This window comes from Enterococcus sp. 125944, assembly GCF_051909435.1.
GTDB classification, from domain to species: domain Bacteria; phylum Bacillota; class Bacilli; order Lactobacillales; family Enterococcaceae; genus Enterococcus_D; species Enterococcus_D gallinarum.
Map to the genome: position 1 here is coordinate 173,015 of NZ_JBQASY010000003.1, position 57,671 is coordinate 230,685.

A 57,671-nucleotide genomic window follows, 5' to 3' on the forward strand; every position below is an offset into this window, starting at 1 on the left:
CTAATGTGATCGTGACTTGAACATCCTTAGGGGTCACTTCAGCGCCTTTGACAGCACCTTGTAGAACTGTACCGCCAGCTAGCTCCGCAATCATAGCAGCGGCTGCATCACAAGCCTCCGCGATCGCAGCCTGATTGATGCCTTTTTCGAAACGGGAAGATGACTCACTGCGCAAATTGAATTTTTTAGACGTCAAACGAATCGCTAGTGGGTCAAACAAGGCGGCTTCTAAAGCAACAGTTGTGGTATCTTGTGTGATTTCTGAATCTAACCCACCCATGACACCAGCTAAAGCGACTGGTTCTTTTCCATTAGTGATCACAATGTTCTTATCATCTAGCGTTCGTGTCTCTCCGTCCAAAGTGACCAACGTTTCTTGCGGTTTGCCACGGCGAACGACGATTTCTTGGCTGCCCAATTTTTGATAATCGAATGCATGAAGGGGTTGTCCAAACAGCAGCAAAATATAGTTGGTAATATCAACGACATTGTTGATTGGTCGAATGCCTTCATTCATCAAACGGTTTTGCAACCATTGCGGACTTGGTGCAATCGTTACGTTTTCAATGATCCGAATTTGATAGGCTGGCGCATCCTTTTGATTTTCTACGCTGACTTTGATCTTGTCTGCGGCTTTCACAGCACTTTCATTCAGTTGAATGGTCTCAAATTTTGGTGTTTGTCGATAAATAGCTCCTACCTCGTAAGCGACCCCCCGCATACTTAAGGCATCGGCCCGGTTTGGAGTGATCGACAACTCGATGATGGCATCATCCATATCGAGATAGAGAAAGACTTCCTTCCCCACTTCGGCATCGGTAGGCAAGTAATAAATACCCTCCGCATATTCTTTAGGGATCACACTATCAGAATAGCCTAATTCCTGCAGCGAACAGATCATCCCATTGGATTGTTGTCCGCGCATCTTGCCTTTCTTGATTTTGACATTGCCCGCGATCCGTGAACCTGGGAGTGCCACAATCACTTTGATGCCGCTTTTGATATTCGGCGCACCGCAAACGATTTGTGATAATTCAGATTCACCGATATCTACTTGGCAGATCGATAAGTGATCTGAATCTGGATGTGGCACACATTCTTTGACTTCCCCAACAACGATTTTCTTCAATCCCGCTGCTGGCACTTCGATTCCTTCGACTTCGATCCCTGTGACTGACATTTTATCTGCCAGCTCGTTTGGTGAGATCTCAGAAAGGTCAAGATAGTCATTTAACCATTTGTAAGATACTAACATATTTATTCCCCCTTGAACTGACTGATGAAACGTACATCATTTTGATAGAAATTCCGAATGTCGTTGACGCCATAGCGCAACATCGCAACCCGGTCAGGTCCTAAACCAAATGCAAAACCTGAGTATTCTTTGGGATCGATCCCGGACATTTCCAATACATTCGGATGTACCATTCCAGCGCCTAAAATCTCGATCCAACCGGTGTGTTTGCAGACATTACAGCCGGCTCCCCCACATTTGAAACAGCTGACATCTACTTCTACTGAAGGCTCTGTAAATGGGAAGTAGCTTGGACGCAAACGAATGCTGCGATCAGCCCCGAACATTTTTTGCATCATGACTTCTAGTGTCCCTTTAAGATCACCCATCGTCACATTCTTATCGATTACCAGTCCTTCGATCTGATGGAACTGGTGACTGTGAGTCGCGTCGTCGGTGTCTCTCCGGAATACTTTTCCTGGTGAAATCATTCGCAATGGCCCTTTGCTGAAATCATGTTTTTCCATGGTACGAGCTTGCACCGGTGAGGTGTGTGTCCGAATCAAGACTTCATCTGAAATATAAAAAGTATCTTGCATGTCTCTTGCTGGATGGTCTTTTGGCAAGTTCATTCGTTCAAAATTGTAGTGATCTTTTTCGACTTCGAATCCTTCAACCACTTGATAGCCCATCCCCACAAAAATATCTTCGATTTCTTCCATGATTTGCGTCAAGACATGACGGGTTCCTTGTGGCATCTGCTTGCCAGGCAACGTCACATCAATCGATTCTTCAGCCAATGCCTTTTCTAGTGCGGCTGCTTCTAATGAAGTTTTTGCTTCCTCAATCGCTTGTGTAATCGCATCCCGGATCTCATTGGCATAGCTGCCGACTTTTGGACGCTCTTCTGCTGACAACTCTTTCATTCCCCGCAAAACTTCCGTGATGGGTCCCTTTTTACCAAGGACATCCACACGAATTTGATTCAATTCATTGATTGAACGGCTTTCTTTGATCTTTGAAAGCGTTACTTCTTTCAATGACTCTAGTTTCTCTTGTAAAGACATGTTTTTCCTCCTTATTCTTTGTGAATAGCTGATAAGTCAAGACGAAAAAAAGACCCCGTTCCTAAAAAAGGAACGACGTCTCGTGTTACCATCCTCATTCGTGGACAAAGTCCACGCACTCACTTCTACTAACGACAGTAGGACTGCCGACTGATTCTTGTTCAGTAAGCTCCAGAAATGAAATTCATTTTTCGAATACAGAACTTGCTTTCAGTCTATGACAAGTCTCCCTTTCCTGTTTCAGCCAAACTACTAGTTTCCATCAACGCTTTTTAACTATTCGATTGACCTTAGTGTACCTAATTATTTGCCAGAAATCAACTGCATTCTTCTTCTCTGACCCAAGTTTCTGCCCAGCGCTTCACACTCATCATACTTTTTTCAAGTGCGACCCCTCTTGGTGTTAAACAGTAAAGATTGTCTTCTTTGCAGACGATTTCTTCACGTTCTAATTCTTTCAAGCGCTCCACCAATACCCGATCGCTCACTTGGGGGATTTTTTTGGCAAGATCCACAAACCGTTGTTTGCCATCTTCAAGAAGCACATCAATGATCAAGCCATTCCACTTTTTCCCTAGAATCGAAAAAGCTTTTTCAAATTTAGGACAAAGGGCGTAATCTGTTTCCACTTTTATCATTTTCTATCACCTCTTTGCATCATTATAGCACATCGCTTACGAATTGTAAGGAATCCCGTTCGAGGGCCTACCATTCGATTATTTTCTTAGCGGCTAGTAAAACCAGATATGTCTCAGTCACAGGTTTCTGCAAAGCTTGTTCTAACGCTTGGCAATACAGTTTTAGCTGTCCATAATACCGATCCCGCATGCGCTTTTCAATCTGTGCTTCACTGCCAAATACAGCATCCGTCTTAAAATCATACAAAATGATTCGATCTGGCAACTCCACATAGCCATCAATAATCCCGTGGATCAATAATTCGGCATCTGGTTCATCAAATCCTTCAAAAATAGTGGCAGCTTCTTTTAGCATTGAAAATGGCTGCTCCCGTTTTACCTGTGTTGCATACTTGATCAAAGTTTGCCCCACGGCTGTTTGATAGAACCACACGATGCTCCCTTGATCAATTTTGTCGGCAACATCTTTTGTAAAGAGCTGACGTTCAACCAATTCATCGATAAAAGCTGCTAAGGATGCTTCCGTCGGTACTTCAGTCAGCGGCAGCATTTGCATAACTAGATGCGTAGCACTCCCGATCGAAGCAGCTTGCGGTTTTTGTTCTTGTAAAAAACGCGGTTTAGCTAATTCAGTCTCAACATAACGAAAGCGCTGAGGTGCCAATTTTTGATCCGCGGAATGCCATTCCAGTAAAGTAATATCTTGATCGTCCGGATCATTATATAGACGTTTTAACTCTGAGACCGACTGATAGCTAGTGGTTTGAGTCGCTTTGCTGTAAGGATACTGATAGTCTAAACGGTTCAGCAATCTTTCTGGGGCTGTAGTACTTGGTGTCGGAGCCACAACTGCCTCTGTTGGCGGCTGCACCTGCAATTGCTGATCAATCTGATCCTGATTCCACCAATGGATCTGGAATCTTGCAGGATGATGGATCGTCATTTTTCGTTCACTGGCATCAGTAAAAACCTGCTCCATCTCTGGATGACGAATCAATGTCAAACCGACCCAATCCATTAGACTGCCTCTTGCAACTAAACGTAAAGCCGGGTCAAGGACTGTCTGACTTTGTGTCAACCCCGCTTGCCAAGCTTTAAAGGCTGCCTGCCGATCCTTATAAGAACCAACTAAATACAGTTTCTGCTCGGCCCGTGTCAATGCTACGTATAGTTTACGCATTTCTTCAGAGAGGGCTTTTTTCAAACGAACTTGTTTGATGGCTTGAAAAGGAATCGTTTCATATTTGATATTTTCCGAAGCATCGATATATTGGATACCTGCGCCAAGTTGTTCTTCAAAAATATAACGCTTTTGAAAGTCTTGGTAATTGAAGAATTTCGTTGTATCCAATAAGAAAACAACGGGAAACTCCAATCCTTTACTAGCATGGACAGTCATGACCCGCACAGCATTTTCAGCTGGCGTCGCCAACGGTTCTGCCAAATCTTTATCTTTTTCTTGCATTTTTTCAATAAACCGGATGAATTGATACAATCCTCGGAAACTGCTTTTCTCATATTTCTCTGCTCGGTGGATCAATGCAATCAAATTGGCATAGCGCTGTTGCCCTGCTGGCAAGCCAACCACGTAATCCAAGTAAGCCGTTGTATCATAAATATCCCATAATAAATCTGGGATCGGCAGTCTGCGAGCTGCTTCCCGCCAACGATTCAATTCGCTTAAAAAATCATCCACTCGTTTGCTTAAAGCGGAAACAGTCCCCTTTTGGTTGTCTTGATAAGTCAAGACCGCTTTGTAAAACTCACTGGTACGATCCGCTAGCCGAATCTCTGCTAGTTCGTCTTCCGTTAGCCCTACCATGGGTGAACGGAGAACAGCCACTAATGGAATGTCCTGATAAGGATTATCAATGATTTGCAACAATGCGATCATTGTTTGGATCTCTGTTGCTTGAAAATAGTTCTGTGCATCATTGACTTCCAGAGGAATCCCGAATTTTTTGAAAACATCTAAGATGACCAAATTATTTTTGCGGGTAGGAGTCAGTAAAACGATATCCTGATAAGTGACTGGACGTTCTTCCCGTCTTTTTTTATCATAGATCATAAATTGGGATTGGATCAGTTCTTGAATTTTGATTGCGGTGACGTGAAGTTCTCCTTCCGTTTTGTCTTCAATCAAATTCGTAGTACTTTCAGCTTCTTTTTCATAGAGCAAAAGTTCCGGAATGAATGCGTCGCTTTCAGGAAAACTCGGAAATCCCGGAACTAAAGCCGCTGCGTCATCATAAGGGATCTGTCCAACTTGTTCGTCCATCAATTGTTGAAAAACCAAGTTCGTAAAATCAAGCACTTCGCGGCGCGAACGGAAATTTTCTGCTAAAACGATTCTTCGTCCCCCGTTTTGATGTTCAAATGCCAAATATTTTTCTATAAACAAAGTGGGGTCTGCTAAGCGAAATGAATAGATCGATTGTTTGACATCCCCTACCATGAACATGTTTCCATGGTCTCCTGAAACTTGCCGAACCCAATACAGAATCGCTTCTTGCAGTCGATTGATATCCTGATACTCATCCACGAGCACTTCTTCAAATTTATCGCGGTAATAAACAGAAGCATCGCTGCCTGTGCCATCACCCAATAAGATTTTCAACGTGAAATGTTCTAAATCATTGAAATCCAACAACCCTTTTGCTAGCTTGCGGGCTTGAAAAGCAGTCAAAAACTCTTTGGTCATCTCTGCCATAGTCGCAACGATCGGTTCAGATAGTTGCAGCATTTGCAGCATGTCTGCTGGTGGATAAGGAAAATATCCCTTGAGTTGTTCTAATAGTTTTTTGGCATCATCCCGCAACGGTTTGATTTCCTGTGAAAGTTCTTTTTGTTCTTCTTTCCGATAGCTTGGGTAGCGATCAAAGGTCAAATGAGTCAAGCGATCATATAAGACGGATAGATCGTCTGTTGCCAGAACTCGTTGAATTTCTTGGACTTGAGAAATCTCTGCATGAACGAGTGCTGCTGCTTTTTCCATTAATGGTGACTGATCTGCAAATTGTTTGGCCGCTGCCAGCAAATGCTCTGCCGTTGCGGCAATTTCTACCAACGTCGGTTTGATTTGAGCCTGATAGAGGTGATTCTCCCCTAAATTGTCCGCGGCTTCATAATTTACCGCTAAGCCGTCCAGCCACTTTTCTGGATCAGGGTTGGCGCGGGCAAAATCATAGAGTGACAAAATCAAATCACCAACCGTCTCATCGGAACGATCACTGGCGAAGTTTTCGGTTAATCGAAAGAAGGCTTCATCATTTGCTTCGTAGTGTGCATCTCGTAATTGTGTCCAGATTTCCTCTTTCAGCAGCAAAATCTCCGTTTCATCTGTCAGCATCCGAAATCCAGGATCCAAATCGATCAGATAATAAAAACGCCGAATGACCGTTAAACAAAAGGCATGTAGTGTTGAGATACTTGCGGTAGGTAATAATTGCAACTGCCGAACGAAATGTTGTCTTTTTTGCTCTTGGCTTTCTTGATTAATGGCCGTTTGCAGAGCTACTTGGATCCGTTCTTTCATTTCTCTTGCTGCTGCTTCGGTAAAGGTCACGATCAGCAATTCGTCGATCTGACTTCCTGCTTTTAATTTCTCGATCACACGTCGCACAAGGACGGTGGTCTTTCCTGATCCAGCTGAGGCAGAAACAAGGAGATTGTCTCCTTTATCAAAGATCGCTTGCCACTGAGTATCAGTAAATGTTTCATTTTGTGGTTTTAGAGGGATCTTAGTCATTCTCTTCCTCCTTTAATCGCTGTAAAACCTCTTCTTTCGATAAATTCTCTAGACGATGATAATTATTTTCTTGCAGCATCACATCGAAATCGCAAATACTGCGAAATGGGCAAAACTCACAGGCGCGCTTTTTGTCTTTCAGCTTATAAGACGGATTCAAGGCAATTTCGCCACTGAGAAGTTTCTCCGCACCTTGCTGCATATTTTTGCGGTTGTGCTGCCTCAACAAGCGAATCTCTTCTTCAGTGTAAAACTTGTTTTTGGCTTGTGGTGTCTTTTGGTACGTCCCGCTTTTGTCTTTGCGAATCGGAAAAACTGCCGAATTGCTGCTGTCTGACAATTCATGATCCAAAAGTGGAAACAATGAGGGTTCATCCAGAAACAACCCATCATATTTGAATTGCTTCAACCGTTCCTCTTCAGAGGATTTTTGACCATCTAAGACTGGATCATGGACATGTAAATAATAAGCCCCAGCCGGGCGCACATTTTCTGTACCAACTAGCTGCACAGCATCATTCAGCGCAACGTCTAAATAAGTGATCAACTGCATTGCTAAGCCATAGTAAGCTTCTGTCAAATCAAATTCACGACTGCTTGATTTGTAATCTACGACTGAAAGCCACTGCTCTTCTTCGGTTTTTGCTGCATCTACCCGATCGATTTTTCCTCGCACATGCAGTTTGCCCCCACTGCTTAAAGGCAGCCCGATGCCATTGATCCCTTGAGCGCCAGCGATCTGTCCAAACAGTACTTCGGTTTTTTGAGGTGAGAAGTGCATTTTTTGTCCTTGCTTCGTTAATGCCCAAGCTACTCGCTGAATCGTCTTACCTAGTTGATAACGAATAAAATTCATTCTGGCCGAACTGGACAATAATGTATAGCGGACTTCTCCAAAAATCTCTTGCAACACTTTTTCAACAAATTGGAGCCGTTGATCCATGGTCAGCTGCGTCAATGAGATGTTCTCACTGATCAATACTTTGACAAAGCGATCGAGTGCATCATGGAAAAATTCACCAGTCATCGCTGAGTTAAGTCCATAGATTTCCCGCTCTTTCAAGCGTAGTCCATAACTGACAAAATATTTGTATTCACACTGGTAGAATGTCTCCAGTTGCGAGATCGAACTGTAGATGGATGGCCCATATAAAGCAACGGCTTTATCTTGAGACAACGGGACTGGAATGTTTTGATGGGTCTGGCTTTCAAATACTCTAAGGGCTAATTGCTTTTCAGGCGAATGCAATAAAGCCTGTTTGAACCGTTGCCACTGTGCCGGCAAATTCTGTCGTTCTTTTCTTGCCTGCTGACTTAGATTATTCAACTGATAGATTAATCCCCGATACGTGCCGACGTAGGCTTCTGGATCACTGGTTAAAGATAAGATGCCCCGGTCTTGTAAAGAAACATCTAACCATTCAAGCAGACGAGCCAGATATGGGGACAATTTGATATTTTGCTGGGTATCAAAATTGCATGCATAAGACAAATAGAGTTTATCCGTGGAAGACAATAAGATCGCATAAAAAAGAAACGGCTCTTTGGCGCTACTTTCGATAATCGTATCGCGTAGATATTTTTCTCCCGCAAACAATTGATTGAGATGTTGTCTTTCTTCGTTAGTCAACAATGTTTTATTTTCGATCCTTCTTGGCAACACCGTCTCATTCAATCCTGGTACGAAAGTGATTTTTGCTTGCCGAGGTCGTACTAGATCAAAACGATTAATATTGACTTGATCGATTGCTGTCGGAATTTTCCCGAAAGTCAGATTCTCCAAACCCGTCATCAATACTTCTTCAAAGAGTGACTGTTCGAAAGGATCATCGCCATAAATAGCCACAAATTCATCTAAAAGATCGATCAAAGCTTGCCATGTTTGTTCATGGTTGCGAGCTTGCTCTAGTTTTCCTTGTGAGATTGCTTGATCTCGCCAATGAATCAATTGCTGTTCAACACCTGCTGAAAGTAAAAATTGGTATAAAGCACCTGCAGCTTCCCGGTTTGTCTTTGTCTCTTGAATGTTTTTCAAGGAGCCAAAAATATCTTGACGGAAATAGCGGCGCAATTGATTCGTATAATCTGTCAATTCAGCGATGCCAGATGCGTTTTCTCCTGTCAATGTATAGTCTACTAAGAGCCAGTCTCTCTCACGGGTCCAATCTTTTCCTTGGAAGTTATGAGCCAGTGCTTGGTTTTCTGTAATGTCTACTAATTGTCGAAATGCATCCCGGGCAGCCAGCCAGTCTTCTTGTTGTTGGAATGCTGGTGGCAAATAAAGTTCCGTACGCAACAGTCGAAAAATGTCATTTAAACGAAAGCCATAATCTGCACAAGCAAAGAAGGCATTCAAGAATTCAACGAGCGGATGCTGAGCCATGAGTTGCTCTTCGTCAATATAAAACGGAATCTCATATTCTTTAAAAATCGTTGGAATATATTGATGGTAGATCTCTGGTTGCAGTGTCAAGACTTGAATGTCTCGATAACGCAGTTTTGCTCCTTTTTGCTCGCTGATCAATGCGCGGATTTTCGCAGCCATCTGCCGGACTTCTTCTTCAGGATTGCCAACTTTCCACATTTCTAGATACGGTGAAACTGGTTGCTGCTGCTGATAATGGAGCTGATTCTGGGTTTTACGCCAAAAGGATTCCACTTCATTGTATGCGGCAGCTTTCTCTAGTGTCACTTGCTGTGCTTCAGAAGGTGAAAGCTTTTGATCCAAATAAATGGCGACATTTTCCGTTCTAGCGTCAAGAAATAATTGATGGTAACTGCGGCCCGATTCATAGAACAAATCTAATGGTGAAGGTAATTCTTGGGGATATCCATGATCTAAAAGCAAATCGACAACGACGTGCCCTTGTTTCATCAATTCTTTTAATACACTCTGTTCTTGAGTTGAAAATGCTGAAAAACCACTGATGATAAATAATGATTCCGAAAGATCAGGCCGATCGTTCATTAATTCATTGGGTTTAGACCCTTGCTGCAGATAACGTGTTAGTAGTGCCAGCGGTTGTTCCACTTGCAGTTCCCGGGTCACCATTTCTAATTCGAAACGCTGAAAGATCAATGCGAGTTCGGAAAACTTTAACGCATCCTCTCCGTTGCTCCTATTCATCGTTCCACCGAGATGCAGATCTTCGGTTGCGATATTACTTGTCTGCATTTCTTGATAAAGAGACAACAGTTGTTGAATAAACCCAGGTTTATTGATTTCTCCTCGAAAAAGAATCAACTCCTCTTCCAAATCGAGAAGTATTTTGCGAAGGATCATGGTTGCACCGGTATCTGTAATGGCCGTTTTTGACAACCAGCCAGTTTGTTGAAGATAGAACCAGGCCAGACGGTGAAAACTATAGACTTGAGCTCGAATCGAGGCAAAATCTCCAGTGCCTTGTTTTAGCGCCTGCAGAATCTCTCTTTCTCGTTCAAACTTATTGTAGTTAGGGACAAGAAAAAAGACTTCTGTTTGTGGCTTTTCCAACCAAGCGTTAGCTGCGTCCAAAATCGCTTGTTCGTGATCGCAGCGTCCATCGCCTAGTATAAATCGTAAACTCATACGAAGACTCCTTTACTTTTATCGTCGCTTCTATCGTAAGTAAAGATCAACTCCTGCATCTACCAAACCTGCGCATGAAAAATAACAGTTTTGATGCTCTCTATTGATCCGTTGACAATTTTTCTTTCATTGTCTTCATAACAAATAGTATAACAAATTTTCTTTTAAAAAAAAGCTCTGAGCGAGTCGGACTTCCGCTTACTCAGAGTGTTGATTCGGAATGCTTCCGAAATCTTTAAGGGGCCAAAAAATAAATTTGACATCTCCTAATACGGCTGACTGATCAATCAAACCAATGGTCCGGCTGTCTTTAGAGATTCGGCGATTGTCCCCTAACACCAACAATTTTCCTTCTGGAATTTGTTCAACACCGAAATCAGCCATCGTAAAGTCAGAAGTCAGTGGATAACCATCGGTTAATTTTGAACGAAAAGCAGAAAGATAAGGCTCTTCATATGCTGCCCCATTGATGAATAAAGTGTCTTCACGGTATTCCACCACATCACCAGGTAATCCGATCACACGCTTAATGTAGTTTTTTCCCACCTCATCAGGGGCTTCAAATGTGATGATATCAAACCGGCTGATTTGGGTGTTTTTCATAGCGATCACACGCTCCCCATCATGCAATGTTGGATCCATAGAATCTCCTTTAACGATCACAGGGGTGAAGACGTATTGTCGCAACGAAAACAGTAACAGCCCAAACAGAGCAACGAACAAAACGGTTTTGAGGACCTCTTTTATTTGTACCAACAGCATCGTCCTCCTTTGTATGTAAACCTATTCAATTAAAACAATAAAGTTGATACTCAATTCTACCATATTCCCTTTATTTAAGGGTAAGACCCTGTTCTTCTTAAACAAAAAATAGCAAAACGTTCGGTCAAAAACCTAGCTTGCTTCCTGTATTCGGCGTACTCGAATTTTGCCAAAAAAATCAACTGGATAGTCCCTTAAATTAAAAAATTGACCGGGTCTCTTTGCTTTTGCAGTCAAAGGGGCCCGGCCAATTGATTCTCTCAATTTATATGATCGCTTAAAGAAATTTAATGGCCTTTTGGCTCTTGATCAACTAGAATATCGATCGGTGTTCCTTCATTTAGATGCTCCGTCAAAAACAGGACCAATTCTTCCATTGGACGCTCGAATTTCAACAGTGGTCCTCGCATCCCTCTTCGGAAGAAATTCATTTTGATCCATTGGTCCTTGCTCTCCTGATACAGTACCACCCGATCCACTTCCTGATACAAGATCCCGCGAATATTTAGTGGATGAATAATGAATCGATCTTCAGCTAACCCTCTGCTATCAAAAACAAAACTTAAGAAAAGCAATCCAGATACGACCCCTCGCAAGCGGTTCTCAAAGGTTTCTTCCATAAAAAACATTGCTATAATGACCACCAATGAAAAGAAAGCAATTGCTGCTTTTCCGCCTTTACGGCTGGCTGCAACAATTTGAATGTCTTTGCGGACGACAGCGAGAAACAAATACAAGACGACCGTGAACAGACACATTAAAAGCGTTAATACACTCATAGTTTTCTCCATTCTTTGTTGTTTCATCTATCTTACCAAATAATTTGCTGCTTCAAAAGCAGAATTATCCTACAACGCGTTTCTATTTTCTATTTTGAAAGAAATCCGCTACAATAGTAAAAAAAAGGAGGAACTGAACTTATGAATACTTTTTTCGAGAAAATCCATCGATACGATTTATTACGAGCGATTTTATTTTTGATTGCTGGATTGATTATTTTGATTGCTCCTCGCAGTGTCTTTAATACGATTGTCTATTTAGTTGCCGGATATGTTGCCTGCCTTGGGGTGATCAACCTCTATTCCAGTTACAAAGAAAAACGGCAAACCGGCTATGTGAATATGCAGATGACAACGGGGATCCTGCTTTTGATTGCCGCCGCAGCTATTCTCGTTTTTGCAAAGGGACTATTATCGATCGTACCATTCTTTTTGGGAATCATGATCACGATCAGTGGCTGTACGCGTTTGATGGCAAGCTTTAATCAAAAACGCAATGGCTTACCATTTATCACTGGTTTGCTTTTCAGTTTATTCGTGATTGTGGCAGGTATCATTCTTGTTTTCAATCCGTTTCAAACGTGGCTTTTGTTCTTCCAAATTTTTGGCGGAGTCTTGATTTTTATGGGGATCTCGGATTTAATCAATCATTTTCAAAGAAAACGTAGTTATTAAGATGAGAATGCGCTAAAAGAACAATTCTTTTGACATCTTCATGTAGACTTTTTGTTGCTTTGCTTTTACAATAGACTGTATCAACGAGAAATGATCAGTAAAAACGGAGCAAAAAACGCAGGAGGTACGACATGAAAAAAATCAAACAAGAAACAAAACATCCCAATGACGTCCCTGTGATTTTTTTGTATGACGATTTGGGAAATATCCAAAAAAAAATTTCAATCAACGAATGGCGGGATTTAAAAGCAAATTCCCAAAAAATCGAAGAATTTGAAATCAAGTTATACCGTGAAGCGATCACTTATTATACGCAAGAAGCGTATATGCAGGCAGCAGATCTATTGAAGTTTTTGATCAGCCAGACGGACTACACCCATTATGAATATGTGGAACGCTTAGCCAATATCTATCGAATCCAAAAGGACTTGATGCAAGAAAAACAATTGTTGCTAGCGGCTCGTTCTTCTATCAGGAACCTCGAGTTTTCAGAAGGCATCATCAAACGAATCGATCAGCGCTTAGCAAAAATCGACCAATTTCCTCGCTCTTCTGCAGCGTACAATCAATGACATTGTTTAATAAAAAAGCGAACGCTTATGCTGGATGGCCATTAAATCAGCATAAGCGTTTTTTGATTATTTTTTTGATGTATGGGCGACTGTCTCACTCATTGGTGCAAGCATGCGCAAGCTGTTGAATAAAACGAGTAATGTACTGCCTTCATGAGCAAAGACGCCTAACCCAATATTCATTTTGCCTAGCAAATTTAATACGATCAGTAATGCCACAATAAACATAGAGAAGAAAATATTTTGCCAAATAATCCGATCTAGTTTTTTTGCGGTCTTTAGTGCGTAGGTAAAGCGTGTTAGATCATTTTTCATGATCACCGCATCCCCCACTTCAATTGCAACATCCGATCCTTCCCCCATAGCAAAACCGATATCGGCCTGTACCAATGCAGGCGCATCATTGATACCATCTCCAACCATGACTGTCTGACCGTATTCATTTTGCAACTGCTGGATAATCTGAGCCTTATTTTCTGGCAGAACATTTGCAGCAACTTGATCTACTCCAAGCTGATCACCAATCGCTTGTCCAGCTGCTTGACTGTCTCCTGTGATCATGACTGTTCGAATACCAGATTGCTGCAGTTCATCTATGACCGCTTTAGATTGAGGATTCGGTAAGTCCATCAATGCGATCAGTCCAACTGGCTGATCATCCACCGAAAAAACAACCACCGTTTTGCCTGATTGTTCCAGGGTTTCTCGTTGCTCAGCAAATGATGAATGCGCAAACGTCGCCGCTGGCTTGCCAATTCGATAGGTTTTTCCCTCAACTACAGCCGTCAGACCGGAACCAATTTGGTTGTTAACGGAAAGTTCTAATGGTTGTGCCTTTTCTTGTTTCTCAAAATGCTCTACGATGGCAGCCGCTAATGGGTGATTTGCTTGCTTTTCCATGGCCAAGATCAGCGATACCCACTCTTGACGGTGCGCTTCAGTTGTTTCTTCAGCAAAGAAAACATCGGTCACTTGTGGTTGACCAATCGTTAATGTGCCAGTTTTGTCAAAGGCGGCTACTTTTGTTTGTCCCATATTTGCAAGATAAGAACTGCCTTTAAATAAGATGCCCCGTTTTGCTAAGTTTGAGATAGCAGACAAGCTAGCAGGTACTGCACTAGCGGCTAATGCACAGGGCGAAGCAGAGATCATCATCACTAGCCCCCGGTAAAAACTGGTTGACCAATCCCAACCCAAAAGAAAGGGTGCTGTCAAAATAAATAAGGGTACCAAAATCAAGACCGTTGTCACATAAAGCGGCTCGATTTTTTTGATGCGGGTTTCTGTTTTTGATTGATTGTTTTGTGCCGATTCCACAACAGAGAGTATTTTAGCAAAAACTGTCTCACTGCTGTCTTTTGTCACTTCCATCATAAAAGTGCCGTTACCGTTGATCGTACTTCCGAAAACTTCATCCCCTACAGTTTTTTCACGGGGAACACTTTCACCGTTGATGGAGGCTTCGTTGATGCTGCTGATTCCCGAGAGAATTTTACCGTCTGTTGCGATTTGGTCCCCTGGTAAAACTTGCAGCCTATCCCCTTTTTTGACTTGCTCTGCTGCAATTTTCTCAATGCTGCCATCTGCCTTAACCAGACGGGCTTCTGTCGGATTCAACTTCAAGAGGTTCGTGATTTCTTTGCGGCTTTGGCCCTCTGCATACTCTTCCAAAAAGTGAGCCCCGGCAAAAATCAGAATCAGCAAGGCAGCTTCATTGAAGTTGCCGATCAATACTGAACCAAAGGCAGCCAATGTCATTAATAAATGAACATTCGGTTTAAAGTGTCTGCTTTTGCGGGTATCTTTGATGGTGTCTTCGATCCCTTCCCAAATAATATGATACCCTGCTAAAAGAATAGCGGCAGTGTATAAAAAATCTTTAACGACCAATTGCGGTACCAATAAAGCAGCAATAAAAAGAATAACTCCTACTAAATAATTGCGTAACGAGGCGTTGCCATGGGAATGGCTTGCCTCTGCTGCATGGGTGTGTGGTGTTGAATGATTGCAAGAGTGGGTAGACATAAGAAAAGCCTCCTTCAAAGTTAGTGCATCATTTGCTTACAAATGAATATATGTTCATATCTACATTTTTATTATATATGAACGTGAATTCATGTGTCAAGCATCAATTACTACTTTTGTCAGCGATCCCATCATTGCACACCGATCCTTCGTTCTTGTCGCTCTTCAGGTGACAGGATCATTGTTTTTGTTTGCAAAAAAAGCCACAAAAAAAAGACAGGCCCTCTGTGCCTGTCTCTCACTACATCCTATTTTTGGTCGAATTTATCTTTGACATCTTGTGCCATTGACTCAGATTTGTCTTTAAGATCTGCAATGATTTCTTTAGAATGCCCTGCTGCTTGATCAACAAAGCCTTCTGCTTTTTTTGTCGGATCATCCGTGATATCGCCTGCTGCCTCTTTGGCTTTACCAGCCACCTTGTCTGGAGTTCCAACCCCAATGGCAGAGGTCACAGAATTTTTCAAGTCCATTAGTACTTCTTTAGAAGCACCGACAACTTGATCCAATGTTCCTTCTGCTTGCATTTTTTCGTTGCCAACGACATTTCCCGCAACTTCTTTTGCTTTGCCTTTAACAGAATCTTTGTTGACAGTCATCTTCTGCATTTTATTATAAACTGCCAGACCAAAAGCCGCGCCAATCAAACCTACTACGAATCCAGATTTTTTCATATGTGTCTCCTCCAATTCTTTTATAGTTATTATTTTAACAGAAATCTGCTGAAATGCCTGTTTTCAAGCTTGCAGTCCTCGTTCTTTTACAGGTGCCATTTCCTCTAGAAGAACGTATTTCTGCTTAACTCCCTTTCTCTAAGCTACTTCAAACAAAAAGTTGCCTTTTTTAAACGTTAAGAAATGATATGTTTTCGCACGCTTTCTCTTTAAGTGCCATCAAAAATCCTTGTTTATTCGTGTGCTTCTTATTTATTCATTCTTTGTGTTCATTCCTTTTGTCTCGCCGTTTCAGATCTCTTTATTCTGTCTTTTTTTCTGTATCTTTTTTTCTGTGTCTTTTTTCTGTAAAAACTTTCTGCCATTCAATCGTGTAGTGATTCCTCTTCACCAGTTGTTTTATTCCGTGATTTGCGTTGCTAGGTGTTTTTCCAGAATTGCCTTTCCTAGATAAATCGGGTAACATAGAAAAGAAGAATATTCGAGAATTTATTTTTCTCAGAAAGGATCGAATAATGAATGAAACACATGTAGGATTGTTAGTCAACAGTCGTGTTTTTCAAGAAACTCCGATGATGCTGACTGGAATCCAATTATTAGAAGACCATAAAATCATCAACTGTATTATTAAAGACCGTTACCTTTCTAGTTACGTTTTACGCTTACCTCTCAACAAGTACCAGCTAGAAGTCGAAGGCAAATGGAACAAACGTGAACAGTTAGTGATCAAACATATGAAAATCAAAAATATCGATGAATACATCAAAATTGTGGGAACCCCAGAATAAACGAACGGATCAATCCGCCAGCTTGGCGTTTGATCCGTTTTTGATTTTTCCTCTAAAATAAGTAGTCAGCTCGCCATCCGGGTAAACGTATCGATCAACTGTTGCTGCTCTTCTTTGATTCCGATCGCCATCGGTTTAATCAAAACCTTGATAGTTTTAGAAGGCGTCTGGATCAACACTTTTTTGTTCATGACACCAGTAATTTTCAATGTGGTGATCTCATGGATCAGCACGGTTTCCATGGCTTTTTGTTCAAAGTTCAAATCCAATTGAATCAAACTAATTTTTTCTTCATCAACGATTACGATATAATACTTTGGCAAAGGAATCGCCATTACTTTAGCTTCTTCAGCATAGCCAGCCAGTTTCCCATTGAATCTCGTCCGATATGCTTCTAGATCTTCTTTTTTTACGATCCACTTCATTGAAACCGCTCCCTTTCCAGTATAGGTTAAGAATACCCGATTTTGTAAGAGAACAACACAATTATGCTTGTAGCAGTATCTACAAGGAGAATCTTGCCAGATATCGATATAAAAACCAGTGTCATTGATCATTCTTTGAGACAGATCAATGACACTGGCAATGAATGCAATAAAGCGCTGAATCAGCAGATTGCACTAATGAATGAGCTTTTTAGCTGGATAATAACGGTGAAAAAGTCGTCGAAATATTGGCGCAAGTAGTCCATAAAAGAAGCCATTTCCAACAGCATGCAGCGTATCAAAACTTATTCCTTGCAGATAATAGCCCCAAAAGCTTGGTAAGCCTAGCAGATACACGCTGAGTAAGGAAACCACAAACCCATAAAGGAACCCTGCTAAAATACTAAAAATCACTTGCAAGATCAAGGAACGTTTAACGATGGGAACATGTCTTAATCCGCTCATCATGAGGATCACGACTGTATAACTTACTGCCTGAGTAATCGTCCAAATTCCCATCCCCATGTAAAAATTCGTAATCAAAAGGGATAGCAATGCGACGATCAGTCCTCTGACACAGCCTAAATAAAGAGCCACCAATAAGAAAATAGCGGTCATTGGTTGTACATTTGGCAGTGGTTGAAACAATGTACGCCCCACCACTGATGCTGCTACTAGCAAAGCAAGATAAGCAATCTCTTGCACGGAAAAAGACATTTTTGTCGGTTTAAAATTTCTCATAGGTAAAAACGACTCGATCCTTTTCGGTAAGAGATGTATCTTTTGCGCCGGTATTGACCATCTCGTCATTGATCGTATAGGTCCAATAATAACCAGCCGCTTCATCTTGCGCCAATCCTTCAATACTGGTGATCATGCCTTTGTCTTCCACTAAATCAAAATTTTCCTTCATTATCTCCATTAAAGAGGTTCCTTCTTTGAATGACACCGTTTTGGCTGGTATTTGTTCAGGCTGCGCATCTGTCTTGTTCACAAATGAGATCTCAGCCGTCTGTTGCTTAACCACCGAGCTAGCTGTAGCTTGATTGCTGCCAGTCGTTGTTGCCTGGGTAGTAGCTTCAGAACAGCCGCTCAACCCAATCCCTGCCAGCCACAGCAAACTAAAAATAACGATTCGTTTCATTTTCTTCACTCCTTCTTTCCTATTTTACTAAAAGTCACACAGAAAGCGAACTAATTTTTAGTCGAAAGTTGATTGTCAATTTGTCTTTTACTCGCTATACTATGTTCAATTATCAACAAAATAATCTGAAGATCGGAGTTTTGTCAATGACACGCAAATCAGCTTCTTGTACAACCATGCTGGTAGGCAAAAACGCATCACTCGATGGCTCGACCCTCATTGCTCGCAATGAAGATGCCGGGGAAGTGTCCCTACCACAAAAATTTGTCGTAATCCAACCTGAACAACAGCCTGCTACGTTCCATGCTGTTTTAAGCGGGTGCAGTATTCCTTTACCGAAAGATCCCCTAAGGTATACTTCTACGCCCGAGGCAGATGAATCTCAAGGAGTCTGGGCTGCTTCAGGAATCAACAGCGCCAATGTCGCCATGACCGCCACAGAAACGATCACTACCAATGCGAGAGTTTTAGCTATCGATCCTTTGGTAACAGAAGGCATTGGAGAAGCAGATTTTGTCAGTATCGTGCTGCCCTATATCCGTTCTGCTCGAGAAGGAGTCTTACGCTTAGGCGAGTTACTAGAAACTTATGGTACCTATGAGTCTAATGGTTTGGCTTTTGCCGATCGAGAAGAAATCTGGTATATGGAAACGATTGGCGGACATCATTGGGCAGCGATCCGAATTCCTGATGATGCTTATGTGATCGCCCCGAATCGAATGAATATCGCTACCTTCGATTTTGATTCCCAAGATACTTTATTTTCCGACGATTTACCTGATATGATTGTCAGCAATCACTTAAATCCAGATTTTGAAGGAATCAATTTACGTCATATTTTCGGCAGTGCAACAGAAAAAGATACTCGTTATAACAACCCTAGAGCTTGGTATATCCAAAAACAGTTCAGCGAAACCGCGTCGGATCCGCTTGACCAAGATCTACCTTTCATCTGTCTTCCGAAAAAGAAAATCAGCGTGATGGATGTAAAGTGGGCGTTGAGCAGTCATTTTCAAAATACCCCTTATGATCCGTACGGGAATGGAACGGCTAGTGAGAGAACTCGCTTTCGTTCGATTGCTCTCAATCGCAATCAGCAAGTGCATATTCTCCAAGTGCGCAGTCACGTACCTGATGAAATTGCAGGCGTTCACTGGCTAGCTTTTGGTCCCAATACCTTCAATGGAGTGGTCCCTTTTTACAGCAATGTGAATGAGACCCCGAAAGGTTATTGTGATACCACCACTACTTACGATCCGGGAAATAGCTATTGGTTGACTAAAACATTAGCACTGATCGGGGATCAAGACTATGATCTATACAGCGATCTAGCAGAACGGTTTGAACAAACAATCATGGCAAATTGTCTAGTGATTCAGCAGAAGATCGATCAGACAATCCCATTAACAAATCAGTTATTGGAAGAAGCCAACCGTGAAATGGCCCAGCTTTACTTATCACATGCCACTCAATTACTAGGAGAAATGGTGGAAAGAGGCAATACCAAAATGAAACTGCGTTTTTCTTTGACAGATTGATTCTCCTTTAACCGATTATTTACATGAAATTGACTAGAACTCAATATCTTGCCTGTATACTATAGCTACCAATTAATTTTCTTTTTGCTTTGCAGCACGGCTTTTTCTCTACTGTCGTGCTGCCCCCCTTCTGAAAATAATTGGAATCTACCTTGGAGGTATCGAAATGAATAAAGAAGAATTTCGCACAGTCACCAATGAGGTCGTACAAGGAATCGTCATCGTTAAGAATGACAATCAAAATGTCTGGATCATTCAAGACAAAGAAGGCTATTTCCACGTAGTAAGCAAAACGGCGTAAATCACTCACTGAATCTTATCAAAAAGAACCCGTGCTGCGAAAAGTTATCTTTTCGTTTACCACAGGTTCTTTTTAACTAGCAGTGTCTTTACTATGAAGAAGCAGATCAGCGGCAATAGTTCCCATTGACCCAAGCCATGCTAGTATTTTTGCATCAAGTTTTCAGTACCCTCTTGCCCATCACCATACACTGTCGATTGAATCGATGCAGTCGTATCGGCATGCTCTTTCCAATGCCCGAAAAAATACGTTCCGCATACTAAACTTGTTAGGAGTCCGATCCAGCCGTTGCTGAGCCATTCAACCAAAATCAGCAGTAAATAGATCAACTGCTGCGATTTTCTTGAAAGTTTCCGTAACAAGTACAGCCATTCTAGTAAAAAAACGACTAGCAGCACGGTCACAAAAGTTTTTCCTACAAACCACAATTCCCACAAGCTCATGGTCTTCCCACCTTTGGATTGTCCTAGCAGCTCTAACGAAATGCTGCAACTGACTCATTTAGTTCTTAGGAAGATCTTAGACGAGAAACCTTAAACTAACCTAAAAGTCGGCAATATTTTTCGGGGATGATTTCCATTGATCCAAAACAACTATTAATAACAGATCTTAGCCAATCATGACCGTTTCATCCGGGAATTTGTATCCGGCTTCTCGGCGGTTGGCTTTTGTCATCAATGAAAAAGCAACCGTCATGATGCCTACACGACCAATAAACATCAATAAGATGATCAATAATTTACCAAATACAGAAAGATACGGAGTCAATCCCATTGTTAATCCAACTGTTCCAAAAGCCGAAAAAACTTCAAAAGCAATGTATTCCAGTCCAAACTGAGAATTCCCCGGCATCGATTCTGTGATGGATAATAAGAAGATGGCAATAAAGCAAAGACTCAGTGTTAAGAAAAAGAGCGTGAACGCCCGCGAAACAGCCGCCTCTTTGATCGTTCTGCCAAAAACTTCAGCTCGTTTGCGCCCTTTCAACAAACTGCGAATCTTAATGATCAACACTGAGACCGTCGTGGTTTTCAGCCCTCCGGCAGTCGATCCAGAAGTACCGCCGATATACATGAGAATCATCGTCAACATTAACCCAGCCTGACTCATCTGGCCACCATAATCGATACTATAAAATCCAGCCGTTCGAGGGGTTACAGCCAGAAAAAATAACTGGAAAAAGCGACTAACAATGGAATCTCCTGATACGATACTGGAGTGATATTCGGTCACATAAAAACCAACCGTCCCTAAAATCAGCAAAACAATCATTGCCAACAAGGCAATACGGCTGTGCAACGAGCGTCTTTTTGAAGTAGCTAACAAGTCAAACCAGACCAGAAAGCCTAAGCCGCCGGCAATGATCAAAAGACTAATGACACCTAAAACAAAAGGATCCGACTGAAAAGAGACCAGACTATTCCCAAAAAGATCAAATCCAGCATTACAAAAGGAAGAAATGGCGTGAAAAATACTAAACCATAGGCCTTGCTGCCAACCAAAGCGTGGCACAAAAGACAGAGCCAACAGGCAGATACCTAAAAATTGAATCAAAAATGCGATGCGGATAATATACCAAGCCAATTGAAATTCGCCAGACATTCGGTCAAGATTGAGGGATTCTCTTAGAATCATCCGAGTGCTTAAATTGACCCTTTTTTTCGCTAAGATATAAAAGAAAACTGGGATCGACATAAAACCGATCCCCCCAATTTCGATCAAGATCAAAAGAATCGCTTGTCCGCCCATATTATACTGTTCAGAAATGGAAAAAGTCGAAAGTCCTGTCACACAAATCGCGGAAGTTGCGGTAAACAATGCATCTAAGAAAGGCACACCTTGCCCATCATTTGTTACAACTGGTAACATAAGCAACCCAGTTCCCATCAAGATCAACATCATAAAGACCAGTGTAACCAGCTGCGGTGCACTGATTTTTTTGGACATTCTTTTTTTCATCTTTCTTTCCTACCTTTATGCCAAGCAGATTTTCGACTGACGCGGCATTCACTTTGTTTTATTTTTTACCTTGATCATCCGAGTAACATTGGCGCGTTCATTTTCCTCAAGACGCATTTTGATCCCATAGATCGTCTCTTCCAATTCTGGTATCGTCAAATATTCTAGCGCATTGACCCGGCGGCGTGTTCGTTCTATCTCATCCGCCAGCAATTGACAGGTCTTTTCGATCTCTGTCAAAGACAATAGTTTAGGCAAGACATCGGTGAAACGTCCCATTGCCAGATCCAAAGGAACATTCGAGTTCACAAACCCATACTCGATCGGTGCCTGCATCACCACATCATCATAGTCGAATTGCATCACAGGCACTTCCACACTCATGATATTCTTGGTTGAGACATCAAGAGAAACTTCTGTTGCTGGCAAGATGAACATTTCTTCAATGTACTTTTCATTGATCGTGGCATTGGCTAGGCGAAAAGCCTTCATGGCACGATGTAATTGTGTTTCTACTTCTTTACGCAAAAGATTGTTTTGTTTGATCAGTTCGATGAACTGACGCATCAACTCATCTTGTTTGTCTTTTAACAGTTTATGACCTCTTTTGGCAGTCGTCAACTGTTTGCTGAGGCGGCTTAGTTCCATGCGAGTTGGATTAACGGTTTGTCTGCTCATCTGCATCCTCTCCTTGTGGTAAAAACGCCTCTAGTAACGCATCGCTGATCCGTTTCAATTCTACTTTCGGCAGCATCGCCAACAGTTCCCACCCAAGATCCAACGTTTCTTCAATGGACCGATTTGTTTGATAACCTTGATCCAGGTATTCATTCTCAAAGCGTTCCGCAAACTTGGCATAGATTTTATCGACATCAGATAGTGCTGACTCCCCTAAAACGACTGCGAGTTCTTTGGCTTGTTTCCCTTGCGCATAAGCAGAGAAGAGTTGATTCATCGTTGATGCATGATCTTTACGAGTTTTGCCTTCACCTGTTCCCTTGTCCTTCAGCCGAGAAAGAGAAGGCAAGACATCAATCGGCGGCTGGATGCCGTTTTTGTATAACTCTCTTGAAAGAATGATTTGACCTTCTGTGATATAACCAGTCAAGTCAGGAATAGGATGGGTCTTGTCATCTTCTGGCATCGTCAATATAGGGATTTGGGTCACCGACCCTTTCACTCCCCGTAAGCGGCCAGCTCGCTCGTATAATGTGGAAAGATTCGTATAGAGGTAACCAGGATAGCCTCGGCGCCCAGGTACCTCACGACGGGCAGCTGATATTTCCCGCAACGCTTCACAGTAGTTGGTCATATCCGTCATGATAACTAAGACATGCATCCCTTTTTCATAAGCTAAATATTCGGCAGCTGTGAGAGCCATTCGCGGCGTAGCAATTCGCTCAATTGCCGGATCATTTGCCAAATTCATAAAGACAACAGACCGATCAATCGCTCCGGTTTGGCGAAAATCTTCCATGAAATATTCTGCTTCTTCAAACGTAATCCCGATACCTGCAAAAACAACCGCAAAGTCGTCCTCTGTGTCGAGCACTTGCGCTTGACGAGCGATTTGAGAAGCTAATTCTTTATGCGGCAGACCAGAACCAGAAAAAATCGGTAATTTTTGACCGCGAACAAGCGTATTCAAGTGATCGATAGAAGAGATGCCAGTTTGAATAAATTCATCTGGGTAATCTCGAGCCATCGGGTTGATTACTTCCCCATTGATGTCCATTCGTTTCTCAGCAATGATTTCTGAACCACCATCTTTGACTCGTCCTAACCCATCAAAAACCCGGCCAATCATTTCTTCAGAAACACCTAGCTCTAACGGATGTCCGAGGAAGCGCACACTGGATTCTCGTAAATTGATTCCGCCAGTACCTTCAAAGATTTGCACCAGTGCTTTATCTTCTTGAATTTCTAAGACTTGACCTTGACGAATTTCACCATTTTGCAGACGTACTTCGATCAGCTCTTCATATTTCACTCCTGAGACACGATCGACCGCCATCAAAGGACCGACAACTTCCCCGATCGTTTTATATTCTTTGATCATCCGTACGATCTCCTTTCTGCAAGATTTCTTTCATCGTATCTTTTATCTCGCTTTCCAATTTGCGGATTCCTTCTAAATCATCTTCCGGAAGATATTTCATGCGAGCGATTTTATCTCGCAGACGTTCTGTTCCCTGATAGATTTCTGTCAAATAGGCGCCTAATTCTAAAGCTTTTTGACCTTCGTCATGAAACAGTAAGATGGTCTGCAGCATTTCAAATTGTTTTTCTCGAGAAGTGAAAGTATCAACAGCATCAAAGGCATTTTGTTGTAAAAAATCTTCTCGCAATGACTTCGTGATCTCTAACAGTAGTTGATCTTTATCCGATAAGGCATCAATCCCAACTAGACGCACAATTTCAGAAAGTTCAGCTTCTTTTTGCAGCATCCGCATAGCCGTAGTCACATTTTTCGACCAATCCACTTGCAACTGACGATCCAGATAAGCGCCCATTTCATTCTCATACAGGGAATAGCTTTTTAGCCAATCGATAGAGGGAAAGTGCCTTTTTTGAGCTAACGTGGCATCCAGCCCCCAGAAAACTTTCACCACTCGCAGGGTGTTTTGCGTGACAGGTTCGGAGATGTCCCCTCCAGATGGAGATACTGCACTAATGGCAGTGATGCTCCCTTCTTGTTCCGAGCCTAAACAAATCACTTTACCGGATCGTTCGTAATACTCGGCTAAGCGACTGCCCAAATAGGCAGGATAGCCTTCATCACCTGGCATCTCTTCCAAGCGACCGGACATTTCTCGCAACGCTTCCGCCCAACGAGATGTGGAATCGGCCATAATCGCTACAGAATACCCCATGTCTCTGAAATACTCCGCAATCGTGATTCCGGTATAGATAGAAGCTTCCCGAGCGGCAACCGGCATATTGGAAGTGTTCGCGATCAGTACAGTACGAGCCATCAAGGATTCGCCACTTCGTGGATCAATCAGTTCCGGAAATTCATTCATGACATCCGTCATTTCATTGCCCCGTTCTCCGCAGCCTACATAGACCACTAAGTCCACATCTGCCCATTTAGCAATTTGATGTTGGACCACTGTTTTTCCCGCACCGAAGGGGCCAGGGACCGCAGAGGCTCCCCCTTTTGCGATTGGAAAGAAAGTGTCGATCACTCGCTGCCCAGTGATCATTGGCTCTACCGGATTTAATTTCTGTTTGACTGGACGACTGTGCCGTACGGGCCATTTTTGCAACATCGAAAAGGAGCGTTCTCCTTTTGGTGTCTCAAGAATATAAACCGTTTCATCAATCGTAAAATCACCAGCAAAAACTTCTTTGACCCGTCCTGTAACGCCATTAGGCACCATAATTTTGTGGAGGAGCAATGGCGTCTCTTGGACGACCCCGATAACCATTCCTGGAGTAACTTCCGTTCCCACCGCAACGGTCGGTTCAAAGGTCCATTTTTTCTCATGATCCAATGCAGGCAGCTGGACCCCTCGTTTCAAAAAGTTACTTTGGGTCAGCTCCATAAATGTTTCTAATGGCCGTTGAATCCCGTCGAACATTTGAGACATAATTCCCGGTGCTAACTCAACAGACAGCGGTTCTCCTGTTGTTCGGACGGGTTCTCCTGGTCCGATACCTGACGTTTCTTCATAAACTTGGATCGAAGCGATCGTTCCTCTCATCTCGATGATTTCTCCAACAACCCCCAGATCACCGACATAACAAATATCTTCTAAACTTGCATGGCCCATATCTTTTGCTAAAACTAACGGACCTGACACTTTAATTATTGTTCCTGTTTCCACAACATCAGCTCCATTCTATAGTATGTTTTGCCCAACGGCTTTTTCGACATTTTCCTGGATCATTTTCAGCCCTACCCCTTGGGATCCATCGTAATCTGGGATCAAAATGATCGCTGGTGAAACTTGCTGTTGGTATTTGGCAATTTCTTCTGGAATCAATGCCGCACATTTTTCTGTTACGTAAATCACCGCATACTCTTCTTTCACTAAGCACTGAAAGGCACGAGTCACTTCCGCTTTTGCGATTGCGTAACACACTTGAAAGCCAAACAGCTGAAAAGGTAACACGGATTCTTTGCTGCCGATCACACCAATCTTAGCTGCCATAGTACCTCATCCTCTCTCTCAGTTCTTCTTCTGTGAAGCCACTGCGCTTTCCTACCAAAATCAGCCGCAAGTTCTGAATCTCCAATGTTTTGGCATTTAAAAACGCGAGTAATGGCATTGGTCCCAACGCTTCAGCAGCTACGAACTGCTGAGTAACTAAGTCATCTTTCACCAGTGCCAATGCAGCAAAATCGATCGTGGTCTCTTGTAATAGCGGCAGTAGCGCTTCTTGATAGCCAGTTTGTTTCAAAAAGGCGAGATAGTCAGTGAAAGAGGTTTCCGCAAAAGCGAGATAATCTTCTTTGGGAATACTTCCCACACTGACTAAAACAGCCGCCATAAAACTTTTTGATCTTTTTTGCAGCAAACAACGTGCAGCAATCGTGATATTCGTAAGGTCGATTCCTGTGATCACCGCATGTGTCAGTGCTGGAATATTTATTTTTTCGGCTAGGCGTCGTTGCTCATGTAAAAAGCGGCGATCGTAAATAATATCGATCCCTTGCAAAACAGCAGAACCTTCTAAGTATTCCCTTACTGCTTGGATCGTTTCAATGACTTTAGACGGTATACTTTCCGAAGATCCTGTTTGGATGGCATTTCTTAGTTCATCGATCGTATAGAATCCATCTTCGATCAGTAAATTGCTATAATCTCTCCCTGTTACATCTTCTTTGGTCAATACCTTCAAATTATGAAAGGTATACGGCAGCATGATCAAATGAAGCACATCAGGATCTGGAACGTTTTCTGCTAATTCTTGTATGGTTGTCAGCATTTCTTGATCCAGATACCCCTCAAATTTTTCGGAAAAATCAGCGCCCAGATAACGTTGATAATTCGTTTGCTGCAAGATTGCCATTACTTGATCCATAGACTCTGCTGCAATCAGCTGCTGCCAATCTTGCATTTGAAGCAAGGTTGTCTCTTTGATCCGAATCAGTGGATTCAATTGATGATAGCTCGCCATAGCTTACCCTCCTTTTTGGATCACTTTCAGCCAATGTTCTCTCGTTTCATTTTTGTATTCTTCTAGTAAAGCTTGGTAGGTGAAATTGTAGAAAACGCCATTGTCTTCTACTATAAACCCTGCTTGCTCCAATGGTTTGCCCATCCTTGCAAGATAAGGCAACCTTTGATTGACAGCAGTCAACCAATCTTTTGTCAAACTTGCTGACTGTTGCTGTCCACAACGAAAGATTACTTCTCCCGAAACGGGTAATTGCATTAATGTATTTTCCGCCAGATGTTGGACTGTATCAGGCGCCAATCCATTCATTTTTTGATAAGCTGCCGCGAATAATGTCTCCAGTTCTTTATGAGCTTGTTTAATCCCTTCTTGTTTGGCTGCTTTTATTCGCCGATTCATGTCTTGCTGATAGTTTTTTTCGATTTGTTTTTTTGCTTCTACTGAATGGCGCTTGATTTCTAGTTCTTTTTGGGACCAGGCAGCTGCAAAATCGGCATCGATCCTTGTTTTAGTGTCCGTTTCGATTACTTGCCGTTTTTCTTTTGCTTCCCGATCTAGTTCAGCAATCATTTTGTCGATGGCATCCATTGCCTCCATTGCTTGTCGCCTCCTTTAAATGGACCCTAATAGTAGGAAAGAAATAACGAAGCCTAAGATCGCGTACATTTCCACCATGACTGAGAACATAACTCCTTTGAAAAAGTGTTCCGGTTTTTTAGCTAAGATTTGAATCCCTGATGCGGCCACTCTTCCTTGTGCGATCCCAGAGAACAATCCGGTAAAAGCTACCGGCAATGAAGCCATCAAATAGGCCATTCCGGTCACCGTCGACATCTCTGCTGCCAAACTGCCGTAGATCATAAAGGCAATCACAAAACCATACAAACCTTGGGTTCCTGGCAGTAACTGTAGAATCAGTGCCTGCCCAAATTTCTCAGGTTGATTCGTTGTCAACGCCGCAGCTGCTTCCCCTGTCATTCCAACACCCTTTGCTGAACCAATTCCAGAAAAAATCGTTGCGATTCCCATTCCTATAATCGCAAATACCATTCCACCGTTGTTATTAATCAAGTAATCAATCATCTTTCTTTCCTCCGTTTTCTTTTTCAAAATCGACATATTTTTCACTCGGCTTAAAGGTATCGAACGCCCGGCCGCCACCTGTAAAGAATTTGCCAAAAAATTCTACATATTGTAAACGCGCTGCATGCACGTAAGCACTTAGTAATGACAAAAAGATATTTAGCGCCTGTAAGATCACTAACAGGATGATCCCAACAGAAAATCGTGCTACCGGCGGCATATAGCCCACTAATAAATTAAAGGCAGCGGCGATACTGCCGCCAGAGATCCCTAACGCCATCAAACGACTATAGCTGACAAAATCGCCAATATAGCTTGTTACCCCATAGAGATCATAGATCCCCATGAAAAAACCGCCAACTTTGGACTTTCCTTTAATGATCGGCACAATCACGATCAGCAGCCCGCTAAGTCCTGCTATAATCAATCCTAATGTGACGAGTGCTGGGGCGGTAAAGAGCCAATTTCCGGCAGCAGCAACCAAAAGTCCCGCCAGCAAGCCTTGCCAAGAAAAGCCTTGATTGACAGCTGCTAAAAAATCTTTCTTGCGAATATTTTCCTTCGCGGCCAAATAAAGACCTGTAAACAATTGGATTCCTCCAAAAATCATGGATAATCCAAAAATAGCCATAAAGTCTTTCGCTGGCGATAACAAATGAAATGGCAAAGTCGCTCCGAAAAACGAGCCATAGATCAATCCCCAAATCATCGTAGGAACGGATAATGTTTGAAACAGCTTCATAAACCGTTTCGTCCCTTTAGGTAAACGGAAAAAGTGCAGGCCGATAGTGGTCACCAGTGCCATCAATCCGCCATAGCCCAAATCAGCAACCATCATCCCAAAGAAGACATAATAAAAAGGTGTCATCCAAGGCGTTGGGTCGATCTCATCATATTTAGGCAAACTATACATTTCCGTCAACATTTCAAATGGTCTGATAAACGAAGCGTTTTGCAATTTGACTGGAACTTGATTCGCAGTCAATTCTTCTAAGGTAGGTTCATTGAATGAGCAATAGACTTCGCCGTTAAAAGAATCTGCCAGCTCTTTTTCAAGAGTCTGTTGATCTTGTTGCGCGACCCAGCCTCTCAAAACAGTATGATGTTTGCCAGTGACCAATCGTTTTCGTACCATTTTTCGTTGTTCTTTTGTCAAAAAATATTCTTCTGCTTGCTGCAAACAAGCAATCTTAGTTTTATACGTGCCAATCTGATTTGCCAGCTGTTTTCGCTGATCCGCTAGTTCTCGCAGTTTTGCCTGGGCCTCGTGCAACAGCACTTTTGGTTTTTTCAGACTGTCCGTATTTTCTTTTTTTACACTATATCGCTGAAAAACATTCTCAACTTCTGCAGAAAGCTTCTTCGGGTAAAGACAACTGAAATTTGTCTTTTTTGTATCCGAATAAATCATTTCCAGGTAAACAGCATCAAGTTGTTTGAGGGTCGCTGATATGGCTTCCCAATGAGAACTTTCAACACTGCCACAAAAGAAAGTGGCAAATGCCAACTCTTTTTCTTCGAGAGAAACATCCAGGTTTTGCCATTCCATTCCCCAGGTTTCTGATTGAGAAGCGGCTTGCATCGCTTCATGATTTTTTTGCCATTGCAACTGCAACTCTTCAATTTGTTCGACAAGCGTCAAGACAGTTTGCTCTTGAAAGGAGTCTTCAAATGCAGGCAGTTGTAAAGATTGGCGTTGCCACTCTCGTATTTTGCCGCTTCCGCCTTGTCGCCGAATGAACAAGATTGCTTCTTGGATCCTGCGAAGCGTCTCTGCGTAGCTAGTCGCTGTCTCTTGTTGATAATCAGCAAAAAATTCTTTGAGCCATGGTTGATTTTCTGCATTTTCAAAGACATCTTCAATCTCAACCATCTGTAAGCTTTGCAGTTTTTTCAATAACCGCTCTTGATGGGTTTCGGGGGCGATCAAGGTCAGCTTACTTAGTTTCGTGACTGCCATAAGTTTGGATCACTCCTTCAACGATCTGATCGACCACTTGTTCTTGACAGCGACGAACATTTTCTTGGAGATCTGCAATAAACTGTTGTTTCTCTACTTCGATCTGTTCCGTCGTTTTTTGCAACGTTTGTTGTAATTGTTGTTCAAGTGCGGACTGTTCACGCAGACATGCTGCTCTCAATTCAAGTACACGCTGTTGTAGTTCCTCCTGCTTCTCTTCTTCGTAATCAGACAGCGCTCGTTGCAATTGCTGCATCTGCTGTTGATTATAGGCTTCTGCCTCTTGCAGGCGTTTCAGTGCCTCTTCCATCAAAATATCCCTCCTATTGTCAAAGTAAACAAGACAATTGAAAAATAGACACAAAAAAGGCATACCTCGTAAAGAAGTATGCCTTCAAAAAAAAGATCGGCACGCCTTCAAGAATGTTCTCCTCACCCCTTGGAGAACGTGATCCTTGAAGCATCGAAATGCTCAACCTTTGTCTGTCTTCTATTCAATTCACTAAACAGTATAGCAAAAAAAGACGGACGATTCAAGTCAGTAAAGATTTCACTGAACCAATAATGACTTTAGCCTCTCTCACATTTATCCTTCTAATTTAAAAGCAGAGTAGTTCCGTTTTTGCCAGAATTATGTTACATCTATAGGGAAAGGATTGATTTTCTTTATGATTAGAACATTAGTTATTGCCAGTCATCCGTCCTATGACGACTCTTTATCTCAACGTTTTTTTAGCGAAAGTGCCAAGATGCCTAATGTCAGTGTTCATATGCTTGACAAAGTTGAGGGGGATTTTGATTTAGAGATTGAGTTAGAACGATTGCAAACGATCGATCGTCTGATTTTCCAGTTCCCCCTTTATTGGTACCAAGTTCCTGCAAAAATGAAATGTTGGATCGATACGGTTTGGGAGGCAGCCAAACCCTACTTATTAAATAAAGAAATCGGCTTTGCGCTTTCTACAGGCGTTGCAGCCAAAGAATTTCAACTAGGTAGAAAAGAAGGAGCCAGTTTTTCTGAAATTTTGCGACCTCTAACCTTAATGGCACAAAAATACCAAATGACCATCTTACCGGTTCTCGTTCTCGATCAGTTGATGTATAAAACAGAAAAAGAGAAACGGCGATTTGTGATCGACTATCAGCAGCTGCTGACAATGGAAGCCCCCTTTTCATTTGCTGCCAAACAACAGTGGTTTATTCAAAGACTAGAAGCACTGACAGCTGAAAATCCAAAACTCGCTCCTCTTCTCGATCAACTTATCCAAAATCAGGAAACCTTACTTGAATTAGATGAAGCTCTTGCTGAAATGGAGGCTTACGAATGAATGAGGCATGGATCCACTCCTTGATTGAAGAACAAACCGCGGAGACACTCAATTATCATGAGAAAGCCTTCTTGCAAGAATTAGAAGTGCTTTTGACACAACAACAAACACGAATTCAACTGAAGCAAGGCGAGTTGGACAGTAAATTATGGAATCCCCAAGACTGGTAAGACCATTTTTGACAACATGAAACGCCCAACAATTGATTGCTAAGCCCAGTAAACGACGTGGCTGAATGAAACAGAAACTTGAAAAAACTAAGTGTTCTGCTAGCACGTCTCTGATTCCTATTTCAACTAACATCTACTAAATGGTGAAATCCCCCTAAGAGGTCGCTAGTCAGCTAACTCTTAGGGGGATTTCTATCTCAGGTGGGTGTATTGTTTGGAGTCAGTTCTTTTTTGTTGCTTCAATATACGCTTGTTGTAGTTTAGCAGTCACAGCTCCTAGCTGTCCAGTTCCCACCGGATGACCATCGATACCAACAATTGGCACGATTTCCCAGACAGAATTGGTAATAAAACACTCATCAAATTCTGCTAATCGATCAATCGCAACGGCTTCTTCCTTAACTGGTAGCTTCAATTCCTGACACAAGCTTAAAACTTTCATTTTTGTGATCCCAGGTAAAACCAGATTGCCATCCGGATGCGTATACACCGTTCCTTTGGAAACAAACCATAAATTTGAAGCGGAGGCTTCCGTAAAAAAGCCCTCTCGATGCAGTAGTGCTTCATCATAACCATTGGACCGAGCCTCCTCTAAAGAGAGCAGATTCCCCAAAAGGCTTAATGATTTGATGTCACAATGAAGCCAACGCTGGTCAGGGATTAATGTGGCTTGAAGACCATTACGCTGCATGTCCACTGGACGATGGAATGGAATAACATTTGCAGTAAGGACACTTTTTATCGTCCCTTGAGGAGGAAAAACATGATTTCGCGGACTTAAAACCCCTCTTGTCACTTGCAAATACACTTCTCCGTCAGTGATTCCCTCAATGTCGATCAATGAACGTAATCTGTCTTTGAGAATGGTGGTTTCATAAGGCAATGTCATTTTTATTTTAGCGGCACTGTTCTCTAGTCGCTGCAAGTGCTCTTCGGCCATGAACATTTTTCCTTGATAAATGCGAATAACTTCGTAGATTCCGTCTCCATACTGGTAGCCGCGGTCTTCGATATCGATTTGAACCTCTTGTCGATCAACGATCTCTTCATTCCATAAGACTTTCATGATAGCCTTCCCTCACTTTGCGATTTTATCAAAATTTTTTTTGGTAGATATAGGATAGGTCTTTACTATACCATTTTTCACCAATTTTTTTAAAGCCATTTTTTTCGTAAAAGCGCTGGTTTCTAAGGGAATATGCTGGTGTTTCTAGTATCCAGTAATCGACGGGAAATCGTTTTTCAAATAATTGCCAAGCAAGAGTCCCAACCCCTTTACCAATAAAATCAGGGTCGAGACAAAAGAAGCAAATCTGGTGTTTACTAGGATTTGCCACAATCAAACCAATAATGCCATTTTCTTGCAGCAGGTAAAGACTGAGATCTGGATCTTGCTTCACTCGTTTCAATAATTCTCCATTATGATAGCCAGATGGACCGTCTCGTTTGTCTGCCCCCAAATGGCAGGCGGTATCTGCATCAAAAGAGGTCCGTATTATTTTTGCTAGTACAAAATCTTCTTTGTCCCCTGCATATTCAACGATTTTCATTTTCTTTTCCTTTTTGCTTTACATGTTTTTGCTGTTGATAATAGCGGGTCAAAGTTCCTGCCATGGCCATCACGATCGAATAGACCGGCAGCGCAACGATCATTCCTACAAATCCTAATAAATTCCCGGCGATCAATAATAAGAAGACGGCAATGATAGGATGGATATGCAGCACTTTATTCATGACGATTGGTGAAACAACATACGACTCGCCAAATTGAATGATCGTAATGCCAATAACTAACAAGACTGCTGTTTTCATATCTTGACTCAGAGCAAACAAGAATGCTGGTGCCGCGCCGATAAAAGGACCAAAATACGGAATGATATCTAGAACACCACAGATTAAGCCTAGTAACAAGGCATTTTGCAAGCCTAAAAATGTAAAGATTAGATAGCTGAAGACGCCAACATACAAACAGACAAGTAGCTTTCCGCTAATATATGCTGAAGCAGCTTGATGAAAATCTTGACACAACTGCAGAATAAGAGAGCGAAATTTTTTTGGTGCTTTCGAGACCAAAAGATCAGGAACCTTATGTCCATCTTTAAACATATAAACCAATAGCAACGGAATCGTGAACAAAACAATCGCTGAATGAGAGACGATTGCTACCAAACTTGTCAGACTATTCGTAGCCCCAGTGATAAACTGAGCAGCGAGATTACTGATTTGGTTGATATCCAATGAATCTAACAGTGGACCAAATAATTCCTCAAAAGAAGAATGATCGATATTGTCAATGATTCTGTTGATGATGTAAGGAATCTGATTGATAAAACGTGCCATTTCGTTAATCAGTGCCGGACCGATCACCTGAATGATTAAATAAGCAGCAAAGAGGATCAGAAGCAATGTGACATAAAGAGCGAGATGTTGATTGCTGCTCCTTTTTTTGATCAAATTGAAAAAAGGCAAAAAGATATAAAAAATAAATACAGAAATCAAAACGGGTAAAAAGACACTAGCAAAAATGGCTTCTAGCGGGCGGAAGACAAACAGAATATTTGAATAGATCCATATGCCTAGTCCCACCAAACAAATAAACACAAGTACTGCAAATAATTTCGACTTTTTTAATAGCTCCAAAGAAAAACCTCCTGTTTTTTTGTTAAACAATCATTACTAGTTTAGCATATTCACTATGTCTTAACCGATTTTTTTGTCACAAAAACAAAATTTCAATAAAATTATTTCATTAATGTTATTAAATTTGACGTTTTCTATGTTCCCGCTAGAAAAATGAAACAAGAGGTTTGCTAGAGACAAGTCCTTGCTACGATCAAAAAAAAGTGGCATCAGTCTGATAAACCTTCGATCACAACAGTCAAGATCAGCCATTATAAGACGACATCCAGAGGACGGCTTCTTTAGTGATCGAGTGTGTCTTCGTGGTTAAGACTTATGCCACTAGTTTTTCCTACTTCTTTTCTTACTTATTTACCTACTTACTTCCCTGTTTACTTTCCTACTTCTTTTCCTATTATTTGTTAGGAAGATAGACCTTCACTAACTTTGTTAGCGGCATATAAAAAGGCGACCGCATGACTTTTCTCCACTGTTTGGAACCCGCAAGCTTCGTAGAAAGCCCGCGTTTTTTTCGTATCGTCAGTTAATAAAATTTTTTGACGAATTTTCGGGTAGTCTCCTACTATTTTTTTTAGTAACGTTTGCCCGATTCCCTGCCGCTGGAATTCTTTCAATACGAGTAAATCTTGGATATACAAAATCGTTTGCTGATCCGTTATTCCTCGCACCAAACCAACTAAGCGCTCTTGCTGCCAAGCAGTGATCACGTGGGATTGCTGAAGTGCTGCCCACAAGACTTCTGGTTCGCGAATATACAAGGACCAGCCAGCATCTTGATACAACGAAAGGACTTGTTGTGGGTCCTCTGGAAGGTGTTTGCTATAGTGAATCGTTGATGAATTGTTTTCTTTCTGTTGAATTGCTGTTCCTTGGCCGTTCTCTGAGACAGCTAGCCATTGGTTATACGTGAGGCTAGTAAAGTGTTCTTTTCTTTGTTCATTTAACAGAGGAACCTCGACTGTTTGAGTTAACTGATAGACAAAACCGCATTTCTGTTGGACGCGCCAAGATTGTTCATTACCATCATAATAGCCTGCCCAAACCGTTAGCTTCGGTTCCCTGGCAAACTGATCAGCAAGGATCGCAGTCAACGCCTCCACTGTATAGCCTTGTCCCCAGTAAGCTTTCCCGATCCAGTAGCCTACTTCAACTGCAGGCGGGAGCATAAATTCTTTGCTGATTGGCATAATACCAATACTACCAATCGGCGTGCCATCTTTCAGACAAATAGCATAAGTCGTTTCATTCGTGTTAAAAACATCCGTAATAATTGTTTCGCTTTCTGCCACAGATTGATGCGGCGACCAGCCGGCTCTTGGGCCGATAGCAGGATCTTTTGCCAACTCAAACAACTCTTTGGCATCAGAATTCTGCCAATGTCTTAAAATTAAACGCGTTGTTTCTATCATCTCTTTCCCCTCTTTCGGACCTTTGCTGTGAGCATCCTATATATTTATTGCATTTCTAGCGCTATTTCTACCATTATTGGAAACACTTGCGTATTGTTGCAAAATAGCTTAATTTTTACTGAAAGTTATCTTCGCTAGCTTATTTCCTGCGATCAATTACGTTTGCGCGCCGTCGCCTTTCGCAAATGCTTGCCTTTCCTGTGCTTGTTTTCTTAATTTCTTTTGCGCTTTCTTCGATCCACGGTCGATATCTCGGTTAAATTTCCGTTCTGCAAATGAATGGAACAGACTCTCCAGGTCATACCCTGCTGGATATAATTCTTCTCTAGACATCAGAAGCTTGACTCTTCTAGTGGGAACGATAACCAATGATTCATCCAGCAAAATCTGTGCTTGATTGCTTTCTAAATAAGCATAAAACAAGCCCGTTTGATTTGTCTCTGTGTAAGAGATGCGATCGCCTTTTTTTAAAGTAGCCACGGATACTTGCTGTCGTTCTTTCTGGATGCCTTTAAATACTGCTTTTTCCGTTGGATACTGTTTCGTTTCTAAGTATCGTTGTGCTTTAGCAACGATTTCTTTAGAGACTGACATCTTTTCTGCGATCCAAAAGGCATTACTGGTACCCACAGCATCAGAAAGCAGCCGATATTTAGGTGTCAATGTTTCTGGATCAAAAGCCATTGCAGCCGTATGGAAATCTTGATGATCAATAGCAAACTGTTTGATTTCCCCATAGTGGGTAGTAGCGATCAAAAGCGCACCTGAATGATAGATGGCTTCCATGATCGCAATCGCTAAAGCAGCTCCTTCATTTGGCTCTGTTCCGCTGCCGATCTCATCCAGCAATACGATGCTTTGCCGTGAAGCATGCTTGACGATTTGGGCAATGTTGTTCATATGTCCCGAAAAGGTACTTAATGCGTTCGCTAAACTTTGTTGATCCCCAATATCCATCCACAGATTTTTCAAAAATGGAACCTGACTTCCCCCAGCATGTGAAGGAAAGAGACCATAGTGCGCCATCACACAAACCAGTGCCACAGTTTTTAACACCACTGTCTTCCCACCGGCATTGGGACCTGTGATCACCAGACAGCGAGCATCGTAACCAAGTTGTAATGACAGAGGAACTGCTGCTGCTCCTAACAATGGGTGTCGAACTTCCTGTAAGTCGATTACTTCTGCTTCATTGATTTCTAGCGGAACACCATGAATTTCACGACAGTATTTTGCTCGAGCAAAGATGATGTCCAATTCAACCAATACATCCAGACAGGTAAAAATCTCTGTTAAGTTTTCTGCAAGCAGTCCAGTCAATCCAGCTAAAATTTGATACTCCTCGGCAGTCTCCTCTGCTTTGGCCATTATCAAGCGATCGTTCAAGCGAATCGCTGCTTCTGGTTCAATGAAAACTGTTGCCCGTTTATTGGAGCGTTCAATAATCTGCCCTTTGATCTGATGTTGAAATTCGGAGCGCACAGGTAGTGTGTAGCGATCATTTTTTTGAATGATTCGTGCATCTTGTAATAGTCGTGGATCTTGCAAAAACTTTGAAAAGACTTTTTTCAATTCTGCTTCATGCTTGGCTATTTGTCCCCGGACTTTCCTAAGTTCACGACTTGCATCGGTGTCAATCCGGCCATTTCGGATTTTGTCAAAAATTGTTTGTGCGGTGTCTGAAAAGTCCGTTAATCCTTGCGCATAGCCAGTAAGCCGCGGTGTCTGCCACTGGTTTTTTTCAAACATCTGACGGATCAATCGAAAAGACCGTAAAAAGTCTCCATAATCGATCAATTCTCTCGGCTCTAAAATCAAGCCTTTTTCAATTTTTGTCGTATGATGCAGAATATCAGACAGGCCCATGAATGGCACTTGTTGCCCAGAGCCTAAGAGGGCCATTGCTTCTTGTGTTTCCGCTAGTCTTTTTCTAGCGGAATGAATAGAAGAGGCCGGTTGTTGTTCGGCAAATCGTTGCTTGCCATAATCACTAAGGATTCGTTGACTAACAGTTGTTTTAATTGTGTCAAATTCAGTTTCTTGTGGGATATTCATATGAGGTCCTTTCTTGTGCCCGTGAAACGTCTCTCCTCCACGTTCAAAAAAAGTGTACAAAAAAGGTGACAGTTCCCCATCACCTGTTTTTATCAATAACGATTTTGATCGGTATCTGCAGGCACAACAAATAAACTTAGTATTGTTTATTTGTTTAAATTTGCTGGTTAGATACCTAAGACACTCATCAAGAGACCTCTTTCTTTTTTTGAACGATTTTCTTTATTTTAGTATATCTATGATCGAATTGTCAACATCATCTATTCTGCCGATTCATTATGTGTTTGCATATCCAATTCAGAATGTAATCGCTGGATCGCTAGCTGTCGTTCCTCATCAGAGATTGCTTGGTAAGAAATCCCTGCTTCTCCTTGCAAGCCATCTCCCGTAAAGCCTGTCCCCTGTATTTGATAGAGATCAACTGTTGTTAGGGCAGTCTGGTAACTCGTTATTAATCGTGAGATCTGCTGAAAAGTGAGATCCGTTTGGCCGTTTTCTCCAACGATCGAAATGAGCTCTTGGTACTGGAACAAACTTGACAGAGACAGCAATTCTTTAGCGAGGAGCTCAGTCACTTGTCGTTGTCGTCTCTGCCGGCCATAATCCCCTTCTGGATCATCTTTACGCATCCGAGTATACTGAAGTGCTGCCCAACCATCTAGTTGAAGCTCCCCCTCTGGGTAATGAATTTTCTCAGCCGTAAACTCAAAATCGTTGTAAACTGTGATTCCGCCAATCGCATCTACAAGATCTGCCATGCCATCCATATTGATCGAGAAATAATGATGAATTGGGATCTGTAAAAATTGTTCGATCGTAGCGATCATCATTTCGGCGCCCCCAAATGAGTGGGCATGATTGATTTTATCTTTGAAACCTTTATCAACAATCTCTACATAAGCATCACGAGGAATACTTGTAATGGATGTCCGCTTATTTTTTGGATTCAATGTCACGATCATGATCGTGTTCGCACGATAGTCTGTTTTTCGCTTTGAATCATTTGCGATACCCAAAAGGAGCAGACTTAGGGGTTCTACCTCTTCAATTACTGTTGCTTCTCGCCCTTTAATCGGTGCGTGCATGGTTTGAACCGTTTGTTCTGCACGAAGAACGATGCGCAGCGCATAGACTGTTCCAACGGTCACAAGCAGTGTTAAACTAACCAAAAGCGTCAGCCACACTTTCTTTCCATTCGTCATGGTCTTCTCCTTTGCTTGAATTTATCGGATAAATTGTTACTTTTACTCGTAAGAATCCTTTCAGTCCATTCATAAGTCATCAATGTGATCCCACTTGCTAAACAGATACTTGCGAGGGTATCGCTTGGGTAATGAACGCCTAAATAAAAGCGGGAAAATATTACTAAAAGAATGAAAGAGCCGCCGAGGATAGCCAACAGACCTTTTTTCTTAAACAAAAATCGAGTGAAAAGCAAACAGGTAGTCACCAGTGTAACAGCTAGCAGGGTATGGCCACTGGGAAAGCTGTATGAATCGCGAACCATCCCAGCTTCTAGGACTGGGCGTGGCCGCTGAATCAGCCATTTCATCACTTGACCGATACCACTCATCACAATCAGATTTCCTATTCCCCAGATTGCCCAAACTCGTTGCTGCTTTTTCCATAAATAGATGCCCAAAAGCAGAAATAAACCAGTTATTGGTAGGATTGTAGCAGTCGAAGCGATGCCCAACATGATTTGGTCTCCTAAAGCAGTGCGCATCTGAGGCAAATTACAAAAGAGTCGGTCCATCCTTTGAAACCAGTGTGGCTGATGCAAGACTAGGATCGTCAATAAAAAAAACAATGCAATAAAGCTAAGACTGACCGTCATCCGACGAGTTCGATTGAACATTTTAGTAAACTCCTTTAATTTATTGGGAAAGCTTTTTCCGGGGCATACGCCTTCTCCAGCCCAAAAATAATGCCTAAAGAGAGACCAATTGCAATCAGCGAGGTCCCACCTTGACTCAGAAATGGTAGTGGAATACCCGTCAAAGGCAGTAATCCAATCGCCGCCCCGATATTTTCAAAAATTTGAAAAACCAAACCAAAAACAAACGTGATCGATAGATAGACCGAGGCTTTATTATTTGTCCGCAATGCTGCAAAAATGATCTGATAAATCAAATAAAAATAGAGAAAAATTACTAATGAACTGCCTAAAAATCCAAATGATTCTCCGATGACTGTAAAGATCATATCGGATTCACGCACAGGAACGTAGACAGGAATGTGCGTGTCACTTGCCCCGAGGAGACCACCTGAACCAATTGCCCACATACTTTGTACTTGTTGGTAAGCAATCGAGTCTTGATAAGCAAAAGGATCTGCCCAAGCTTTGACTCGATCCAATTGATAGGGTTTAAAATGCAATCGAAACAACATCGTATTCCCCCAATCAGTAAAGACTAATAGCAATAACAGTCCGCCAACCACAGCCAATACCGTAAAAATTGCTGTCAACAGTTTCCAATGGACACCGGAAATAACAAATAGTGCGCCGAGCATTACGATGAAAACCAAACTAGTACCAAAGTCCCGTTGCATATACATCAATAGAAAAGTCGGCAAACTATAAAGCACTATTTTTAGAATGTAGAAACAGTCAGATTTGATTGTTCGCTGAATCTGTCTTTTTTCATATAAGAGTGTGAGATACACCATAAACAATACAAAAGCCAATTTCATAATCTCAGAAGGCTGCAATGTGAAACTGCCGATTCGGATCCAACGTTTTGTATGGGTCAACTCAAACATGACGGGATCATAAAACCAGTACAATAATGTCATCAATCCTAGAGAAAGAACATAAAAGATGCCAGAGAACCGCAATAAAAAAGTCGTCGAAAGTAAACTGCCCGCAAACAATGCGATTGCGGCAATGATGCAAAAAAAGAGTTGCCGCACAACAACCGGTCCCGGATCAATGCCATCCAGCACACTGGCACCATATTGAACCGCAATACTCAATAAAAAAAGTAAGAAAACCGGTAGAATCAGTGCATAATTCACTTCATGTCGTTTGAAGTACTTCATTTGCTTCCCTCCCTCTTTCCAATTTGAGGCAAATACCAAAAGCAAACGAAAGAATAAAGTAACTGGAGCCACCATAACTAATAAATGGTAAAGGAACCCCTGTCATAGGCATTAACCCTAAGATACTTGCGATGTTGATACTTGTTTGCAATAACAACAATGTGGCAGTTCCTAATAGAATCAAGCCTATTTGTGAATCAATAGCTGTTGCCGAACGAATAAACAGGCGCAACACAATTAGAAATAATAATCCAATTACAAAAATCCCTACCAAAAGGCCAAGCTCCTCTACCAATACCGAAAAAATGAAGTCTGTCTCCGCAACGGGTAAGAACCCTTTTTTCGTGATGCTATTGCCTAAACCCAACCCGCTTAATCCGCCATTGAATAATGCATAATAGGAATGAATCATTTGGAAACCTTGACCATATGGGTCAGAAAATGGATCTCCAACAAGTTGGATCCGGTTGTATACATGCATGAAGAATTGTGGTAACCAGCCGTGTTGTCCTAAAAAGAGGACCGCACCTCCTAAAAGAAATAAACTGGAAATCAGTGCAGTAAATAGCAGGAATGTGACTTTGACTGGCACTTGAACAGTCGTGATCATAACAAAAGCCAAAAATAGTAAAATCATTACTCCTGCAACTTTAGGCTGCATTAGAACCAGCCCACAACATAGAAATAAGAGAAAGAGCGGCTTTTTTAATTCATTGAAAGATCGTTTGACCTTAAAATAGTTTGCCAAATAAAGAATCATACCGACATTTGTTATTTCTGAAGGTTGAAACTGAATGCCAAAAATCGAAATCCAGCGCTGAGCACCGTTAACTGATACCCCGAAAAATGGCAGGTAGGCCAACAGTAACATGACAATGCCAAAGGCCAATAGTCCCACCGCTAACTTTTTGCTTAACAAAATTTCGACGCGGGTTTTTTGAATCAAAAGAATCATTCCCCAACTCAACAGCAGAAAAATCAGCTGTCGCTGGAACAACGCGGCCGGTGCACCCCCAGCAGTCATCAACCGGTAAGAACTTGCACTATAAATCATTAAAAGACCGATGATACTCAACAGCAAATAAGCTGTGATAAGTAACCAATCGATCTTTCTCTTTTTACTCATATCGTCCACTCCTTCCCTTGGAGCAGGTGATTTCAGACGTTATTTATTTTATCCATTTACGTTTTGAAACATACTCAAGAAAAGAAAAAAAGCCAAACTTCTCTCAAGACGTTCGACTTCGCAAGCAATCTCATCGTCCGAGTTTTGGCACTATACAACGTAAAGAAGAAGCAAATTAGTAGTATTTATTTCTTCTTAGCTATTTTATGAAGAGCCTTAATCCGACAATTCCTGTTTTACACATTGGCGTCTTTCGACGTTTCTGCGCAATAGCTTATGTTTGTATAGGAGCCTCACCTAACAAGGTTATCCGTTATTTTTATTCATCCTGAATGTTACCTTTTGTTCCTCATGATGACAACTGAATTCCGCAATTTTGTGTTTTTCTTTAATTATTCTTAAACATCTTTAAGCAATTGACTAATTCCCCTGTTTTCTCACAGCTCATTGAATCGCTGCCTTTTTTAGTTAGAGATTTCTCGTTATTTTCAGGACAAAAAAACTGCAACAGCCATTTGCCATCGATCCATCGAGACCCAATCAACTGGCAACTATTTGACTGAAGTTCAGCCATCAGCTGCAATGATCATGGATCAAAAATGAATCAACTTGGTAAACGGCGTTGCAGTCATTCCTTGTACCTATTTAAAGGATCAGTCCGCATTTGATTATTGGCGAATCAAATAATCAAATGCGCCTAACGCTGCTGTTGCTCCTGAACCCATCGAAATAATAATTTGCTTGTAGGCACTGTCTGTACAATCTCCGGCAGCAAAAACTCCAGCAAGATCTGTAGTTCCATGTTTGTCGACAATGATTTCATTGCGTTCATTCAAAGCCACTCGATCTTTCAGCCATTCTGTATTCGGCATCAAGCCAATCAAAATAAAGACGCCTTCCACAGCTAAAGTGGCTTCACGATTTGTCTGCCGATCCACATAAGTCAGCTGCTCCACATGATCGGAACCCGCAATTTCCTTGGTAGCAGCATTGGTGATGACCGTCACGTTTTCCAATGTTGCTAGTCGTTTTTGTAAAACAAGGTCTGCTTTTAATTCCGGCAAGAACTCCAATACATAGACATGTTTTGCCATACCTGCCAAATCAATCGCTGCTTCAATACCAGAATTACCGCCACCAATAACTGCCACTTCTTTACCAGCAAACAACGGACCATCGCAGTGAGGGCAATAAGCGACCCCTTTATTTTTAAACTCTTGCTCTCCCGGAACGTTAATGTTCCGCCACCGTGCACCAGTGGCAAGGATCGCTGTCTTTGTTTTCAAAACAGCACCATTCTCTAATTCCACTTCCACGAATTCATTTTTGCGGATATCTTTGGCACGTTGTCCTTTCATGACATCTACATTATACTCATTGACATGTTCTTCCACTTGACGCATTAATTTTGGTCCTTCTGTGTAAGGTGTACCGATCATGTTTTCGATTCCTAATGTTTCCATCACTTGACCACCGAAAGTTTCCACCACCATGCCTGTATTGATCCCTTTACGGGCAGCGTAGACAGCAGCACTTGCACCCGCTGGACCGCCCCCTACGACCAACACGTCAAACAGGTCTTTATCTGCAAACGAGTCTTTGCTAGTCGGACCAGCAGCTTGTTCAAGTAATTGTTCGATCGTCTGACGACCGCTAGCGAATTCTTCCCCGTTCAAAAAGACGGTTGGTACGGCCATAATTTTTTTGGCATCTACTTCCGCTTTGAACATACCACCTTCGATCATCGTATGACTGATATTCGGATTCAAGACAGCCATGATATTCAACGCCTGTACGACATCCGGACAATTATGGCACGTCAGACTAACATATGTCTCAAAATGCAAAGGCTGAGAGATTTGTTTGATACGGTCTTGAATCGCTTGTTCGACCTTTGGCGCCCGGCCACTAACTTGCAATAAAGCTAAAATAAATGAAGTAAATTCATGCCCGAGTGGAAGACCTGCAAAAGCAATGCCACTGTCGATACCTGGTTGCATGATTGTAAAGCTGGGTGTCCGATCTGCAGTTGCTTCTTCGATCGTAATACGTTCGGACATTTCTGCGATTTCTTCTAAGAAATCACGAACCTTTTGTGAGGCGTCATCTGTACCAAGACTAGCTGCGAAAACAATTTCAGATTCCAGCATTGCCAGATACTGTTTCAGTTGTTCTTTAATTCCATTATCTAAAGCCATGTCAACCTCCTATATTTTTCCAACTAGATCAAGACTTGGTGTTAAGGTGTCTTCTCCTTCTTTCCATTTAGCTGGGCAAACTTCACCTGGATGTGTCCGCACGTATTGGGCAGCACGAATTTTGTCGATCAATCCACTAGCATCGCGTCCAATTCCATCCGCATTGATTTCAACCGTTTGAACAACGCCATCAGGATCGATAATAAAAGTACCTCGTTGCGAAAGGCCACTTTCTTCATCCAGTACATCAAAAATACGAGAGATCGTGTGAGAAGGGTCAGCAACCATAATGTATTCGATCTTGCTGATTGCATCAGAGTGATCATGCCATGCTTTGTGGGTATAGTGAGTATCTGTCGAAACAGAATAAACTTCAGTTCCTAGTTCTTTCAATGCTGCATATTGACCTTGTAGATCTTCTAATTCCGTTGGACATACAAATGAAAAATCTGCTGGGTAAAAGCAAACCACATTCCATTTTCCTTTGAAATCTTCAGATGAAACGTCGATAAATTTTCCGTTGTGATAAGCTTGTGCTTCAAATGACTCAATTTCTTTTCCAATTAATGACATAGCGATTCCTCCAATTAGAATTATTATTTGAGAATAATCTCTCTTAATTATTAGTCTAAAGCCAGTGGAATTGCAATAGTCTCTTTGCATTTTTTTAAACAAAATGAATTTCTCCTCATAAATGAGCGTTTCACTTTCATTTTAAAATGATTTCTGGGAAAATAAACAGATTCACTTTTCTAACAATTATATCCTCAAGGTTACTCATTCTCATTTACAAGGATATTTTCTCAATAACTTTAAGTCACTTTTCACTTTGTCAAATTCATCAAAGTGAAAAGTTTTTATTTGTCCAAAACGATAAGAAAAACACCTGAAGGACTCCTCTTCTGCTCTAGCAGAACCTCGGATCTTTCAGATGTTTATCAAAAACTATTTCAAGAAATTCCTTAGCGCTTATTTTTCTGATGAGGCAAAAAGAAATCTTGAAAAACCCCACCCAAGATGAAGATCACCCATGAATAGGCCCAGCTTCCTGTTGAAAATGACCAGAGGAAGTAAACTACCACGATCACTGGCCAATAAACCGTATTAAAAAAGCGAACTTTTCCTGCGGATTCTCCATAAATGTGTTGCGCTGCCCGTGGTCCGGGTTCATCTTCATTAGAAATAAAGTAAACGCCATCGGCCATCTTGGCAAATCCTGTGCGGATGATACTGACATAGACTATAAAGAATACTCCTAATGCAACTGCCGCAAAAAACAGTCCTAAAGCTAAACCACTGGGAATGTAAAGAATAGCTTCCATCAAGAAAAAGGGTGTCACCGACAGAATACATGCAGAAATCCCTAGCACCAGACCAAATCGAAAACTCTTTTCATAATCTTCCAATTGCTTCCGCGCCTCTTGTTTTACTTCTTGATCAAATGGACGATCGTTTAATTTTCGTTTTGATGCAGAATAGTTCAAGCCGGAGGTAATAATAAAGCCCACGCCCAATGCAACAAACATGAACATGACTAATAGTCCTAAGCCACTATCGATTTCATTGGCAAAAAAGAGAAATATTCCAAGAGAAGCGATACATAACGCAATACCTAAAGAAAGTGAGAAGGCAAAACGGCGAATCTTCCCCCAAAAATCAAAGGCTTCATCGATTGTAATAGCATCTAACCAGGCTTCTTCTGCAGTATCTTCTGACTGCGCTACTTGCAGTTCTTGAAGCAACTCATCAATTGATCCAAATTCACTGATCACAGCCCCGATTGCTTCATGCTCGCTCTTTCCTTGTTCAATCAATTCATGGTAATGGTCTTCCATGATCGCAGCCAAATCCTCTTTGGCTTTCTTTGTTTCTGGCGTGGTGGGTACATTCAAAAACAAACTATCTAAATAATCCCGGATGGTTTTCATTTTGCTCCTCCTTGTAAAAAGCGCTCAACAACAATTTTTGTTTGCTGCCACTCTTGTTTTTTTACTTCTAAAAATTCTCTTCCTGCCTCACTGATTTGATAATAGGTGCGTTTCTTTCCATGAGTCACTTCTCCAGGATACGAGCGGATCAATCCCTGTTTTTCCAAACGTGTGAATGCAGAATACAATGTTGTTTCCTTAATGATATAGAGCGAATCTGTTTTTTCACGTATCTGTTTTGAAATGTCGTATCCATAGGAATCATCTTTGGAAAGAATCGATAAGATGATTGCATCATTGTATCCCCGAATTCCATCGCTGGATATCACTCGATCCCCTCCTTAAAATTACTTTACCTGTCGTAATAATTATAAATCAATTACTACGACAGGTAAAGTAAATCTGTGATTCTTTTTTTAAATCAGTCTTGAGACCGAGAAACACCCGCTAACGGTTGAACATCAATTACCGGTAAAAACACTTCATCAAATTTTATGAAACTCCCACCTTCTGTTAAAACTTTGATTTGCTGTCCTTCTCGAAGCTGCCAACTGTCGCTGCTTTCGAAATAATACAGACCAAAATCTGATGAATAACGTGATTCCGCGTTTTTCTTCGTCTGAAAACATGCATACCCATCCTCATAGACTTTCATGACCGTCCCTTCGACCCATTCCTTTTGAGGCGGAAAAAAAATCATCTTTACGCAGATTATCCAAAGCGCAAGTAAACCCGCACCGACCAAATAGTTTTTGTGCCCCGGTTTGGAGGGCCAATAATAGGAAATGAAAACCAGCAACAAAATAGCTAATCCGCTGCCCATTAAGACTGTCCCCCACTTTGGCGCGAGCCCCACCTCTGTTTGTAATGTAATTTTTTCTGCCAAAGTCAATAGCTCAAAGTCTGCGATCGGGATCAGGTTTACCCGAAGAAATAATCCCCCTATTAACAGTACTAAACCTAAGGCAGCCGCCAGCAAATATTTGTGCATTTCGGAATCCGCTCCTTCCCTTTGAACCTAGCATACCTGAAAAAAACTAAATTTGGTTTAAATTGAATAAATTGTTTTCAATACAAAAACAGTTGCGAACATCCAACATTCGCAACTGTTTCTCATTTAAGCCATCCTTATCCGATAACAAGCCTTTAATCTTTTGCAGCAGCCGGTTCAACATCCGACAACATAATGTCCAATGATTCGATCCCAGATCCTGCTAAATACCAAACTTGCGGATTTAATTCGATCACTTTCCCGTTTTTTCCAGCAGTTGTTTGCTGAACCAATTCATTTTCAGTCAACGTACTCTGGCTTGTATCCCCACCGATTGCTTTTGTACGATCAATAACAAAAATAATATCGGGATTTTTTTCCAGTAAATATTCATAAGAAATATTCTGCCCATGAATCGATGCTTCTAATGTATCATCGACTGGCGTAAACCCAAATGTATCATAAACAATGCTATATCTTGATCCCAAACCAAAGGCAGAAAGACTACCTTCATTCATCATGACAACTAATGCTTTTTCCTTGCTGGCTTCTGCAGTTTCAGAAAGATTCGCGATTCTTGTTTGCAGAGCAGTCAACTGTTTCTTGGCTTCCTCTTCTTTTCCGAAGATTTGGGCAATAGTTTGAATGTTGTTATCGATCGATGACCAAGTGTTTTCGTTGTCTACACTTAGAAAAATCGTTGGTGCAATTGCTTCCAGATCTTTTTGAAAGTCTCTTTGGCGGCCAGAGATAATGATCAAATCAGGTTGGATCTGATTGATTTTTTCTAAGTCAGGTTCTTTGATACCACCTGCAGAATCAACCGCAGCATAACTCTTTAAATAGTCAGGCATATTGCTCGTAGCAGCTCCTACAACACGATCTCCTACGCCTAAAGCATCCATTGTATCAAGTGCACTGTTATCGAAAACAACGACTTTTTTTGGTGAAAATGGCACAGTCACTTTGCCATTACTATCTGTCACTTCGATTTCGGCAGGCGCCGCTGCAGCCGTTGAGGCACTTGTTGACTCTCCTTTTTCTTGAGAGCCGCATCCTGCTAACCCCGTGATCATTACCAATACAGCCAAACTAAATACTATTTTTTTCATATACTCCTCCTATGGTCTCTTAATTAAAATAATAACAAAAGCGCTGTCCATCCACTTCGACTATCTTAACTTCTAAGTCATAAAGTTCTTTTAAAACAGGCTCTTGGATCACTTCTGCAACTGTGCCTGTTTTGAACAAACTTCCTTCTTTCATCGCTACGATATGGTCTGCATATCTGGCAGCAAAGTTGATGTCATGCAATACGATCAATACGGTTTTCCCATGATCTTTGACTAATTTCTCCAATAAGTGCATCAACTGATTGGCATGTTTCAAATCCAAATTATTCAGCGGTTCATCCAAAAGGATATACTCGGTATCTTGGGCAAGAATCATCGCCAAATAGACCCGTTGAAGCTGCCCACCAGATAATGCATGGATCGAGCGTTGCCGAAATGATTCTAAAGATAAAAGTGTTAATGATTCTGAAATGATTTGTTCATCTTCTGGCGTTGATCGTCCCCGATTATAGGGAAACCGACCAAAAGACACCAGTTCTTCTACGGTCATATCAACCGTAAAACCGTTACTCTGTTGCAAAAAAGCGAGATTCTTAGCTAATTCTTTCGAACGCCATTGTCGAATCTCCTTTTCTTTGAAATAAACTTCTCCAGTAGTCTGCTCCAACATGCGGCTGATAATCGAAAGCAATGTACTTTTTCCGGCACCATTTGGACCAATAAAGGCAATCAATTGATTTTCCGGCAACTGCAAGGACAAATCAGTCAACACGCGCTTGTCTTGATAACTCTTTTCGATTCCTTTTGTTTCAATCATTGTCCTTTCCTTTCTTTGACTAGTTTTCCTAAAAAGAAGATTCCGCCTAAAAATTGAATCACTGTATTGATCGTTGTGTTCCATTGAAAGACTTGCTCAACAAAAAATTGGCCGCCGACTAGTAATAAAAACCCTAAAAGTGCTGATCCAACAAACAATGTGCCATGTTGATATGTTGGAAATAACTGATAGGCAATCGTTGCCACGACAAATCCTAAAAAGACGGATGGTCCTACTAAAGCAGTAGCAGTCCCCGATAATAAAGACAGCAAGAAAAGACAACTCTTCTGGATCATTGAAACCGATAGGCCTAAACTTTTTGCATTTCGAACACCCAAGACCATAACATTCAATTCTGGAATCAATAGCGATAATCCAATCAGCCCAATTAAAATAATTCCAGCAGCCAGTAATAAATGCTGACTATTGACATTGCTAAAACTTGCAAATAGACGCCCTTGCAACAAATCATATTCATTGGGATCCATGATGACTTGAAGAAATGAACTGATACTAGTGAACATAGTACCGCTGATCATTCCCGCCATCAGTAATAGAAACAATTGATTATTGGCTTTTTTATAAAAGGTCTGAATGATGACACTGCTTAATGTCCCGGTAGCTAAAATCGAAAACAAAAAAACGAAAGGTGTTTCCTGACTCAACATGCGGATTCCTCCTAAGAAGAAAAATAGTATCGTCTGGATCAGCACATATAATTGATCCAATCCTAAGATACCGGGAGTCAGATACCGATTTTGTGTCAGTGTTTGTAAAGTGATCGTGCTAAACGAGACAGCTATTGCTACTAAGCCAAAGGCCACTATTCGCTTTCCCCGTAATTGCAGTGCGAAGGACCAATTGCCATATGTATTGTAGGTAAGGTATGCGCCAACAGCTATCCCGATGAGTATGAACAAGAACATATAACGCCGGATAATTCTCATACCATTTTTCTCCTCATCAATAAGACTAGAAAGCTAATACCGCCAATCGTTCCTGCTACAACGCTGACCGGCAATTCATATGGGGCTATTAAAATCCTTGCTAGCAAATCACACAAGAGCAAAAAGGCACTGCCGGAAAAACTGATCAGAAAAAGGTTGTTTCGAACATGGTCTCCTGCAAATAAAGCAACGATATTAGGGATGATCACACCAAGGAATGGAACACTGCCTACTAAAAGCAAGACCACACTACTGGCAAAAGCAACCAGTGCAAATACGAGCAAGCGTAAAACGTGGTAGTTGATGCCAAGATTTTTTGCAGCTGTCTCTCCTAACCCGGCAATCGTTATTTCATAAGCAAGGAAATACAAAAGAGCAAAAACTGGTAGTGTCAGATAAATCAATTCATAATTGCCCTCGATCACGGTAGCAAAGTTCCCCTGTAACCAGGAAGAAACATTTTGCACAAGTTGAAAGCGGTACGCAAGAAAGGAACTGACTGCGCCAATCACATTCCCGAACATCACACCCGTTAAAGGCAAAACCATCGGATCTTTCTTAGGGATCAAGCGACTTAGCCATAAAAATAGCAAAACCCCCGCATAAGAAAATAAGAAAGCAGCGGTTGTTCGCAGGAGTCCAGATGCATTGGGCAGCCATAACATGACGATCAAGATCCCTAGGCGGGCACTGTCAGTCAAACCGATCACGTCTGCTGCAACAAATTTATTTTGCATCAGATGCTGAATGATTTTTCCACATAAGCTCATGACAGCCCCTGCAAGCAAGAGACTAATCGTACGAGGAACGCGTACTTTCAGCAATATCATCCAATGACTCTCTTCTCCTGCCATTAAACCAGCTAGAGACATGTCATGTGCGCCCACAAATAAAGACCCAGTGATCAACAAGAGAAGCAAAATGGCCAGACTCATTTTTCTCATATACTAACCCTTTCTAATGAGAACGATTCTCATTCTCTCTAGTTAGTTTAAGCGATTCCGCTTTTAATGACAAGGCTTTTTGCAAAAAAAAAGATAAACCTACTCTTAACGTAGGTTTATCGAATAAAAAAACTTTTAATATATAACACATTTAATTCACATGAGATTTCAAGAGACCTTCGATGGCCAATTGATTCAAAAAGTGCAGCGGAAAAGATATCGTTGGATTGAAAAAGTAATCCATCGTAGCCAATTGATCAAGAGTCATGTAAGATGTGATCAACGTAGAGACCGTATTGATGATCTCCAAACTGCCGCGATCGCTTGTAATGATCTGCCCTCCCATGATTACTCGTGTTTCCTTGTCAAATACCAGTTTCAATGTCACTTCAAAATTATTTTCTACTTCGAAAAACGTACGTGCATGGAACGTACGTGTGACAGAATCGACGTCAAAGCCATAATAAGGTGCTTCCGTTTCATTGATTCCAGAGCTGCTCACAAAATATCCAAAGAGCTTGCTGACCACTGTGCGCTGCATTTTAGGAAAAGGGATTTTTTTTGCAGACAAAATATTTGTTGCCGCGACGATACCGGTTCTATACGCATTGGTCACCAGCGGTACATAGAGTGAACTGTCTGAATGATTGAATGGGATCGAGACTAAGTCGCCGACAGCATAAATGCTTGGATCGGAAGTTTGCAAGAATTCATTGGTGTCGATCGTCCCATCTGGGTTCAACTTCAGAAAGTCAGCGACCAGGTCAACATTCGGTCTTGGATTGACTGCATAGACAACGATATCCGCTGGCAAAAAAGTCCCATTAGCAAGTTCAATTCCCGCCAGCTCTCCGTTCGCAGTTTGTTTTGCTGCGACCACGCTGCTGTTCAGATAGATTTGTAAATTTTTTGGAAAACGTTCGATCAAAATCTGAGAAATCTCTTGGTCGAAGTAGCGGAAAAGCAAAGTATCCATCCGATCAATCAAGAAGACCTCTTTATCCTGTCCACTTAGTGATTCCGCTAATTCAAAACCTATCAGACCGGCACCCACAATGGCCACTTTCTTGGCTTCCTGTACTTTGCTTAGAGCTGCTCGAGACTGGGCAATCGTTTTGTACGTGGTAATGTGCTCTTTGACTTCTTCCGTAAAAGCATTCCGAAAATTACTAGACCCCATAGCTAAAATCAAATAATCATATGAGATCGTGTCTTTTTCGACACAACTAGCCGTTGATGTTTCAAAAGAAACGTTTTTTTCTGCCGCTGCAATCTTTACGACGCGGCTATTGAGCATCACATTGATCCCTTCTGACAGTAATTCACTGGCAGTAGCAGTGCGGGAATCTTCTAGACGCTCAATATATCCCTCTAATACTAAGTTCAAACTGCTAGCGATATAGCCCAATACATTGGATTTTTCAATGATGATCACTTCAATTTTATCATCCATCTGTTTTAAATGGCGGGCTGCTGCTATACCAGCATGAGAGCCTCCAATAATGACAATCCTCATAACTTCTCCAACTCACTTTCAAGATTTTCCCTTCGAATTTCATCAATCACTTGATGCAGCCGTTGCTCTTCAAAACGATCGATCACACCTGTCAAGACCAGAAGCTTTTTGTAGTGATAGTTTTCGGCAATCTGCGGTTGATCCACAATCAGCAGATCATAATCGGTTGCTTGTGCAGTTTCCACCTGCATGTAAGGATACCCAGAAAGCTGTTTGGCCAAAAACCGCCGCAAAACATCCGTACGTAATTGATTTTGAGACAGCAGAACACCGATTTTCAGCTCTTTTTGTTGTTTCTCTTGCAACCATTCAATAACAAACGACAAATCATGGATGAGCTTTCTCTGTTTCTCCTCAGAAAAAGGCCCAGTGGCTTGTGCCAATGTTTCAACTGCTTGATTCGCTACTTCCGTGATGGTTCCCCGCAAAAAATGCGGAGGAAAATCGGCAAATGAAGTCAACGCGCCCTTCAAGTAGCGTGCTCTAAGAATGATGATTGCTAAAAAACGACTGATTTCTGGATAATGAACTTGTATATCAAGAGATTCATCCGCAAAAGTTTTCATCAATACTTGACTCTCAGCGGCTAAATCTAGCATAAATTCCGAATCAGTGTCCTGCTGGTGATCCATGACTACTAATCCTTCCATCATCAAAAACAAATAGAGGTAAACAGCTTCGTAGTCACTCCACGAAATGGCAAAACGGCTGAGATAACGTCCTAAAATATTTCGTAGCACTTGAAAAGTAGGATCATTTTCTACTTGTTTTAAGAGGCCTTTCGATGACTCATGTTGCTGAGAACTCCTAAAATCGAAACGGGCTTCCATCAAACCAAACCATAAGACCAATTTCCAATTATTCCGTGGATCAATTGATAAGCCAAGTTGCTGTTCAATCACCCGAATCAAGTTTCGAATAGCTGGACTCTTAAAGGTTTCATTGATTTTTGCTAACGGATAACTCTGCGAAAAAAACGAATAAAAGAAAAAGCGGATTTGGCGCTCATCGCCGATCAGTTTCTTATTTTTCAATTGAAGACTAAATTCCTCCAACAAGTGATTGATCGATTTGAAATGACGAAAAAGCGAGGCCTCGCTAAGCGTCAAATCCAACATGAGTTTCGTTGTCGATCCTTCGCGATGGAAAAAGAGATATTCAATAATTTGAAAATCCACCGCTTCTGATAAATACGCATAAAAAAAATGCTGAATAGAAAAATCAAGCGGTAATGTTAAATGCAAACGATCATTCTCTTTTGTTTCTAACAATGCCTCTGCATGGAAAACAGAAAGATTGTCACTCAAATGCTGAATCTCCTTTTGGAGCGTCGGTGAAGAAATGGATAACTTATTTGCAAGAGTTTTATAGGAAATTTCTGAACCATGCTGAAAGAAGATGGTCAGTATCTGAAAATGGACTTGCTGATTTTTTTCTAATAGTTGCATCAAATTCATCGATTCTGCTCCTTTTTCAGTCTAGTTCTAATTTCCCAATAAACGCTTCGTTTGTCAACCATATTGAGCGATAGGATTTCACAGTATATGTCAAAACCGAGAATATTTCTTTGCTTCTCTAAAAGAGTCCATGGTAAAATTTGAAAGAAAGGAGCACGCATGTTAAAAAAAATATTCTTCTTTTTCCAAAGCGACTTATTATTTACGATTTCTTTCTTTTTGGCGCTTGTTGCGAGTTCATTTGGACGTTTTGATGTCCACTTTATTGATTTTCAAGTGATTTTGACCTTGTTTGGTCTCATGCTGACTATTAATGGGCTTGAAAAAGCCGGTTTGTTGAATTTCATTGGTCAACGTTTGCTCTCTAAGAGTCATTCTCTCCGAGCACTGATTCGAACGATTGTTTTATTAAGTTTTTTCAGCTCGATGGTACTAACGAACGATGTGGCGATCCTGACTTTACTACCTATGTATCTTCTGATCACCAAAGGCATTCAGGAACAAAAAAGCGTTCTTCTCGGCGCAGTTTACCTGATTGTAGCCGCTAATTTAGGCAGCAGTTTATTTCCCTTTGGGAATCCGCAAAATCTCTTCTTGTTTTCTTTTTATAATTTACCTTTGACTACTTTTTTGCAAACGACAGGTATGATGGTTGTCCTATCATTAACTCTGTTAGTAGGATCCATTCAATTATTGCCAGCATCCCCTCTCATCATCAAAAAAACCACGCATTTTTTTGAGAAAAAATACACGGTACTTTATCTTGGTTTAATGGCACTGATGATTTTGGGAATCTTTCATGTCGTTCCTTTCGTCCTCTCGGCATCGATCGTAGTATTCGTGGTCTATTTTTTTCAAAAAGAGCTCTTTCGTTCAGTGGATTACCGTCTCTTAGTCACATTCGCTTGTTTCTTTGTGATTATCGGAAATATCAACGAACAAGACAAGTTGATTGAAATGATCCAACCCTTCTTCCAAAAAGAACAACAAGCCTTTTTAGGCAGCATCACCCTTTCTCAGGTGATTTCCAATGTCCCAGCAGCGATTCTGATTGCTCCTTTTACAACCTACAAGAAAGCTGTTTTGTTGGGGGTAAATGTGGGTGGCTTGGGCACATTGATTGCTTCGTTAGCGAATTTGATTGGTTACAAATTGATCAAGCAAGCTCTCCCTCAAGAACAAAAAAGATTCCAACACAAGTTCTATATGGTGAATATTCTTTACTTATTCATAATCGGTTCAATCGGCTATCTCTATTTAGGGATAGGCTAATAGGCACTAGTAGGCAAGCAGCTGTCCCTGAGTATACAGGACAACTGCTTGCCTTCAAACGATTAGGAGCTCATAATCGATCTCCGTCTTACTAATTGCTTTTTTCTTTTCTCCAAAAAGGGAACGGCTTAGCTGCAGCAATTCTGACTGTGGAATATCCTGTTGAAAATAGCGGTAAAAAAATTCCCGATCAATGATTTCTTCATAAGCATAAGAAAAAAGATGAGTAGAAAAACTGATTTGTTCTTCCAGAAGCCATTTCTTATAGACAGAAAGTAGCTTTTCATCTTTGTGATCGTTCTGTTCCAGTGGTTGAAAGATATTTTCTTTGGTCCGAACGATCCGCAAAATCAATAAGCGACGACTTTTTTCTACCAGAGAAATCAGCTGATCTTTCTCGGTCAACGCTGGATTCATTGCAGTAAATATCAAGGGATAGGTGGTCTTATCAGCAAGAAACTCTGCTTGTGTTTGCAGTCGAAAGTCTACTTTTTGTTGAGGATCTTTTACATAACGTCTAGCTGCTTTCAACATTTCCACTGAAAAATCAATGGCCAGATAACGCTTTGTATCAGGTAAAATCGCTGGAATATAGCGGCCACTTCCCGCAGCTAAATCAACAAAAGAGCTTATTGGCAAAATTCCGTTTGTCTTTAAAAATGTTGCTAGATCCTCAGCAATCGTTAATTGTGATTCTTGCTGGATCTCTGCATATTCTGCCGCAAAATCATCCCAAAATTCTTGTTCCTCACTCATGGAATCCTCCGGAGATGACTACCTTCCCTGGACTGCCTTTTTCTACTAATGTGGTTGCTTCAATCAAATTTTCGATCGTCAGGCCTGTTTCAAAACAGGTGGTGATCGTAGAATGGATTTTTTGTTCATTGACTAGATCAACAATTTTTTTTAAGATCGCTCCTTGACTAGCCAAATCCACTTGATAATCGGTTTTTGCAAACATATATTCCCAGTAAAAGTCCACTCCGATATTTTTAAATGGGTTAAGATCTAATGGACCGCGCGTATTAACGATCATTCCGATTTTACCAAATGGGCGGATCAATTGAGCAAATTGATCGATGTAATCGGAAATGTCATAAAAGACAGCAATATAGTCAAAGGTGGTTTCAACCTGATCTTGTAGCGGGTAATGGTAATCGAGTGGGTGCGCTACCCCATTTTTATCTAGCCATTCATGATTTGTGGGGCTGGCAGTGCCATATACTTCAAGCCCGGACCAATGTGCCAGCTGGGCGGCAATCGATCCCACTCCACCACTTGCATTGATGATCAATAGTTTTCCTTGATTGGCTTTTTCTTTAGGAATCAACCCAAATTTCTCAAATAGAAGTTCCCAGGCAGTGATACTTGTTAAAGGCAATGCTGCCCATTCCGCTAAATTTTCTAAAGAGACTTTCGCTACTAAGCGTGCATCCACCGCTTGATATTTCTGGTTCGCCCCGTCTCGCTGTGTTGTTCCACTGTACATCACCGGGTCGCCCACTTGAAATTCTGTGACCTGATCGCCAACTTTTTCAATGATTCCGCAAGCATCATATCCTTGGATCACGAAATGACCAGATTTTGTCGTCGTTTGGCGACGCTTCGCATCAATGGGATTGACCGATACGGCTTCAACTTTTATCAATAGATCATTTGCTCCTATTGAAGGCATGTCCAAATCTTTCGTTTGAAAAACATTGCTGTTATCTAAAGGCATTCCCTCATAAAATCCGATCGCACGATTCAACATTACATCATTCTCCTCTCTTAAAAAAAAGCTAAAATAACCTTAATGATTATTTTAGCTCTTATGCTTGTTTAATGCGAATAACTAGGTACTACTAATGGAACTAAAAATTCGTAAGAAGTGAAGAAATCTAACAAGGAACGTTTTCTTCGATCTGAATCAATAAACAAATGGGTCCGATCATCAGCCATCCGAATCGTCAAGCGTTGTTTTTTATCTAAGAAGATCTCATAGTCTTCATACTCTGCTTTGACAAAATCATAGTCTTGATTTTCCATCGTAGTAATAAAGATTTGGTCCAAAATGTCTGTTGTGATCGGAAACTCAGTCTCTAAATCCACTGCAAGTTCTTGCGTATTATCAATGAGACTTGGTGAAACCATAAATGAAGATGCGCGAAAATGAGTTAAGAGTAAATTGATATCGTAATTAAACAGTGACAATTGATTGACCGTAAATATTTTATCTGTATACCATTGCCGCAATAGATATAAGATTTGATGGTCGTTGACCCGCACTTCTCGTGTGTCAGAATAAATCGTGAGTAGCGGCAAGTACTGTGATTCATATTGAGAATTGATCGGATTCAATTTAAAATATAAATCCATTGCTTTTTCTTCATTCAATTGAAACTTCACCAAGAAGTGCTTTGTTTTCCAAACATCGTAGTTGTCGGTTGGCACCAATCCAATCGATCGCAAGGGTTTCAAGAATTCATAAGCATAGTATTCCAGTAACGTCTTTTTAGCGATAATTGAAATATCCTGGTTGCCAATGATCAATGTTTGGTAGTGATGACATAATTCATCAAAATCAGCTTCCATAATGGCTTTGCGTAAGCGCAAATCTGCTAATTCATTTTCTGCTTGTTCAATTAAGCTTTCAATTCTTTGGTGATCACTTTCTTTCGTTTCATAGTATTCATCATAAGGTTCTCCAGG

Annotated in this window: 54 protein-coding genes, 1 pseudogene, 1 riboswitch and 1 other annotated feature (2 of these 57 running past the window's edge); of the genes and pseudogenes, 8 read left to right on the forward strand and 47 right to left on the reverse strand. The window is 41.4% G+C overall.

Annotated features, from left to right (window positions below; all coding sequences use genetic code 11):
- The 7 genes from pheT to ACTFWY_RS04625 form a co-directional block, all read right to left on the reverse strand.
- Positions 1-1,255, reverse strand: the 5' portion of a protein-coding gene (gene pheT, locus ACTFWY_RS04595) for a phenylalanine--tRNA ligase subunit beta (protein ID WP_311811106.1). It extends 1,166 nt beyond the left edge of the window; the window shows 1,255 of its 2,421 coding nt (coding positions 1-1,255); it begins with the start codon at positions 1,253-1,255; the stop codon falls past the left edge of the window.
- Positions 1,256-1,257: 2 nt separating this feature from the next.
- Entirely contained in the window at positions 1,258-2,301 is a 1,044-nt protein-coding gene (gene pheS / locus ACTFWY_RS04600) for a phenylalanine--tRNA ligase subunit alpha (protein ID WP_005473233.1), read from the reverse strand.
- Positions 2,302-2,618: 317 nt separating this feature from the next.
- Entirely contained in the window at positions 2,619-2,939 is a 321-nt protein-coding gene (locus ACTFWY_RS04605; protein ID WP_003126685.1) for a winged helix-turn-helix transcriptional regulator, read from the reverse strand.
- A 67-nt stretch (positions 2,940-3,006) separates the two neighbouring features.
- On the reverse strand, positions 3,007-6,687 hold the full coding sequence (gene addA, locus ACTFWY_RS04610; protein WP_311811107.1) for a helicase-exonuclease AddAB subunit AddA: 3,681 nt from the start codon (positions 6,685-6,687) through the stop codon (positions 3,007-3,009).
- Positions 6,680-10,255: a PD-(D/E)XK nuclease family protein gene (locus ACTFWY_RS04615; protein ID WP_311811108.1), complete on the reverse strand. Its 3,576-nt coding sequence runs from the start codon at positions 10,253-10,255 to the stop codon at positions 6,680-6,682. Before ACTFWY_RS04615 ends, addA begins: the two co-directional genes overlap by 8 nt.
- A 198-nt stretch (positions 10,256-10,453) precedes the next feature.
- A complete protein-coding gene (gene lepB / locus ACTFWY_RS04620) occupies positions 10,454-11,011 on the reverse strand; it encodes a signal peptidase I (protein ID WP_003126688.1) in 558 nt (185 codons plus the stop codon).
- 293 nt (positions 11,012-11,304) lie between these two features.
- Positions 11,305-11,796, reverse strand: coding sequence for a hypothetical protein (locus tag ACTFWY_RS04625; protein ID WP_003126690.1), 492 nt, complete (start codon positions 11,794-11,796; stop codon positions 11,305-11,307).
- Between the two features lie 141 nt (positions 11,797-11,937).
- On the opposite strand from ACTFWY_RS04625, the gene ACTFWY_RS04630 reads away from it, so the two are divergent.
- Together ACTFWY_RS04630 and ACTFWY_RS04635 are read left to right on the forward strand one after the other, a co-directional pair.
- Positions 11,938-12,471, forward strand: coding sequence for an HdeD family acid-resistance protein (locus ACTFWY_RS04630; RefSeq protein ID WP_439926617.1), 534 nt, complete (start codon positions 11,938-11,940; stop codon positions 12,469-12,471).
- Between the two features lie 131 nt (positions 12,472-12,602).
- A complete protein-coding gene (locus tag ACTFWY_RS04635) occupies positions 12,603-13,043 on the forward strand; it encodes a hypothetical protein (RefSeq protein ID WP_003126693.1) in 441 nt (146 codons plus the stop codon).
- Positions 13,044-13,109: 66 nt separating this feature from the next.
- Here the strand turns inward: ACTFWY_RS04635 and ACTFWY_RS04640 are convergent, their stop codons facing one another.
- Positions 13,110-15,068 carry a heavy metal translocating P-type ATPase gene (locus tag ACTFWY_RS04640; RefSeq protein WP_311811109.1) on the reverse strand — a complete coding sequence of 653 codons (1,959 nt, stop codon included), beginning with the start codon at positions 15,066-15,068 and terminating at the stop codon, positions 13,110-13,112.
- 248 nt (positions 15,069-15,316) lie between these two features.
- The gene (locus tag ACTFWY_RS04645; RefSeq protein WP_071870114.1) at positions 15,317-15,742 is read right to left on the reverse strand and encodes a CsbD family protein; all 426 of its coding nucleotides are present in this window, start codon (positions 15,740-15,742) and stop codon (positions 15,317-15,319) included.
- A gap of 515 nt (positions 15,743-16,257) precedes the next feature.
- Between ACTFWY_RS04645 and ACTFWY_RS04650 the strand changes: the two genes are divergently transcribed.
- A complete protein-coding gene (locus ACTFWY_RS04650) occupies positions 16,258-16,530 on the forward strand; it encodes a hypothetical protein (RefSeq protein WP_003126697.1) in 273 nt (90 codons plus the stop codon).
- 65 nt (positions 16,531-16,595) lie between these two features.
- Here the strand turns inward: ACTFWY_RS04650 and ACTFWY_RS04655 are convergent, their stop codons facing one another.
- The 3 genes from ACTFWY_RS04655 to ACTFWY_RS04665 form a co-directional block, all read right to left on the reverse strand.
- The gene (locus ACTFWY_RS04655) at positions 16,596-16,955 is read right to left on the reverse strand and encodes a hypothetical protein (RefSeq protein ID WP_005473249.1); all 360 of its coding nucleotides are present in this window, start codon (positions 16,953-16,955) and stop codon (positions 16,596-16,598) included.
- Positions 16,956-17,150: 195 nt separating this feature from the next.
- Positions 17,151-17,696, reverse strand: coding sequence for an ECF transporter S component (locus ACTFWY_RS04660; protein ID WP_311811110.1), 546 nt, complete (start codon positions 17,694-17,696; stop codon positions 17,151-17,153).
- The gene (locus tag ACTFWY_RS04665; protein WP_311811111.1) at positions 17,683-18,099 is read right to left on the reverse strand and encodes a DUF4430 domain-containing protein; all 417 of its coding nucleotides are present in this window, start codon (positions 18,097-18,099) and stop codon (positions 17,683-17,685) included. Before ACTFWY_RS04665 ends, ACTFWY_RS04660 begins: the two co-directional genes overlap by 14 nt.
- 146 nt (positions 18,100-18,245) lie before the next feature.
- On the opposite strand from ACTFWY_RS04665, the gene ACTFWY_RS04670 reads away from it, so the two are divergent.
- Positions 18,246-19,637, forward strand: a complete 1,392-nt coding sequence (locus ACTFWY_RS04670; protein WP_311811112.1) for a C69 family dipeptidase — start codon at positions 18,246-18,248, stop codon at positions 19,635-19,637.
- 166 nt (positions 19,638-19,803) lie between these two features.
- Positions 19,804-19,938: a hypothetical protein gene (locus ACTFWY_RS04675; RefSeq protein WP_005473255.1), complete on the forward strand. Its 135-nt coding sequence runs from the start codon at positions 19,804-19,806 to the stop codon at positions 19,936-19,938.
- A gap of 140 nt (positions 19,939-20,078) precedes the next feature.
- On the opposite strand, the gene ACTFWY_RS04680 is transcribed toward ACTFWY_RS04675, so the two are convergent.
- The 11 genes from ACTFWY_RS04680 to ACTFWY_RS04730 form a co-directional block, all read right to left on the reverse strand.
- The gene (locus tag ACTFWY_RS04680) at positions 20,079-20,381 is read right to left on the reverse strand and encodes a hypothetical protein (protein WP_003126704.1); all 303 of its coding nucleotides are present in this window, start codon (positions 20,379-20,381) and stop codon (positions 20,079-20,081) included.
- A 166-nt stretch (positions 20,382-20,547) separates the two neighbouring features.
- A complete protein-coding gene (locus ACTFWY_RS04685) occupies positions 20,548-21,897 on the reverse strand; it encodes a TrkH family potassium uptake protein (protein ID WP_311811113.1) in 1,350 nt (449 codons plus the stop codon).
- A 48-nt stretch (positions 21,898-21,945) separates the two neighbouring features.
- Complete coding sequence (locus ACTFWY_RS04690; RefSeq protein WP_005473260.1) at positions 21,946-22,575, reverse strand: V-type ATP synthase subunit D; 630 nt, start codon at positions 22,573-22,575, stop codon at positions 21,946-21,948.
- A complete protein-coding gene (locus ACTFWY_RS04695; protein WP_005473263.1) occupies positions 22,556-23,956 on the reverse strand; it encodes a V-type ATP synthase subunit B in 1,401 nt (466 codons plus the stop codon). The genes ACTFWY_RS04690 and ACTFWY_RS04695 overlap by 20 nt, the downstream gene beginning before the upstream one ends.
- Entirely contained in the window at positions 23,940-25,727 is a 1,788-nt protein-coding gene (locus ACTFWY_RS04700) for a V-type ATP synthase subunit A (protein ID WP_311811114.1), read from the reverse strand. Before ACTFWY_RS04700 ends, ACTFWY_RS04695 begins: the two co-directional genes overlap by 17 nt.
- 15 nt (positions 25,728-25,742) lie before the next feature.
- The gene (locus ACTFWY_RS04705) at positions 25,743-26,054 is read right to left on the reverse strand and encodes a V-type ATP synthase subunit F (RefSeq protein ID WP_060814344.1); all 312 of its coding nucleotides are present in this window, start codon (positions 26,052-26,054) and stop codon (positions 25,743-25,745) included.
- Positions 26,044-27,024, reverse strand: a complete 981-nt coding sequence (locus ACTFWY_RS04710) for a V-type ATPase subunit (RefSeq protein WP_060814345.1) — start codon at positions 27,022-27,024, stop codon at positions 26,044-26,046. The genes ACTFWY_RS04705 and ACTFWY_RS04710 overlap by 11 nt, the downstream gene beginning before the upstream one ends.
- A 3-nt stretch (positions 27,025-27,027) precedes the next feature.
- Positions 27,028-27,621 (reverse strand): V-type ATP synthase subunit E family protein, encoded by a 594-nt coding sequence (locus ACTFWY_RS04715; protein ID WP_005473267.1) that lies wholly within the window; start codon positions 27,619-27,621, stop codon positions 27,028-27,030.
- A gap of 15 nt (positions 27,622-27,636) precedes the next feature.
- Complete coding sequence (locus tag ACTFWY_RS04720; protein WP_003126713.1) at positions 27,637-28,107, reverse strand: V-type ATP synthase subunit K; 471 nt, start codon at positions 28,105-28,107, stop codon at positions 27,637-27,639.
- A complete protein-coding gene (locus ACTFWY_RS04725; RefSeq protein ID WP_060814346.1) occupies positions 28,100-30,067 on the reverse strand; it encodes a V-type ATP synthase subunit I in 1,968 nt (655 codons plus the stop codon). The genes ACTFWY_RS04720 and ACTFWY_RS04725 overlap by 8 nt, the downstream gene beginning before the upstream one ends.
- Positions 30,045-30,377, reverse strand: a complete 333-nt coding sequence (locus ACTFWY_RS04730) for a hypothetical protein (protein WP_439926626.1) — start codon at positions 30,375-30,377, stop codon at positions 30,045-30,047. Before ACTFWY_RS04730 ends, ACTFWY_RS04725 begins: the two co-directional genes overlap by 23 nt.
- A gap of 116 nt (positions 30,378-30,493) precedes the next feature.
- Positions 30,494-30,545: a sequence feature (sodium ion sensor (DUF1646 type); this cis-regulatory element may regulate processes involved in with the transportation of sodium ions), on the reverse strand.
- Positions 30,546-30,735: 190 nt separating this feature from the next.
- On the opposite strand from ACTFWY_RS04730, the gene ACTFWY_RS04735 reads away from it, so the two are divergent.
- Both ACTFWY_RS04735 and ACTFWY_RS04740 read left to right on the forward strand, forming a co-directional pair.
- Positions 30,736-31,395: an NAD(P)H-dependent oxidoreductase gene (locus tag ACTFWY_RS04735; protein ID WP_311811115.1), complete on the forward strand. Its 660-nt coding sequence runs from the start codon at positions 30,736-30,738 to the stop codon at positions 31,393-31,395.
- Positions 31,392-31,565: a hypothetical protein gene (locus tag ACTFWY_RS04740; RefSeq protein ID WP_003126717.1), complete on the forward strand. Its 174-nt coding sequence runs from the start codon at positions 31,392-31,394 to the stop codon at positions 31,563-31,565. Before ACTFWY_RS04735 ends, ACTFWY_RS04740 begins: the two co-directional genes overlap by 4 nt.
- Before the next feature lie 220 nt (positions 31,566-31,785).
- Here the strand turns inward: ACTFWY_RS04740 and dat are convergent, their stop codons facing one another.
- From dat to ACTFWY_RS04845, 21 genes and pseudogenes are all read right to left on the reverse strand, one after another.
- Positions 31,786-32,631, reverse strand: coding sequence for a D-amino-acid transaminase (gene dat / locus ACTFWY_RS04745; RefSeq protein WP_003126719.1), 846 nt, complete (start codon positions 32,629-32,631; stop codon positions 31,786-31,788).
- 28 nt (positions 32,632-32,659) lie between these two features.
- On the reverse strand, positions 32,660-33,115 hold the full coding sequence (locus tag ACTFWY_RS04750) for a GNAT family N-acetyltransferase (RefSeq protein WP_060814349.1): 456 nt from the start codon (positions 33,113-33,115) through the stop codon (positions 32,660-32,662).
- On the reverse strand, positions 33,102-34,205 hold the full coding sequence (locus ACTFWY_RS04755; protein ID WP_311811116.1) for an AI-2E family transporter: 1,104 nt from the start codon (positions 34,203-34,205) through the stop codon (positions 33,102-33,104). The genes ACTFWY_RS04750 and ACTFWY_RS04755 overlap by 14 nt, the downstream gene beginning before the upstream one ends.
- A gap of 401 nt (positions 34,206-34,606) precedes the next feature.
- A complete protein-coding gene (locus tag ACTFWY_RS04760; protein ID WP_060814369.1) occupies positions 34,607-35,035 on the reverse strand; it encodes a GNAT family N-acetyltransferase in 429 nt (142 codons plus the stop codon).
- A gap of 159 nt (positions 35,036-35,194) precedes the next feature.
- Positions 35,195-35,614: pseudogene (locus ACTFWY_RS04765) on the reverse strand (GNAT family N-acetyltransferase); the annotation flags it as partial.
- Positions 35,615-35,770: 156 nt separating this feature from the next.
- The gene (locus tag ACTFWY_RS04770) at positions 35,771-37,669 is read right to left on the reverse strand and encodes an endonuclease MutS2 (protein ID WP_311811117.1); all 1,899 of its coding nucleotides are present in this window, start codon (positions 37,667-37,669) and stop codon (positions 35,771-35,773) included.
- 260 nt (positions 37,670-37,929) lie between these two features.
- Positions 37,930-38,871 carry an LCP family glycopolymer transferase gene (locus ACTFWY_RS04775; protein ID WP_311811118.1) on the reverse strand — a complete coding sequence of 314 codons (942 nt, stop codon included), beginning with the start codon at positions 38,869-38,871 and terminating at the stop codon, positions 37,930-37,932.
- Entirely contained in the window at positions 38,868-39,527 is a 660-nt protein-coding gene (locus ACTFWY_RS04780; protein WP_311811119.1) for a phosphatase PAP2 family protein, read from the reverse strand. The genes ACTFWY_RS04775 and ACTFWY_RS04780 overlap by 4 nt, the downstream gene beginning before the upstream one ends.
- Positions 39,528-39,541: 14 nt before the next feature.
- Positions 39,542-40,711, reverse strand: coding sequence for an FtsW/RodA/SpoVE family cell cycle protein (locus ACTFWY_RS04785; protein ID WP_311811120.1), 1,170 nt, complete (start codon positions 40,709-40,711; stop codon positions 39,542-39,544).
- A complete protein-coding gene (locus ACTFWY_RS04790) occupies positions 40,689-41,837 on the reverse strand; it encodes an FtsW/RodA/SpoVE family cell cycle protein (protein ID WP_103301095.1) in 1,149 nt (382 codons plus the stop codon). The genes ACTFWY_RS04785 and ACTFWY_RS04790 overlap by 23 nt, the downstream gene beginning before the upstream one ends.
- 122 nt (positions 41,838-41,959) lie before the next feature.
- Positions 41,960-42,149, reverse strand: a riboswitch (M-box (ykoK) riboswitch).
- Between the two features lie 356 nt (positions 42,150-42,505).
- Positions 42,506-44,035: an alkyl hydroperoxide reductase subunit F gene (gene ahpF, locus ACTFWY_RS04795; RefSeq protein WP_003126732.1), complete on the reverse strand. Its 1,530-nt coding sequence runs from the start codon at positions 44,033-44,035 to the stop codon at positions 42,506-42,508.
- Between the two features lie 9 nt (positions 44,036-44,044).
- Positions 44,045-44,608, reverse strand: a complete 564-nt coding sequence (ahpC, locus tag ACTFWY_RS04800; protein WP_003126733.1) for an alkyl hydroperoxide reductase subunit C — start codon at positions 44,606-44,608, stop codon at positions 44,045-44,047.
- Between the two features lie 389 nt (positions 44,609-44,997).
- Positions 44,998-45,963, reverse strand: coding sequence for a permease prefix domain 1-containing protein (locus ACTFWY_RS04805; RefSeq protein WP_138371837.1), 966 nt, complete (start codon positions 45,961-45,963; stop codon positions 44,998-45,000).
- Complete coding sequence (locus ACTFWY_RS04810; RefSeq protein WP_003126735.1) at positions 45,960-46,292, reverse strand: PadR family transcriptional regulator; 333 nt, start codon at positions 46,290-46,292, stop codon at positions 45,960-45,962. The genes ACTFWY_RS04805 and ACTFWY_RS04810 overlap by 4 nt, the downstream gene beginning before the upstream one ends.
- A gap of 92 nt (positions 46,293-46,384) precedes the next feature.
- On the reverse strand, positions 46,385-46,954 hold the full coding sequence (locus ACTFWY_RS04815; RefSeq protein ID WP_113849741.1) for a hypothetical protein: 570 nt from the start codon (positions 46,952-46,954) through the stop codon (positions 46,385-46,387).
- Positions 46,955-47,109: 155 nt separating this feature from the next.
- Complete coding sequence (locus ACTFWY_RS04820; RefSeq protein ID WP_311811121.1) at positions 47,110-48,066, reverse strand: siderophore ABC transporter substrate-binding protein; 957 nt, start codon at positions 48,064-48,066, stop codon at positions 47,110-47,112.
- A gap of 19 nt (positions 48,067-48,085) precedes the next feature.
- Positions 48,086-48,844 (reverse strand): iron ABC transporter ATP-binding protein, encoded by a 759-nt coding sequence (locus tag ACTFWY_RS04825; RefSeq protein ID WP_003126738.1) that lies wholly within the window; start codon positions 48,842-48,844, stop codon positions 48,086-48,088.
- Positions 48,841-49,791 carry an iron chelate uptake ABC transporter family permease subunit gene (locus tag ACTFWY_RS04830; RefSeq protein WP_376715986.1) on the reverse strand — a complete coding sequence of 317 codons (951 nt, stop codon included), beginning with the start codon at positions 49,789-49,791 and terminating at the stop codon, positions 48,841-48,843. Before ACTFWY_RS04830 ends, ACTFWY_RS04825 begins: the two co-directional genes overlap by 4 nt.
- Positions 49,788-50,735, reverse strand: coding sequence for an ABC transporter permease (locus ACTFWY_RS04835; protein ID WP_060814359.1), 948 nt, complete (start codon positions 50,733-50,735; stop codon positions 49,788-49,790). The genes ACTFWY_RS04830 and ACTFWY_RS04835 overlap by 4 nt, the downstream gene beginning before the upstream one ends.
- A 151-nt stretch (positions 50,736-50,886) precedes the next feature.
- Positions 50,887-52,251 carry an FAD-dependent oxidoreductase gene (locus ACTFWY_RS04840; protein ID WP_311811122.1) on the reverse strand — a complete coding sequence of 455 codons (1,365 nt, stop codon included), beginning with the start codon at positions 52,249-52,251 and terminating at the stop codon, positions 50,887-50,889.
- On the reverse strand, positions 52,248-53,708 hold the full coding sequence (locus ACTFWY_RS04845) for a helix-turn-helix domain-containing protein (protein WP_257602873.1): 1,461 nt from the start codon (positions 53,706-53,708) through the stop codon (positions 52,248-52,250). The genes ACTFWY_RS04840 and ACTFWY_RS04845 overlap by 4 nt, the downstream gene beginning before the upstream one ends.
- A 159-nt stretch (positions 53,709-53,867) precedes the next feature.
- Between ACTFWY_RS04845 and ACTFWY_RS04850 the strand changes: the two genes are divergently transcribed.
- Positions 53,868-54,980, forward strand: a complete 1,113-nt coding sequence (locus ACTFWY_RS04850; protein WP_439926633.1) for an SLC13 family permease — start codon at positions 53,868-53,870, stop codon at positions 54,978-54,980.
- A gap of 54 nt (positions 54,981-55,034) precedes the next feature.
- Here ACTFWY_RS04850 and ACTFWY_RS04855 read toward each other — a convergent pair whose 3' ends face one another.
- From ACTFWY_RS04855 to ACTFWY_RS04865, 3 genes are all read right to left on the reverse strand, one after another.
- Positions 55,035-55,736 (reverse strand): class I SAM-dependent methyltransferase, encoded by a 702-nt coding sequence (locus tag ACTFWY_RS04855; RefSeq protein ID WP_081132072.1) that lies wholly within the window; start codon positions 55,734-55,736, stop codon positions 55,035-55,037.
- Positions 55,729-56,733, reverse strand: a complete 1,005-nt coding sequence (locus tag ACTFWY_RS04860; RefSeq protein WP_311811124.1) for a zinc-binding alcohol dehydrogenase family protein — start codon at positions 56,731-56,733, stop codon at positions 55,729-55,731. The genes ACTFWY_RS04855 and ACTFWY_RS04860 overlap by 8 nt, the downstream gene beginning before the upstream one ends.
- 68 nt (positions 56,734-56,801) lie before the next feature.
- A protein-coding gene (locus ACTFWY_RS04865) for a hypothetical protein (protein ID WP_311811125.1) crosses the window boundary here: on the reverse strand, positions 56,802-57,671 show its 3' portion. Its footprint extends 285 nt past the window's final position; the window shows 870 of its 1,155 coding nt (coding positions 286-1,155); its start codon lies beyond the right edge, outside the window; its stop codon occupies positions 56,802-56,804.

Bases quoted from the DNA above. Each gene is read 5' to 3' on its own strand.
- pheS (WP_005473233.1), bottom strand. From the start codon at position 2,301: ATGTCTTTACAAGAGAAACTAGAGTCATTGAAAGAAGTAACGCTTTCA.
- ACTFWY_RS04605 (WP_003126685.1), bottom strand. From the start codon at position 2,939: ATGATAAAAGTGGAAACAGATTACGCCCTTTGTCCTAAATTTGAAAAA.
- addA (WP_311811107.1), bottom strand. From the start codon at position 6,687: ATGACTAAGATCCCTCTAAAACCACAAAATGAAACATTTACTGATACT.
- ACTFWY_RS04615 (WP_311811108.1), bottom strand. From the start codon at position 10,255: ATGAGTTTACGATTTATACTAGGCGATGGACGCTGCGATCACGAACAA.
- ACTFWY_RS04625 (WP_003126690.1), bottom strand. From the start codon at position 11,796: ATGAGTGTATTAACGCTTTTAATGTGTCTGTTCACGGTCGTCTTGTAT.
- ACTFWY_RS04630 (WP_439926617.1), top strand. From the start codon at position 11,938: ATGAATACTTTTTTCGAGAAAATCCATCGATACGATTTATTACGAGCG.
- ACTFWY_RS04635 (WP_003126693.1), top strand. From the start codon at position 12,603: ATGAAAAAAATCAAACAAGAAACAAAACATCCCAATGACGTCCCTGTG.
- ACTFWY_RS04640 (WP_311811109.1), bottom strand. From the start codon at position 15,068: ATGTCTACCCACTCTTGCAATCATTCAACACCACACACCCATGCAGCA.
- ACTFWY_RS04645 (WP_071870114.1), bottom strand. From the start codon at position 15,742: ATGAAAAAATCTGGATTCGTAGTAGGTTTGATTGGCGCGGCTTTTGGT.
- ACTFWY_RS04650 (WP_003126697.1), top strand. From the start codon at position 16,258: ATGAATGAAACACATGTAGGATTGTTAGTCAACAGTCGTGTTTTTCAA.
- ACTFWY_RS04655 (WP_005473249.1), bottom strand. From the start codon at position 16,955: ATGAAGTGGATCGTAAAAAAAGAAGATCTAGAAGCATATCGGACGAGA.
- ACTFWY_RS04660 (WP_311811110.1), bottom strand. From the start codon at position 17,696: ATGAGAAATTTTAAACCGACAAAAATGTCTTTTTCCGTGCAAGAGATT.
- ACTFWY_RS04665 (WP_311811111.1), bottom strand. From the start codon at position 18,099: ATGAAACGAATCGTTATTTTTAGTTTGCTGTGGCTGGCAGGGATTGGG.
- ACTFWY_RS04670 (WP_311811112.1), top strand. From the start codon at position 18,246: ATGACACGCAAATCAGCTTCTTGTACAACCATGCTGGTAGGCAAAAAC.
- ACTFWY_RS04675 (WP_005473255.1), top strand. From the start codon at position 19,804: ATGAATAAAGAAGAATTTCGCACAGTCACCAATGAGGTCGTACAAGGA.
- ACTFWY_RS04680 (WP_003126704.1), bottom strand. From the start codon at position 20,381: ATGAGCTTGTGGGAATTGTGGTTTGTAGGAAAAACTTTTGTGACCGTG.
- ACTFWY_RS04685 (WP_311811113.1), bottom strand. From the start codon at position 21,897: ATGAAAAAAAGAATGTCCAAAAAAATCAGTGCACCGCAGCTGGTTACA.
- ACTFWY_RS04690 (WP_005473260.1), bottom strand. From the start codon at position 22,575: ATGAGCAGACAAACCGTTAATCCAACTCGCATGGAACTAAGCCGCCTC.
- ACTFWY_RS04695 (WP_005473263.1), bottom strand. From the start codon at position 23,956: ATGATCAAAGAATATAAAACGATCGGGGAAGTTGTCGGTCCTTTGATG.
- ACTFWY_RS04705 (WP_060814344.1), bottom strand. From the start codon at position 26,054: ATGGCAGCTAAGATTGGTGTGATCGGCAGCAAAGAATCCGTGTTACCT.
- ACTFWY_RS04710 (WP_060814345.1), bottom strand. From the start codon at position 27,024: ATGGCGAGCTATCATCAATTGAATCCACTGATTCGGATCAAAGAGACA.
- ACTFWY_RS04715 (WP_005473267.1), bottom strand. From the start codon at position 27,621: ATGGAGGCAATGGATGCCATCGACAAAATGATTGCTGAACTAGATCGG.
- ACTFWY_RS04720 (WP_003126713.1), bottom strand. From the start codon at position 28,107: ATGATTGATTACTTGATTAATAACAACGGTGGAATGGTATTTGCGATT.
- ACTFWY_RS04725 (WP_060814346.1), bottom strand. From the start codon at position 30,067: ATGGCAGTCACGAAACTAAGTAAGCTGACCTTGATCGCCCCCGAAACC.
- ACTFWY_RS04730 (WP_439926626.1), bottom strand. From the start codon at position 30,377: ATGGAAGAGGCACTGAAACGCCTGCAAGAGGCAGAAGCCTATAATCAA.
- ACTFWY_RS04735 (WP_311811115.1), top strand. From the start codon at position 30,736: ATGATTAGAACATTAGTTATTGCCAGTCATCCGTCCTATGACGACTCT.
- ACTFWY_RS04740 (WP_003126717.1), top strand. From the start codon at position 31,392: ATGAATGAGGCATGGATCCACTCCTTGATTGAAGAACAAACCGCGGAG.
- dat (WP_003126719.1), bottom strand. From the start codon at position 32,631: ATGAAAGTCTTATGGAATGAAGAGATCGTTGATCGACAAGAGGTTCAA.
- ACTFWY_RS04750 (WP_060814349.1), bottom strand. From the start codon at position 33,115: ATGAAAATCGTTGAATATGCAGGGGACAAAGAAGATTTTGTACTAGCA.
- ACTFWY_RS04770 (WP_311811117.1), bottom strand. From the start codon at position 37,669: ATGAATATCCCACAAGAAACTGAATTTGACACAATTAAAACAACTGTT.
- ACTFWY_RS04775 (WP_311811118.1), bottom strand. From the start codon at position 38,871: ATGACGAATGGAAAGAAAGTGTGGCTGACGCTTTTGGTTAGTTTAACA.
- ACTFWY_RS04780 (WP_311811119.1), bottom strand. From the start codon at position 39,527: ATGTTCAATCGAACTCGTCGGATGACGGTCAGTCTTAGCTTTATTGCA.
- ACTFWY_RS04785 (WP_311811120.1), bottom strand. From the start codon at position 40,711: ATGAAGTACTTCAAACGACATGAAGTGAATTATGCACTGATTCTACCG.
- ACTFWY_RS04790 (WP_103301095.1), bottom strand. From the start codon at position 41,837: ATGAGTAAAAAGAGAAAGATCGATTGGTTACTTATCACAGCTTATTTG.
- ahpF (WP_003126732.1), bottom strand. From the start codon at position 44,035: ATGGCTTTAGATAATGGAATTAAAGAACAACTGAAACAGTATCTGGCA.
- ahpC (WP_003126733.1), bottom strand. From the start codon at position 44,608: ATGTCATTAATTGGAAAAGAAATTGAGTCATTTGAAGCACAAGCTTAT.
- ACTFWY_RS04805 (WP_138371837.1), bottom strand. From the start codon at position 45,963: ATGAAAACCATCCGGGATTATTTAGATAGTTTGTTTTTGAATGTACCC.
- ACTFWY_RS04815 (WP_113849741.1), bottom strand. From the start codon at position 46,954: ATGCACAAATATTTGCTGGCGGCTGCCTTAGGTTTAGTACTGTTAATA.
- ACTFWY_RS04820 (WP_311811121.1), bottom strand. From the start codon at position 48,066: ATGAAAAAAATAGTATTTAGTTTGGCTGTATTGGTAATGATCACGGGG.
- ACTFWY_RS04825 (WP_003126738.1), bottom strand. From the start codon at position 48,844: ATGATTGAAACAAAAGGAATCGAAAAGAGTTATCAAGACAAGCGCGTG.
- ACTFWY_RS04830 (WP_376715986.1), bottom strand. From the start codon at position 49,791: ATGAGAATTATCCGGCGTTATATGTTCTTGTTCATACTCATCGGGATA.
- ACTFWY_RS04835 (WP_060814359.1), bottom strand. From the start codon at position 50,735: ATGAGAAAAATGAGTCTGGCCATTTTGCTTCTCTTGTTGATCACTGGG.
- ACTFWY_RS04840 (WP_311811122.1), bottom strand. From the start codon at position 52,251: ATGAGGATTGTCATTATTGGAGGCTCTCATGCTGGTATAGCAGCAGCC.
- ACTFWY_RS04845 (WP_257602873.1), bottom strand. From the start codon at position 53,708: ATGAATTTGATGCAACTATTAGAAAAAAATCAGCAAGTCCATTTTCAG.
- ACTFWY_RS04850 (WP_439926633.1), top strand. From the start codon at position 53,868: ATGTTAAAAAAAATATTCTTCTTTTTCCAAAGCGACTTATTATTTACG.
- ACTFWY_RS04855 (WP_081132072.1), bottom strand. From the start codon at position 55,736: ATGAGTGAGGAACAAGAATTTTGGGATGATTTTGCGGCAGAATATGCA.
- ACTFWY_RS04860 (WP_311811124.1), bottom strand. From the start codon at position 56,733: ATGTTGAATCGTGCGATCGGATTTTATGAGGGAATGCCTTTAGATAAC.